The organism is Flavobacterium odoriferum, assembly GCF_025499515.1.
Lineage (GTDB): Bacteria > Bacteroidota > Bacteroidia > Flavobacteriales > Flavobacteriaceae > Flavobacterium > Flavobacterium odoriferum.
In genome coordinates this window covers 1-44,048 of record NZ_JAMKFA010000023.1, presented here as the reverse complement: position 1 = coordinate 44,048, position 44,048 = coordinate 1, and the positions used below count along the sequence as shown (strand labels likewise).

The following is a 44,048-nucleotide window of genomic DNA, read 5'->3' as shown; positions in this document are numbered from 1 at the left end:
TCACTTTAAATTGGAATTGGGTGGTCAATATCACTGGAATTTGCAATTAGTTGATTTAAGTAATGATTTTAATTATGTTAGGTATATAGCACCAAACTTTGTTAGGTATGGTCTACTAATGAAATTAAAATATAGTCTTGAAACTATTTATTGGGACACATTTTATGATAATAGAATGTCTTACGGAACTAACACAATACATTGGAGAGATTATTTATATTTTCCACATTCTATTTTAATTAAACCCCATGCTCGTCAAACGAAAGTAGCAAGAGTTCATCATAAATATTTTTTCAACAGGAAAAGACAAATTTCATTTCATTCAGAGCCAGAAAGAATTGAAAATGGTGAAAGTTTTCAAGAGTTTATTTCTAATGTAAATACGACTTTAAATTCTAATAAAAATGAACAAAACAAATCACTTGAACAAATATTTAATTTAGTAAAATCTACAGTTCTTAAAAATTTAGTTCAAAATGATGAAGAGAGACGGTTTGAAAACACATTGAGAAGCGAAAACGAGTTTATAGAAAGCAATATTGTTTTTGATGAGTTTATGGGATTGCAAAAATTAGAATATTCTTTAGGTAATTTTATCATCCTAACAAATTATTTAGACAGAAGGTTTGGTATTCGAACATTATTGGCAGGTGAAAAGCAATTTAATTTTAATGAAATATAATTACAATGCAAGAAGTCCAACAGCTTTTAGCCCTAACAAGATCTTTGAAAGAAAAGTACAAACACCACAACAAAAGTTTCACTTTAGATGGTAAGTTAGTAGGCGATATAGGAGAAGTTTTAGTAGCAGAGCAGTATGGTTTAACGCTTTATGGAGATAACACACCAGTTCATGATGGTTTTGTTACAGGTGATGAAAATAAAAAAGTACAGATAAAAGCGTCTTTTAATAATTACTTTTATTTTAGTAAAGACCTAAACAATATTCCTCAATATTTTATTGCTGTACAACTTAAGGAAGATGGTACTTTTGAAGAAGTTTTCAATGGTTTAGGAGCTTTAATTTATGATAAAATGCTAAGTCATTTACCCAATGAACGCAAACACAATTATCGTTTGTCTGTAAAGAAATTACAAGAACTCAATAATGACCCTGAAAATGATAAAATAAACAGGATAAATGGATAAATTAGAGCTAAATACATTACAATTTTTTTTAAACCAAAACGATATTCCATTAATCAAAGGTAAACCCAAAACCTTTTTAGGTATAGCTAAACAACCGCATTATGAGAATGTATTGTCTAATATTTATGCCTTTTATTTTGATGTTCACGAAGTACATAAATTAAAAGACTTGTTTATTACTAGTTTAATTGAACTAATCAATGTATCGCCTTTAGCAAAGGAAGCTAAAGTATTTGAAACTTTTTTAAATTTCGAAGTGGTAACAGAATACGGTACTAAAAATCAAAAGCGTATTGATATACTGTTGCAAAATCAGGAACAAGCCATTATAATAGAAAATAAAGTGTATCACACCTTAAATAATGATTTAGACGAATACTATAATGAAATAAATGTAGCCACTAAAGTTGGAATTGTTTTATCACTTCATCCCATTTCAGATATAAAGCATCCGCATTTTATTAATATTACCCATTCACAATTCATGGAAAAAGTAATGTTTAATTTGGGTAGTTATGTATTAAGTGCTAGTGATAAATACTTGGTTTTTTTAAAAGATTTCTATCAAAATATCATCAATCTAAGTCGTCCTGTTATGGAAAAAGAAAATATTCATTTTTATTATAAAAATCAACAAGAAATTAATCAACTAGTTGAGTTTAAGTTTAAGTTGAGAGACCATATTTTAAGTCAAGTAATTGCTGCGGGAAACACTTTAGAAGGTGTTAGTAAATACGAACCCAGAGCAAATAGTTTTAATGATAAACGATTGGTTTATTATGTTTCTAACAAACATAGTAACTTAATGATTACGGTAGTTTACGAAAAACTACTAACAGATGAAAAGAAAATGCATATCGCAATTGAAATGCAAGGTAACTTATTGAAAGATAGAGAGAGGTATCACGCAATTGATTTTACTGAAGAAGAAAAACAACATGCTTTTGCAGAACATTTTAGAACAACTTCTGTTGATTGGTCGCATTTTTCTGTACAACACTATCATCCAACGGAAGATGAAATTTCTAATTTATCGCAATTTATTATTGATAAACTAAATCAAGACCATTTGTTATCCATTTTTAATAAGTTGGTATTGTTTTTAGATGCTCAAAAAACTGAAAAATAAGCGTATTTCTTTACGATTTTTTGAGAAAATGAATAATTATAAAATTAATATATTTACAATGCTATCTTAGAATATGAGCGAATCGCAAAACATAGAATGGAAACAATCTTGGCATGACGACTATCTAAAATTACATTAATTAAAACAATTATTATGAAACACGAAATCATCCATACTTTAACTCATAATTTTGAATCTCATGCCAATCAAACGGAAGACGGTACAGAATTTTGGTTGGCTAGAGATTTGCAACACCTTTTGGAATACACTAAATGGGATAATTTTTTAGGTGTAATTTCAAAAGCAAAAACCGCTTGCGAAATATCAGGAGAAAGTATTGATGACCATTTTGCCGACGTCGGGAAAATGGTATCCATTGGTTCAGGTGCAGAAAAAGAAATACCTGATTTAATGCTTACAAGGTACGCTTGTTATCTGATTGCACAAAATGGAGATCCTCGTAAAGAAACCATTGCTTTTGCACAACGATATTTTGCCATTCAAACCCGAAAAGCAGAATTAATTGAGCAAAAAATATTAGAATATGAACGTGTTCAAGCTCGTAACAAGCTTAGAGCAACAGAAAAAGAATTATCACAAGTAATTTTTGAACAAACAGGTGGCAATCAAAATTTCGCTTTAATAAGAAGTAAAGGAGATACAGCTCTATTTAACAGAACTACCCAACAAATGAAAATTAAATGGGGATTATCAGGAACTAAACCCTTAGCTGACCATATGCCAACCATTTTATTAAAAGCAAAAGATTTTGCTACTGAAATTACTATTTTCAATGCAAAACAGCATAAAATGAAAACTGAAAATCAGATTTCAAATGAACATATTACAAATAACAAATCGGTTAGAAATACGCTGTTATCCCGCGGAATTGTTCCTGAAAATTTGAAGCCAGAAGAAGATATAAATAAAATAGAACGTAGGCTTCAAACCGAAGAGAAGAAAGCATTGAAAAACCCTGAGAAACTAAACGATAACGATAAATAAATAGTTTATAAAACAAAAAAAGCTTAATTATCTCAATTAGGTAAAAATAGATAGATTTGAATCTACTTTTTTAAAATAAATTTCAAAACATAAAAAATAATAATAATTTGATAACTAGAAATCCATTAATTGCCGATGTTTGTTTTAAAGCAGGTTACATTGATTCTTGGGGTCGTGGTACTCTTAAAATTTATGAAGCTTGCAATGCAGCAGGTCTTCCTGAACCAGAAATTACAGGTTTAGATGGTGGTATTTTAGTTACATTGCATAATGATTTAGTTGATAGTCTAGGTGGCCAAACAAACGACCTAGTTACCGACCTAGTTACCGACCTAGTTACCGACCCAGTCAAAAGTCTACTATTAATAATGGATCAAGAATATAGTATTAGCGAATTAATGCGCTTTATGAAACTTACGCATAAGCCTAATTTTAGAAAAAATTATTTACAGCCAGCTATTGAATTAGGTTTAATTGAAATAACTATTCCAGAAAAACCAAGTAGCAGTAAACAAAAATACAGATTAACTTCAAAAGGGAAATCCTTAAAAATAGCATGAAATTCACAGAAGCACAATTAGAACAAGCCTTTATTCACTTATTACAAGAAGAGCAAATGACGCATCTTGTAGGTGGCGAAGTGCGTAAAAATGAGTTTCAAGGCGTATCAGAACCACCCATACAATACGGTCATATCGTTACTGAAAAAGTGTTGATTGATGTTGATTTAAAAAACTATTTGAAGTCCAATTACGCTAAGGATAACATAACGGATTCAGAAGTAAATTCGATAATACGTGATTTGGAACGTTTACCATCTTCTGATTTATATGAAAGCAATAAAGTTTTCATGAAAATGGTAAGTGATGGTTTCTTGTTAAAACGTGAAGACCGAAATCAGAAAGATATATTCATCCAATTGATTGACTATTCTGAAAAAGATAACAACACGTATAAAATCGTGAATCAATTAGCCATAAAAGGCTACGAAATGCGTATTCCTGATTTGATTTTATACATCAACGGATTGCCTTTAGTGGTGTTTGAATTTAAAACTGCCATTCAGGAAAACACCACCATACATGATGCGTACGTGCAATTAACTACACGTTACAAAAGAGATATTCCGGAGTTATTTAAATTCAATGCTTTTTGTGTGATTAGTGATGGTGTGAATACCAAATCAGGTTCGTTTTTTGCACCGTATGAATTCTTTTATGCCTGGAGAAAAATAGAAGGCATGCCTAATGAAGTGGATGGTATAGATGCTATGTTTACACTCATTCAAGGGATGTTTAATCGCAAGCGTTTACGAGATATTATTCAAAACTTTATTTATCTACCTGATAGTTCTAAAAAGAATGAAAAAATCGTTTGTCGTTATCCGCAATATTATGCGGCAGTCAAACTTTTTGAAAATATAAAAAACCATCAAAAACCTTTGGGCGATGGTAAAGGAGGAACTTATTTTGGTACAACAGGATGTGGTAAAAGTTACACGATGTTGTATTTAAGTCGCTTATTAATGCGAAGCACTCATTTTTCAAGTCCAACAATTATAATCATTACAGACCGTACCGATTTAGATGACCAGTTATCAGGACAATTTACCAATGCAAAAGGCTTTGTGGGTGACGAATCGATTATTAGTGTAGAAAGCAGAACGCATTTAAGAGAATTGCTACAAGGAAGAAATAGCGGTGGTGTTTTCTTAACAACCATTCATAAGTTTACCGAAGATACAAGATTACTAACCGATAGAACAAATGTAATTTGTATTTCGGACGAAGCACATAGAAGTCAAACGAATTTAGATCAAAAAGTAGTCGTTTCAGAACAGGGTGTAAGAAAAACATTTGGTTTTGCTAAATACTTACACGATTCGTTACCTAATGCTACTTATGTCGGCTTTACAGGAACACCAATTGATGCTACCATTGATGTGTTTGGAGATATTGTTGATGCTTACACCATGAACGAATCGGTTAAAGATGAAATTACCGTTCGTATTGTGTATGAAGGAAGAGCAGCTAAAGTCTTATTGAATAATCACAAATTAGAGGAGATTGAAGCTTATTACAACCGTTGTGCGGAAGAAGGTAGTAATGAAAATCAAATAGAAGAAAGTAAAAAAGCGATGGCGCAAATGAATGCTATCATTGGTGACCCAACTCGTTTGAAAACTGTAGCTGAAGACTTTGTTACCCATTATGAAAATAGAATTGCTGAAGGAGCAACAGTTCGTGGCAAAGCCATGTTTGTTTGTAGTAGCCGACCAATTGCATACGAATTGTATAAAAACATTCTAGCCTTACGACCAGAATGGGGAGAAGTGAAAATTGCTGCAGATGGTGTTGAGTTATCCGATAAAGACAAAAAAGAAATAAAACCAATGGAACGCATCAAAATGGTGATGACCAGAGGTAAAGATGATGAAGAAGACTTGTATAATGCACTAGGAACTAAAGACGACCGCAAAGAATTAGACCGCCAATTTAAAAATGAAAAATCTAATTTTAAAATTGCTATCGTAGTAGATATGTGGCTAACAGGTTTTGATGTACCCTTTTTAGATACCATGTATATTGATAAACCTATTCAACGTCATAACTTGATTCAGACTATTTCTCGAGTAAATCGAAAATTTGAAGGCAAAGAAAAAGGATTGGTAGTAGATTACATAGGTATCAAAAAGCAAATGAATCTAGCGTTAGCGCATTACAACAATGCCGATAATCAAAACATTGAAGATATTGAGCAATCTATTGTAGTGGTTAAAGACCAGTTAGATTTACTGGGTAAACTATTTCACAAGTTTGATACTTCGGGATATTTGTCAGGCGTTCCGTTAGCACAATTAAAAACATTAAATCAAGCAGCTGAGTTTGTACAATTGACACAAGAGTTGGAAAAGCGATTCATGTACATTGTAAAACGTTTGAAATCGGCTTATGATATTTGTTCAGGTAGTGGCGCTTTTACGGAAACGCAAAGAGACGAAATCCATTTTTATCTGGCGGTTCGCTCCATAGTATTCAAATTAACAAAAGGAGTTGCACCAGATACCGCTCAAATGAATAATCGTGTAAAGCAAATGCTTCAAGATGCAATTGAGAGTGATGGGGTAGAAGAAATTTTCAAATTAGGTGATGATAGTCAAACCGAAATTGATATTTTTTCTGATGATTACATGGCCAAAATTGATAAAATCAAATTACCGAATACCAAAATTAAACTATTGCAAAAGCTTTTAGCAAAAGCCATTGATGATGTTAAAAAAATAAATAAAATAACTGGAATTGATTTTTCAAAACGTTTACAGTCCATAGTAGATAAATACAATGAACGCAAAGAAAGCGATGTGTTACGAAGCGAAGTATTAGAAGACTTTACGGATGAAATTATCGATTTGTATTATGCGCTTAAAAAAGAAAAAGATTCCTTCAAAGATTTAGGTATTGACTTTGAAGAAAAAGCTTTTTACGATATTTTAAAAGCATTAGCAGTTAAATATGATTTCAGTTATCCAAATGACAAGTTAATTGCATTGGCTCAAAAAGTAAAAACGGTAGTTGATGACAAAGCAAAATACACCGATTGGAGTAAACGAGATGATATTAAAGCGGAGCTAAAAGTAGATTTAATCATACTATTAGCTGAAAACGATTATCCACCAGTTGACAGAGATGAAGTGTATAAAGAGATTTTTGAACAGGCTGAGAATTTTAAGAAGTATAATAACTGATGGAACAAGATTTTGTAGGTATTGTACTCTATGATATACAGCTTAATGGTCATTTGAATGGTGTTTATGCAAATAATCAATCTCCAACATTAAATAGAATTTTAACTGAAACTGCTCGATTTATTAATTCGGTTACTGATACGAGTGGTAGAATAATTAATAGATATGATGTGTTTTATTTTGATGGTGAAAATGATCATAGAGGAGAATTAAGATTGGTTTTTAATGAAGATAGAACTATAAGAGCATTTTGGATAGTTAACAATGAAGAATGGTTTAATGGATTAGGCTTTCAAATGAACGATAGACAAATAGCAATATATTATAATCCTAGTAATTAAATAATAAATCTTTTTTAAACACAATCGAATTCTAAAAAACAATATTGAAAATTATACTTTAGATGATAACCCTGAATAGTATGAAAAAGTCTTTACTTCGCTCGATTTAACAAGATTTTTTTAGGTTTTTGATTGAAGTCATTATTCTATAATAAATTAAACTTCTATTATATATTTTATTAAATTTGAATACGTTTCATTAAAAATTAATGCCTTATGCAACACATATTAGACAAAGCCAGTGCCGCAACTTTAGCGGATTTAGCCCTATTGCGTGCCGATTTGAAAGCAAAAATGCCGGCAAAAAAGATTGATCAAAATTTGATTATTGGCACTTGGAACATTCGGGGTTTTGGAGACATTACCCGAAAGGAGGCGTCGGGTAGCAAGGATAGTCCGAAGCGTGATTATCATTCGGTTTTGTGTATTGCTGAAATTATTAAGTGTTTTGATGTGATTGCGGTGCAGGAGATTAAATCTAATTTGAAGGCGTTGCGCGATACCTTGAAAGTTTTGGGCGATGATTGGTCGTTGATTCTTACGGATGTGAACCGTGGTGATGTGGGTAATGGTGAACGCATGGGGTATTTGTTTGACAGCAGAAGGGTTCAATTATCGGGTTTAGCGAGTGAATTAGTGGTGCCGCAAGAATGGATTGATGTTGCCTCGGAAGAGGCATTAACGGAACAGTTTGTACGCTCGCCTTATGCGGTGAGTTTTAGGGCTAAGCACCAAACGTTTATTTTGGTTACGCTGCATATTTTATACGGGAAATCTTCTAAAGACCGTATAAAGGAATTGAAAGGGATTGCGCGATGGATGTCGGACTGGGCGAAGGATGTGAATGCTTATCATCAGAATTTAATTGCTCTGGGTGATTTTAATATTGATAAACGGGGTGATTTGTTGCATCAGACTTTTATTTCGGAGGGATTGACGATTCCGGCAGCATTGCAAGATGAACAAGTGACGCGCTCCATTTTTGATGAAACGAAGTATTATGATCAGATTGCTTGGTTTTTTGATTCTCAAAATCATCCTAACTTGTCGTTGCAGTTTGTAAATGGTGGTTGCTACGATTTTGTGGGTAAGGCTTTGGCGAATCGAAATTTGACGAAGCAGAGTTTGTCGTTTATGTTATCGGATCATTATCCGTTGTGGGCTGAGTTTGCGCTTTAGTGGGGCGTTGCACTTGGTGGGAACGCGGATGCTATTAATTTATTTAAACGCAAAGAACGCTATGTTTTTACTTCGTCAATTCGACCTTTGGTCTCGGGTCGCAAAGTGCGCAAAGATGTTGTCTTGTTTTTTGTTACACAAAGTATCACAGAGTTTTTTTTGATGTGGTTTGTGTTGAGTGAGGGACACGGAGTTCGAAGTGAGGGGCGTTGCACTTGGGGGGAACGCGGATGAAACGGGTTCTTTGAAGCGCTGATGGTAGCGGATTTTTGGGTTGCCCTTTGATGGCTTGACTGCGTAAAGCAAAAGCCTACTATGTAGGAGATTCCTATTTTGGCGGAATGACAGCTTTGACTGCGTGAAGCAACAGCCTACGATGTAGGAGTTTCCTATTCTGCGGAATGACAGGCTTGTACGGCGTAAAGCGATTGCCTACTGTGTAGGAGATGCTGAAACGAGTTCAGCATGACAAGAGGAAAGGAGTTCAGCATGACAAGGGATAGGGAATGTTGAATGGTGAATGTTTTGACGCTTCGAGCAAAGCTGTCTGGCAATGAGTGATGTATCTCGGTTCTGAAGAGTTGGCACAAGCAAACACCAAATTTTAAAAATTATAAAACAATATAGCAACAGCAAGCACCACAATGAAATACCTAGTTTTTTTACTACTTTTTCTTACAACTACACTTGTAACGTTTGGACAGCAAAATTCTATTGAAAAACAAATTGATAGTTTAATTTTGACTACAACTACAAAGCCTTTTAATGGTGTTATTCTTATTTCACAAAAAGGGCAAACTAACTATTTTAAAACATTTGGCTATTCGGACATTGCTAAAAAAGTGCCTTTACAACCCAATGATCAGTTTGTGGTAGGTTCAATTAGCAAACAATTTACAGCAGTTTTAGTGCTTCGAGAATTTGATAAAGGAAATGTTGACTTATTTGCACCCATTCGTAACTACTTACCTGAATTGACGCAAAGTTGGGCAGATACGGTTACTGTGCATCATTTGTTGACGCATACGCATGGTATTACTCAATTAGACAAACCAACAAGTTTTCCAGTTGGAACTCAATATTCCTATTCACAAATTGGTTATGATTTATTAGCTAAAATAATTGAAAGCACTTCTGGTAAATCATTTGCAACGCTTTCAAAAAACTTATTTGAGGAATGTGGAATGAAAAATACTTTCCATCCTGACGTTAAAAAATATACTAATTTGGTTAAGGGATATACAGAAAATGAAAATGGTATCATTGAATTTGAAACCGAAACATTTCAAAACTATGTTGCTGCGGGTTCTTTCTTATCTACAGCGGAAGATTTAACTATTTGGAATGAAAAATTTTATAGTGGAAAATTGTTAAAAAGTAGGACTCTAAAAATGGTAAAGACCAAACAAAACGGAGCTGTTCGTAATCACCCAATATTTGGAGTTACGGAATATGGATATGGAATAACGATTGATACCAAAGAAGATATTTTACAACTTGGACAGACAGGTTTTGCTCCTGGATTTGTTTCGATGAACTTTTATTTTCCAAAAACGAAGACAAGTGTAATTGTGCTTGAAAATGTTGCTTATGAAACTGACAATTTGAAGAAAACGTTTTATTTTCATACAGCAATTTTAAATATTATACGAAATGAGATTTTAAACTATCGTTGAGTGATGAATGGGTTTTGGATAGGATGGGGAAGGTGGGCTTTACTTCGTAGAGCGTGTGCCTAGGGTTAGGAGATTCCTAATCTGCGGAATGACAGGCTTGTACTTCGTGAAGCGGTTGCCTACTGCGTAGGAGATTTAGCTACGCTGAACTTACGTTTCTATTCTGTGGAATGACAGCTTCATTGCGTGAAGTATTAACCCACATTGTAGGGGACTTCGACAGGCTCAGTGCGACAGAATAGGGAATGATAAGGAAGAATTAATTATGAATGTTTAGTTACTAATTTAGAATATTTAAAATGAAAATTGCCCTTTTAGACGATAATCAGGAACAATTGGAGAGAAATCAAAGGTTTTTAAAAAACTTAGCTGTGGAAGTGGTTACAGCTTCTTTAAGTGCGAAGACTTTTTTACAAGAGGTTAAGTTATCCAAGCCTGAGATTTTGGTTTTAGATTTGAATTTAGGTGATTCGTACATGACAGGAATGGAAGTAGCTTTTGAATTAAAGTTGCCGGTATTGTTTGCTAGTAGTAATACGCCTGAATATGTTAAGGAGATGGAACGTTTGAAGCGTGATGAAGTGTTATGTGTGGATCATATTACAAAGCCTTTTACTGAGCTTGAGTTTCAAAAAACACTCACTCGTTTTTTACAAGAGGTTAAATTCTTTGGTAATCAACATCATGTTACCCTTGATTTAGGAAAACAAAAGCGCACAAAAATAGCCTTAGAATCTATTGTGTACTTAGTTGCTGATAAAGCTAGTGGCTCTGAATCGAATAACAAACAAATTTATTTTACTAATAGAAAATCGGAAGGTTTAATTGATTTTTCATTTTCTAAAATGGAAGATAAAGGATTGTTGAAGTCACAGTTTATTACCATTCATAAATCGTTTAGAGTTAATGTTAACCATATTAAACACTACAATAAGAAGGAAGAAATTGTTGAGGTAGATGTGTTTACAGCTTCAGGAAAGTTAGAAACCAAGAAGTTACCTGTTTCTGAAAATTATCAATCGGTTTTAAAATCGTTTCGAAAATAACCGCTTTCATTCCTCAAAAAACCGCTTTTATTCTTTGTTATAAGCTGATATGATTCAATATTATATCAGCTATTTTTTTCTTGTGACTTTTGGTTTGTAATTACAGCGGAAACCGAAAAGCTAACGAGTAGGTAACTTATTAAAAAACCAAAAAATCATGAGTAAATTAAATTCAAATTCAGGCACAAGTAAAGGAAGTACTTCAAAACCGAGTAGCGCTCCAAGTTCTAGACCCAATCCAAATTATCCTAGTACAACAGGAAATCCATCAGGACCTAATAGAGGAAACACACCTAAGAAGTAATGGATTTATTCACCTCAATAGTTTTTGCTATTGAGGTTTTAAAATTTTTAATTTATGAACAAACTAAACATACAAGCTTTTGATATTGAAGGCAAAAGCAATGAAGAAATTGTTAACCTTGTTTCTCAATTTCCATTTTATGAATCTGACAAAGAAGCAAATAGTAAAAAAAGAAAGCGTTGGGTAGTTGCTCCTGAGAATTTATCGGGCGAAGTTTTGTCTAAACTCTACATCCATGAAGATATAATTGTTGGTTTCAATTTCAATCAAGATTACGATGATGAATTGCAATTGCATTACATTGAAAGAGATTTGCAACTGGTGGATGTATATGAGTTTCCATTTCTAGAGAGTCATAAAACGATTCCTTTCATGGAGAAAATTATTGCGAAAGAACCATTGCAATTTCATTGGCAAAACACGAATAAATTGCATGAGAAATATGCGCATCCGTTTTTCAAAAATGTTTTAGGCTTTAGAAATACTAATTTTTTCATTCGTCCAGAAGACGTTGGTTTAGATTTTCCTTATCAGCATCCCGAATTTAAAAATGTTAAGGAGAAAGTACTCTTACTTGAAAATCTGTATTTTAAGAAGAGTCACTTAATTGCTTACAAGGTTTTTAATCCCATAACTTACGAGTATAAAATCGTTTGGTCTATGGAGTTTTATCAGCATTTAAAGAATTTAACAACAATAAATTAATTATGAAAGAATATAAAGTAATAGTAGGAAATTCAACTGTAGATTTAGAGCAAAAAATAAATAACCATTTGAAAATGAATTGGCAGTTGCAAGGAGGTATTAGCATTACTTACAATAGAGGTGGTGGAAGTGCTGAAGTGTATTATGCGCAAGCGATAGTGAAATAGGAGAAGAGGCGGAAGCCTCTTTTTTTGTTTGATGTTGTGGGTTTCATTGCATGAAGCTTTTGCCATGGGTTAGGAAATTCCTATTTAGCTGAATGACAGAATAAAAAAAAACGCTCAAGTTGTCTTGAGCGTTTTTTTATTAATAATTTACATAATCGGTGATTTCTAATCCGTAGCCTATCATTCCTACTCGTTTAGTAGGAGCAGAGCTGTTAGATAGTAATTTGATTTTAGTGATGTCTAAATCATGAAGAATTTGCGCACCAATACCAAAATCTTTTGTATCCATTTTAATTTGAGGTGCTCTCATTTCGCCTTGGCTTTGTAATGTTTTTAATGTTGCAATTCTTTCTAAAAGTTCTAATGATTTTACTTCTTGATTGATGAATACAATAGCGCCTTTTTCTGCTTGGTTTATCGAACGAAACACACTATCTAACTTTTTATCATTATCGCTTGTTAGCGTGCCTAAAATGTCATTATTGACTTGTGTGGTGTTGATTCTGGTTAAAACTGATTCTCCTGCATTCCAAGTTCCTTTTGTTAAAGCAATGTGTACTTGTTTGTTGGTAGTTTGTAAATAAGCTCGCATTCTAAATGTTCCAAAACGCGTTTCTATATCAAAATCTTCTTTCTTTTGTATTAGACTGTCGTGTTGCATTCTGTAGGCAACTAAATCTTCAATCGAAACCAATTTTAAGTCGAATTTCTTAGCTACTTCTACCAATTGTGGTAAACGTGCCATTGTTCCGTCTTCGTTCATGATTTCAACAATTACTCCAGCTGGTTTAAATCCTGCCAAGCGAGCAAAGTCAATAGCTGCTTCAGTGTGACCAGTTCTTCTCAACACACCACCTTGTTTTGCAATTAATGGAAAAATGTGTCCAGGACGTGCCAAATCAAAAGGTTTGGTTTCTGGATCAATCAAGGCTTCAATAGTTTTTGCTCTATCTGAAGCAGAAATTCCGGTACTAACACCTTTTCCTTTTAAATCTACCGAAACCGTGAAAGCAGTTTCCATGTGGTCGGTATTGTTACGAACCATAGCATGAAGATCTAATTCTTTGCAACGACTTTCTGTTAACGGCGCACAAATTAATCCTCTTCCGTGTGTTGCCATGAAATTAATCATCTCAGGTGTTACTTTTTCGGCTGCAGCCAAAAAATCACCTTCGTTTTCTCTATCTTCATCATCGACTACTATGATTACTTTTCCTTGACGGATGTCTTCTATAGCTTCTTCAATGGTGTTTAGTTGTATTTTGTTTGACATGGGGTTTAGTTGTTGTCGTTAGTTATTTTTTTACTAAATAGTTTTTTTACTGGATCGATAATCCAATCCCAATTAATTATGATACCAATATCGTTTGTAGCTCTATAGGTTAAGAAAATTGCTAATGGTGTTAGTATTATTGATGAAAGTGTTGAACCTAAAATAGCAGGAATACTGTCTTCTTGTGCTAATTTTCTACCAAATGTATTTATAAAGTGAAATGTTATAAAAATTAACATAGCAAATACAATTGGTAAGCCTAAACCACCTTTTCTAATGATGGCTCCTAATGGCGCTCCAATAAAAAACATTAGTAAGCAAGAGTAGGCAATAATGAATTTTTCATAAATAGCTAACCAATGCTGATTGATATTTTTTGACTTGTATTCTAATTCTGTTTTACTGTTGTGGATGCTAAATTCAGTACTCGAAACATTGTTTTTTGCCGTTTCGGCAATTTGAATTTTTTCAGCAGGTGTAAATATGCTTAATAAATCTTTTATTTCGTTTTCTTTCTTTGCAGAAATAGAATTTCTTAATGGTTGCGCTTTGTTAAAGATGTTATCATTTCTTGAAATAATATTATCTGCAAAAGAAATTACATCTTTTTTATAACCAACATCTAATGAATCAATGGTATAAATTAATTCTGAAACGGTGAGCATTTTTTCAGATGTAATCGTTCCATCGTCAATTTCTGCTTGATTTAATTTGGTTAAATCAATATTAATGACATATCGTTTGAAACTACTTTTTGCAAAAGGTACTTTTTTGCGCTCTTCATATTTCTTAGGATGTACATCTTCGTAATAATATCCATCGTATAGTTCCAATTGTAAATAATTAGAATCGTCTTCACTTGTTAATAAACCTCGTTTTGCTTTGATGATGGTATTGGCGCCAAGTCCCATATTGATGTTTTTCACATGCATGGTAACACCTTCTAAGATTTCACCATTTTCGCCCGATTTTTTATCAACTTTTATGTTTGAAGTACCAATTGTATTAAACTGACCTTCCGCAATTGCCATAGCCGGTTTTTGCTGAACAATTGTTTTTCTAAGGTTAATGAACTTGTATTGTGCTTCTGGAATTACATTATTAGCGAAAAAGAACGAAACTAACGCTAAAATCCCAATGGTAATGGTTAACATTTTCATGGCTCTTTGCAAAGAAATTCCTGATGATTTCATGGCTGCAAATTCATAGTTTTCTGCAAAGCTACCAAAAGTCATAATTGCTGCTAAAAGAACGGATAGCGGTAAAACCATCGGAACAATAGTAGGAGCATAGAAGGATAAGAATTTTACAATGGTAAATAAGTCTAAATCTTTTCCGGCTAACTCGGCAATGAATAACCAAATTCCTTGTAAAACGAATATAAAAAACAAGATTACAAATACCGTAGTAAATGTAATCATGTAGGATTTAATAATGTATTTATCTAAAATTTTCACCCGAACTTTTTTAGTCTAATTTATTGATGTAATAATTAGGATATTTTGATTTGGTAAAGGTAAAATGATTTTTCGATAATGGCTGATTTGTTTTAAAAGAATTAACAGTTAAAGTTGTTTTTGAACCGTTTTTTCCAACTTCTATCACATTATAAATGTGTTTGGTTTGGGTATCGATTCCCATGAGAATTTCTTTACGTGAATCTTTTGTGCTGTTTGGAATTAATTTTATATACTGAATTTTTCTTCCTTTTACATTTTGAAGTTCATCCCACGCATATTTATAACCAGTATTAAAAAAAGTAAGCATTTTATTTGGTGTTATAGCTTTTTCATCAGAAGCATCAAAATTTTCAATCGTAATTTCTTCGTCTTCGGGAACAATTGTATATACTTTTTTGCCATCAAATATTTTAGTTACTCCCATGAAATTTAAGTGATATAAATTTCCTTGAAGTGCAACATTTCCATTACTTTCTTGATTGATTTTTTCTTTTGGATTACTTAAAGAATATTTAAAGTCGATTACAATATTGTTATACGATTTCACTTTAGCAGATACTTGGTCTAAAAGCTCTTTCGCTTTTTTTGCATCTTGTGCTTGCATTGATAATCCTATAAAAAGTACGAATACGACACTTAAAATACGTTTCATTTTGTTGTTAATTTTGTTCATTATTTAAAAAATGTTCCAGAGCAACTAAATCAGGAATTAAAACTGAACGGGCTTTGCTTCCTTCAAAAGGGCCTACAATTCCAGCAGCTTCTAATTGATCAATCAATCTTCCTGCTCTGTTGTAGCCTAATTTAAGTTTTCTTTGGATTAAAGATGCGCTTCCTTGTTGTGCGGTAACAATAACTTCGGCAGCATCTCTAAATAAAGAATCTCTTTCGGATATGTCTATATCAAGTTTTATGCCACTTTCTTCGCCAACATACTCTGGAAGCAAGTAAGCTTCAGGATATGCTTTTTGCGAACCGATGAAATCACAAATCTTATCTACTTCTGGTGTGTCTACAAAAGCACATTGTACTCTGACGATTTCGTTACCTTGTGTATATAATAAATCACCTCGTCCAATTAACTGATCAGCTCCACCTGAATCCAAAATGGTTCTTGAATCAATTTTTGAAGTTACTCTAAACGCAATACGAGCTGGGAAGTTGGCTTTAATCATACCTGTAATCACATTTACAGAAGGACGTTGCGTTGCAATAATTAAATGGATTCCGATAGCACGAGCTAACTGTGCTAAACGTGCAATTGGTGTTTCTACTTCTTTTCCTGCAGTCATAATTAAATCAGCAAACTCATCAACCACCAAAACAATGTAAGGTAAAAAACGATGTCCGTTTTGCGGATTTAATTTTCTATGCTTAAATTTTTCGTTGTATTCTTTGATATTTCTAACCATTGCATCTTTTAATAAAGAGTAACGGTTGTCCATTTCAATACATAATGAATTTAACGTGTTGATTACTTTCGTATTATCGGTGATAATAGCATCGCCACCATCAGGTAGCTTAGCTAAATAATGACGTTCGATTTTGTTAAAAAGTGTCAATTCTACTTTCTTTGGGTCAACTAAAACAAACTTAACTTCTGCAGGATGTTTTTTGTACAATAACGAAGTTAACACTGCATTTAATCCTACCGATTTTCCTTGTCCAGTTGCACCTGCCATTAATAAGTGAGGCATTTTTGCTAAATCGACTACAAATGTTTCGTTAGAAATGGTTTTTCCTAAAGCAATAGGTAATTCCATTTCGGCCGTTTGAAATTTTGGTGAAGAGATTACGCTTTTCATCGAAACCATCGTCGGATTATTATTAGGAACTTCGATACCAATAGTTCCTTTTCCTGGAATAGGAGCAATAATACGAATACCTAATGCCGCTAAAGATAGCGCAATATCGTCTTCTAAGTTTTTAATTTTTGAAATACGAATTCCTGCTTCGGGAACAATTTCGTATAAAGTAACTGTTGGACCAACTGTTGCTTTAATTTGCGAAATTCCAATGCTGTAATTTTTTAAGGTATCAACAATTTTATTTTTATTTTCTTCTAATTCGGCTTGATTAATGGTAATTCCGCCCGAAGAATATTCTTTCAATAAATCAATTGGTGGAAATTGGTAATGCGATAATTCTAATGTTGGATCAAATTCACCAAAATCTTGAACTAATTTTGCTGCTAAATTTTCTTCTACTAAAACTTCTTCTTCTACTTTTTCAATTACAAAAGCATCTTCGTTAACAAAGGTTTCTTGTGGAATGCTTTTATCTTCTATTGAAAAATTAGTTACTTCTGGAGTTTCAGTTTTTATTTTTGGCTCTAAACTTAATTCAGAAGCGTTTGAAATTGTTGGTTTTAAAGCTTCTTTGTTGATTTCAAACGAACTTGGATATGTTTTTAATTCAAAATTACCCATTTCTTCTTCGTCTTCAGTCAAAATGAAATCGTCTTCTTTTGAAGAAATTGGTACGATTGGTAAATCATTTTCGGCTTCTAAATGTTCTTCAGATGGAAGATTATCCGCTAGAGAATTTTCTTTAGTTTTTTCGTCAACTAAATCTTCTTTATATGAATTGTTTGATTTTTCAAAAATAGAAGTAAAGCTGTCTGGTGATATTTTGATTTTAAAGACTAAGAAAATTATAATTCCGAAAAGTAAAACTAATAAAGTTCCTGTTTTTCCGATGTAATCTTGAATAAATAAATTCATTTCATACCCAACAGTTCCTCCTAATTGCGGAATTACATTCCAGAAGAAACCTAGTAAGATAGAACCAATAATGATTAGAAATAAATCCCAAAAGAAGCTTTTTTTCAATTTAGCTAACGCCATGTCTAATACTAGATAAGCTCCAACTAAAAACACAATTCGAATAAATATGAATGAAGTAATTCCGAATCCTTTGTACAAGAAAAAATCAGCAATAAATGCACCAATTTTACCCAACCAATTATCGGTTTTAGCACTTCTATTGGCTATTTGACTAATCTCGCTTTGATCGGTATTTCCAGTTACAAAATAGGAAATAAACGACAGCAATAAAGCTAAAGAAAAGAAAATAAGTAACACTCCAACAACAAATTTTTGCTGACGGTTTAGTTTCCAAGAGAATTTTTCTTTAGGATTTTCGGGAGCTGTTTTAACGGAATCTTTTGAGTTTTGTTTAGCCATTTAAACGGAACAATTTTTACAAAAGTAGCTAATTTAAAACAAATATGGAAAATAAATAATACATCCTATTGTGATTGCAGTTAAGGCTGCAAAAAATACAGCTCCAGCAGCAATATCTTTAATAAAACCGATGCGTTCGTGATAATCTGGATGAATAAAATCGGCAATTTTTTCGACTGCGGTATTTAAACCTTCAATTCCTAATACCAATCCAAAAACCAGAATTTGCATCATCCATTCCATTCGATTGATGCCAAAATAAAAACCAGCAATCGTCATTAATACTGCTAATGACGATTGAACCATTACACTATGTTCGGTTGTAATTAACTTGAATGCACCTTTAAGGGCAAATACCATACTTTTTAATCGGCCTGTAAAAAGTGTTTCGTCTTTTTCGAATTTCATATTTTTATAATACAGCTAAAGCAGCTTCATAATTAGGTTCGTCAGCAATTTCGCTCACTTGTTCTGTGTGAAGGATAGTTCCGTTTTCATCTAAAACTACTACTGCACGAGAATGTAAACCAGCTAAAGGTCCGTCTGTAATTTCTAATCCGTAATTTTTACCGAAGCTTCCTTCTTTAAAATCAGAAAGATTAATTACATTTTCTAATCCTTCAGCACCACAAAAACGTTTTTGAGCAAATGGTAAATCTCTTGAAATACATAATACTTTTGTGTTTTCCAAAGTATTTGCTTTTTCATTGAATTTGCGCACAGATGCGGCACATGTTCCAGTATCTACACTTGGAAAAATATTTAAAACTACTCTTGAACCAGCAAAATCAGCTAAAGATGCAGTTCCTAAATCTATTTTAACTAAATTAAAATCTGTTGCTTTTGTACCTACTTTTGGTAATTCACCTGATGTGTGAATTGGATTTCCTCCTAATGTTACTGTTGCCATACCTTGTGATTTTTTTTGAAAAACAAATTTAAAGAATATAATTGAATTTGAAGAAATAAAGTCTTAAGATTAAATTATTTTTCAATTTTTAAAACCAAGAAATTATTTTCTGCGTAAATGCAATTATAACTTAAAAATTCACAAAAATGAAAACCTACAAAATTTTAGCTAACGGCTTAGTTGCATTCGTATTATTTTTTAGTACAAATACTTATGCACAGTCTAAAGAAAAAACTGTTGAAGTGGGCGGCGCTCCAATGTACCCAAGTAAGAATATTGTTGAAAATGCAGTAAATTCTAAAGAACATACTACTTTAGTTGCGGCTGTGCAAGCAGCGGGATTAGTAGATGTATTAATGTCAGATGGACCATTCACCGTTTTTGCCCCAACAAATGCAGCGTTTGATAAATTACCAAAAGGAACGGTTGAAACATTACTAAAACCTGAAAACAAAGAAATGTTGCAAACCATTTTAAAATATCACGTGGCAGCAGGAAAGTGGAGCGCAAAAGATATTATTGATGCTATTAAAAAAGGAAATGGGAAGTATTCATTTAAAACGGTAAGTGGAGGCACTCTAACAGCTTGGATGAAAGGTAAAGATGTTTATATTACTGATGAAAATGGAAATAGTGCTAAAGTGACTATTGCAGATGTTAATCAAAAAAACGGAGTTATTCATGTTATTGATGCTGTGGTAACCCCTAAATCATAAGCTCATAATAGATTGTTTATTTATAGTTGGTTAAACAAAAAGCTCTGAACTTACATTCAGAGCTTTTTTATTTTATCGTTGTAACCAATTCTTAAAATCGTAGAAGTTTTTTGGTGAAACCCCATGTCCAATAGGGTATTCTTGGTATTCCACTTCTAAACCTAAATTTTCTAAAGCTGGTTTTGCTTTTCTAGCCCAGTCTACTGGAATTACTTGGTCAACCGAACCATGTGATACAAAGAATTTCAAATGAGAAATAGCTTTAGTATCGATAACTTCTGGTAGGATTTCCTGATTAAAATAACCACTTAGAGCGACTACTTTAGATATTTTTTCAGGATAGGTTAGGGCAGTAGCATAACTTAAAATTGCTCCTTGACTGAAACCAATTAAAGTTACATTTTCAGTATCTATAGGATATTTTTTTACGATTTCGTCAATAAAACTCGCTATGATTTCAACCGATTGTTTGGCTTGTACGTTATCTGAAAACTTGTTTTCATCCGCATCAAAATGAATGGCATACCAAGCATGTCCATAAGGTTGTAAATCATAAGGCGCACGAACTGATATTACATAACTATCATCTGGTAATTCAGGAGCAAAAGAAAATAAATCTTCTTCATTGCTACCATAACCGTGTAAAAGTAGTAATAATGGATTTTTATCGTGTTTAACTTTTGGTTCTTGTACTAAATAATGTAAATTCATTCTTGGATAAAGGTTATAAGTTTATGAGTTTAAAAGTTTAAAAGGATTTGAATAGTTTTTGATATAAATTCCCAACTAATGGTATTGGTTTTATTTCACCTTTAATAGCGGATAAAATTCCGAAAACCCATAATACAGTAAAAAACACCCAAAAAGAAACATAAATTTGTGTATTACTAAAGTTAGAAATTAGTAATCCAATTGAAATAAAAGTAAGATTTAGTCCTATTGCTTGCTTGATGTGAAACGATGCAAATTTATTTTTTGTTTCAGCATTCATTGAAAGTGCAATTAACACTCCAATAATCAAAATATAACTAGTAATAGCAGTAATTTTTCCTCTTTCGATATCGCTTTTTCCTTGTTCAATTTCGTTCATGATGCTTAAATTATCAATTATTAATTGTTCATTATTAATTGCCCATTATTATAAATTCCAACAGCTTTCCCTTTCATTTTTTGTCCTAAGAAAGCCGAATTTTTAGATTTTGATAAGATGTTTTCTTTTCCGAATGTCCAATTTTCTTCTGTGGTAAATAGTGAAATATCAGCTTTGTTTTTAATTACAATTGAAGGGTTATCAATATTGAAAACCAGTTTGTTGGCTGTTAATTTGTTAACTATTACTTCAAGTGGTAAAATCGTTAGTAAAGCACCAAAAGCACTCTCTAATCCAATGGTTCCATCTTTGGCTAAATCAAATTCTAATTTTTTAAGTTCAATATCTAAAGGATTATGGTCTGAAGTAATACAATCGATTGTTCCATCTAAAACGGCTTCCACTAAAGCTTTTCTTGTAGCTTCTTCTCTTAATGGAGGCAATACTTTGTATCTCGAATCAAATCCCATTAATATTTCATCGTTTAAAACTAAATTATGAACCGCAACGCTACAAGTAACGTTCAAGCCTTTTGTTTTAGCTTCTTTGATTAATTTGATGCTTCCTTGTGTTGAAATCGTTGGAATGTGTAATTTTCCGCCTGTATATTCTAATAAAAATAAGTTACGAGCGACTTGTAATTCTTCGGCTAAAGCTGGGATTCCTTTCATACCTAATTTTGTACTGATCACGCCTTCATTTGCAATTCCAATTCCTTTTAAAGTGCTGTCTTGGCAAAAAGCGATTACCATTCCGTCGAAATCTTGTACGTATTGCAACGCAATTTTTTGAAGATTGGCATTCTGTAACGCTTTCTTATAATCTCCAAAAGCAATCGCTCCAGCGTTCTTCATATCGAATAATTCGGCCAAATCGGTTCCTTCGCTACCTTTAGTTAAGGCTCCGATTGGATATAAAGTTGTTGCTTGGTTTTTAGCTCTGTCCAAAACAAATCGCACTTGCGCTTGATTGTCGATAGTTGGATTTGAGTTAGGTTGTAAAGCTACCGCTGTAAATCCGCTTTTAGCAGCGACTTTCAAGCCGTTTTCTATGGTTTCGCGGTCTTCGTAGCCTGGTTCTCCAAAAGAAACCGAGCTGTCCATCCAGCCTTGAGAAACGTGTAAATTAGGAATATTTACCACTTCAAAACCTGAAGTACCTGCAATTTCTTTTTCTATTTGAGTTATCGTTCCGTTTTCAATTTTGATGTCCATCACTTGGTTGTGAAACGGACTTGAAGCGTCGATTATTTTGGCTTGTTTTAGAATAACTTGCGTCATTTTACAAATTTTTGGATTAGTAGTTCTGTTATTAAAAATAGTAGTGTTGCGATGATAAACCATTTCCAAATTTCATTACTTGTGCGTTCAGAAGCAATGTCGTTTAGAACGGTGGCTATGTTGTTTACTTTGGTAAAATTCTCAAAATTGGCAGTTGTAACTTGCGTTAAATCGCTTTCCGTTCTTGGATAGTTGAAGCTAATTTTCTTTAGCGAATTGTTTGCTTTGATGACATCAAAATTTCCTGCTTCTTCAGGATAATCACCAAATGAAAGTTTACATTTTGCATTTAAAATTTGTTGCATCGGAATGAAACTATAACCTTCTTTTTGAACCGAAACCACTTCGTCTTTGGCTAAAATAGTTTCTAAAATTAGGTTTTCGTTTTCTCCAATGGTATAAGCATTAATCCCTGTTTTGCCTTGATTTTGTCCCATGTTGTAAAAGGTTGGAACAATTAATGGTGCATTCTGAAAATTACTATTTTGTTTGTTTATTGGTGCCGAAAAAGCGTAAAAAGTACCCAATCGATTGGTAGTTGAACCTACAAAAACCGAGTTATCTTCGTATTGTAAAATGTTCGTAATTCCTGATAAAGTAAAACTTTCTTTTACATTTGGATATTGAAAATTAGTTACTTTTTTCTCAAAAACCGTTTGGTATAATGGATGACTAAAATTAATTTTCGTGATTTGTTTTTCAGAAGTCGAAAGTTGGGAATAGCTCAATCCACCGAAGTTTTTCGCGAAAGCATTCAATAAAGAAGGCGAATTTTTTGCATTCGGAATCAAAACAATATTGCCACCTTTTTCGTAAAACGATTTTAGTGTTGTTCCTAAAGCAACCGGCAAATCTTCTAATTCATTCAACACAATCGCATCTTGATTTTCAATTTGATTGTAATCTAAAGTGGCTAATTCAGTGCTTTTGAAATTGAACTCATCAGCTGTAAAAATGCGACTTAAGAAATTGTTTTTGTCTGAATTTCCGATAACGATTACATTTGCTTTTTCAGGTTTGGAAATGCTTAGATAGAAATCGTTGTCATAGCTTAAACTCTTATCTTCGATACTAATATTCCCGTGAAAATCGTTTTTTGGAATGGTTATCGAAATTTCTGTTTTCTGATTTTCAAATTTTGCAATGGTTTTGGCAATCGCTTTATTATTGCTGAAAACAGAAAGAGGAACTTCATTCTCAGTTTTCCCAAAAGCTTGAAGTGTGATTTTCAATTCATAAAATTGATCCAAAACTTGGGAAATCACAACCTTATCAATACTAATGTTGGTTTTATTTTCGGCTTCAGGCTGGATGAAATACACGACATTATTTTCTGCCAAATCCAATGCTTTTTTACTTTCGGATTGAATGGCATCGGTAATGATAACGTAGTCTTTCTTAGTATTTTTCTTTTTGGTTTCGACTTGATTAATCAAATAATCCAACTGAAACGGCATTGCAGAATACTCTAAATTTTGTAATTCTTTCTGAATCGATTTAATATCCGTATCCCAAAAAAATTCTGAATTGGTTACTAACGAAAATTGTTGGTTTTCAGGTAATTCTTCTAATAATTCTTGGACGCTACGTTTGAGTAATTCGCCTTTTGCACCTTTAGCTTGCATGGAAAACGAATTGTCTAATATAATGATTAATTCATTGCCTTTATTGGTAGTGTCTTTGGCCTCAAAAAAAGGCTGTGTAAAAGCGAAAATTAAACAAGCTAATAGCAATAATCGTGTGGCTAACAACAACCATTTCTTGATTTTAGAACTTTTTCGGGTTTGAATTTGAAGTTCTTTGAGGAGTTTTACGTTAGTAAAATACTCTTTTTTAAAACGACGTAATTGAAATAAATGCACCAAAATTGGTATAACCAACAGAAAAAGGAAGTAGAGAATTTCTGGATGTTTGAACTGCATTTATAATTAGAATTTGTCAAAAGTACAAAATTCAATTTAGAAATTAGAATTTAGATTTCAGAAAATGTTGTGCGTTAATTTTTTGGAACACAGATGACACGGATTTGAGAAGTTTTCACAGATTTTAGATGCTGAAACTAGTTCAGTATGGCAAAAGTTGTCTATTTCTTCTTTCTTTTCTCGTCTCTTTTACGTTCGATGTTTCTATTTCTCGATTCGGTTTTACGTGGTTTACGTTTTCCTGGACCGCCAAGGTTTACTTTGGCATTTTTATCTTTTTTCTTGTGAAAGGCTTCTCCACCTTCTTTTTTAGGTGTTTTCAACAAGAATTTCATTTTTTTCTTTTCCTTTTCGAAGTCTAAATAACGTTCTTCGATTTTTAAATCTTCTGGAAGTGGAAATTCTTTAATTTCAGTATTCATTAACAATTCTACCTCAATTTTACTTTCTACTTCACTTGGTGAAACCAAACTGATTGCAATACCTGTTTTATCGGCACGACCTGTTCTACCGATACGGTGCATGTATTTTTCAGGTTCTTCGGTAAATTGTAAATTGATAACGTGTGTAATATCAGAAATATCTAAACCACGCGCCATAATATCGGTCGTAACCAAACCTCTTAATTCGCCCGCTTGAAAAGATGCCATCGTATTCAAACGATAATTTTGCGATTTATTCGAGTGAATAACCCCAAATTGTTCTGGAAATTCTTCATCTAAGGTTTCAAAAACCAAATCAACAATACGTTTGTTGTTTACGAAAATTAAAACACGTTCCATGGTTTCGGTTTCACGAACCAAATGTTTCAACATGTTTAATTTGGTAAGGAAATTGGGAACTTGATATACGATTTGTTCAATTTGTTCTAATGGTGTTCCGCTTTGTGCTAATGAAACCTCTTCTGGGAATTCGAAATATTCATCTAACATGGCATCTACTTCTTCGGTCATGGTTGCCGAAAATAAGATGTTTTGTTTTTTGCCACGCATCATCGATAAAATCGAAGTCAATTGCGCACGGAAACCTAAGTTTAGGATTTCGTCAAATTCGTCAATGACTAATTTTTGTAATTCGTCAAATCGTAAAACACCATCTAAACCTAAATCCATTACACGACCTGGCGTTCCTACTAAAATATCGACACCTTGAGCTAATGCTTTTCGTTGCGTATTGATGTTGACACCACCATAAATTCCAAGTGTTCTAACACTCATATATTTGGTTAGTTTTTCAACTTCTTCCGCAACTTGTACTACTAATTCACGCGTTGGAACTAAAATTACAATTCTTGCCGATTCGTTATTTTGAAATTTCCATTGTTTTAGAATAGGTAGTAGATAAGCAAAGGTTTTTCCAGTTCCTGTTTGTGCAATTCCCATCATGTCTCTTCCTGAAAGAATTACAGCATGCGATTTTTCTTGAATAGGCGTAGCGTGAACAAAACCTAATTCGTCTAATGCTTTTTGTAGTGATTTTGGTAAATCGAATTCTTTGAACGTTTTCATAAAGGGTATTAAATTTGTGCAAAGGTACATAAACTTTTTGTAATGATTTTTTTTGCGATGTAACGTTGTTTGTTACATTTTTATTTACTTTACAAAATTGTTGATACTAAAATTGTATAAAAAGGAGTTTACTTAATTATGGATAAGAAAATTGTAATTTATTTTTTGTTTTGTTTTTGTTTTTTTTGCGAGGGCGTTTTTGCTCAAGTAAAAGAAAATGACAGTACAGCTGCAATTTATCAAGATATTCATGATTTGTCTAAGAAGAGTAAGTTCAACAAATTTGTATATAAACTTCTTTTTCGTTCTTCGGCGTTAAAAGCAGAAAATTTAATTCCAGATAGGAAACCTATTGAGAAACCTTTGATTACTAATAAGTCAAATGGAAAGATTATTCGGAATATTATTATTGAAACTTTAGATCCTTTTGGGCAATCGGTTTCTAATGAGAATAAAAAACCAAGAAATGGATTTGAACGTTTTGGTAATTCAATTCATTTGAAAACTAAAGAATTTACCATTCGGAATTTACTACTTTTTAGAAAAAATGAACTTTGTGATTCGTTAATTTTAAAAGAATCAGAACGTTTAATTAGAAGTCAGCGCTATGTTCGTGAAGTTAAAGTTACTCCGATATTTTTGGGGACAACAAATGACTCGATTGATGTTAAAGTACGTGTTTTAGATTCATGGAGCCTAATTCCAAACGGAAGTTATTCAAGCAATCAAAGTAGTGTAAAGTTGACCGAAAGAAATTTATTTGGTTTTGGTCATCAAATTGCAGGAAATCTTGAGAATAAGTTTTCGCCAAAAGAGCAAGCCGTTTTTGCACGATACACTATCAATAATATTAAAAATAGTTTCATTAAGTTAGATTTAGAATATACTAATGAATTCAATAATAACAGCCGTCGAAGTGTAAATTTATCTCGCCCTTTTTATTCAGTTTATGCTAAAAATGCTGGAGGTGTTTATTTCGGAAATACTTTGAGTACCGAATTTTTTCCTGTTTCAGATTCATTAGTAGCTGAACCTGTAAAATTTGAATTTCAAGAATATTGGTACGGTAGAGCATTTAAAATTAAGGAAAAGCGTTTTAAAACTGATGTTTACACCAATTTAATTACTGCAATTAGTTATAATAGAAAAGCTTTTTTAAGAAAGCCCAATGAATTATTAGATTCAAGTTCTTTTTTTACGTCTGAAAATAATATAATTGGTTATGTAGGTATTTCGAAGCAACAGTTTTATCAGGATAAATATATTTTTAATTATGATATTATTGAAGATATTCCTTACGGGCAGAATATTGCTCTAATTTTTGGTTACCAAGATAAAAATGATATTTCTAGATTGTATTCTGGGATTATGATTTCGCACGGTAAAAAATATAATTTTGGTTATTTAAGTAGTTTTATTGAATGGGGAAGTTTTTACAACAAAAGTATTACAGAGCAAACTGCTTTTAAGGTCGGATTTAATTATTTTAGTCCGCTAATAAACTGGGGAAAATGGCGTTTTAGACAGTTTATAAAACCCACTTATATTTGGGGAAACAATCGCGATGCTTCTTTCAAAGATCAATTGTCATTGAATAATTATTATGGCATTGAAGGTTTTAATAATCGAATTTTAGGTTCGCAAAAATGGGTTTTTTCGTTACAAACACAATCATATGTTCCTGGAAGTTGGTATGGATTTCGTTTTAGTCCATATTTGAATATTTCGATGGGTTCGTTAGCCGAAGAAAAAGCACTTTTTGCAAGTAAAGTGTATTCAAAATTTAGTGTTGGCGTTCAAATAAACAACGATTTTTTAGTGTTTAATAGCTTTCAAATTTCGTTTTCATATTATCCGTCAATACCTTTTGAAGGCGATAATATTTTAAAAACCAATTCGTTTGAAAACACCGATTTAACATTGAATGATTTTCAATTAGGCAAACCAGCTTATATTCGATATGAGTAGTTTTTTGATTTTAAGTTTCAAGTTTCAGGTTTAACTTAAATTGTCATTGAGAATAGCTTGGTTTCTGGTGCTTTTCGTTTTAAACGTAAATCAAATGCCATGCAAATGTTACGTACAAAAGGTTTTCCTTTTTCGGTTACGATAATTCCATGATCTAAGAATTTCAATAAGCCATCAGTTTCCATTTCTTCTAAGTTTGCATGAATTTCATCTAATTCAGGAAATTGCATTGACGTATCGTTCCAAGAAGTTGTAAACTGGCACATTAAATTTAAAATATGTTTTCTAATTACTAAATCTTCTGGAGTAAGTAAATGTCCTCTAAAAACAGGTAATTGATTGGCTTCTAAACGCGCATAATAATCTTCGATTGTTTTTTCATTTTGAGCAAAACTATACCAACTATCGCTAATTGAAGAAACACCAAGTCCTATCATTAATTTTGTTTTTGAAGCCGTGTATCCCATGAAATTTCGGTGTAATTTTCCTTCATTAAAAGAAGTAAACATGCTATCGTTTTTCAAGGCAAAATGATCCATTCCAATTTCATGGTAATCGTTTTTTGCTAACAATTTTTTTCCTTCTTCATATAATTTGCGTTTTTCGTCATCTTTTGGCAAATCTTCATCATTAAATCCACGTTGACCATTGCCTTTGATCCAAGGCACGTGCGCATAACTATAAAAAGCTAATCGGTCTGGTTGTAAGGATTTAGTTTTATCTATTGTATCGATTACATTTTCTAACGTTTGAAATGGTAAGCCAAAAATCAAATCATGACCAATCGAAGTATATCCAATTTCTTTTGCCCAAAAAGTAACTTTTGCAACATTATGAAAAGGTTGAATTCTATGAATGGCTTGCTGAACTTTTTCTGAATAATCTTGCACACCAAAACTAACACGTCTAAATCCTAAATCGTATAGTTTTTGTAAATGTTGGCGTGTGGTATTATTTGGATGTCCTTCAAAACTAAATTCATATGTTTTTGCTTTATCAGCAAATTTAAAAATTCCGTTTATCAATAATTCTAAATTTTCAGGTGAAAAAAAAGTTGGTGTTCCGCCTCCTAAATGAATTTCTTTAATGATTGGCTTTCTTGGAAACAAATCGCAATACATTCGCCATTCTTTTAAAACTGCTAAAATATAAGGATGTTCAACTTCGTGACGTTTTGTAATTCGTTTATTGCAACCACAAAATGTGCATAAACTTTCGCAAAATGGCAAATGAATATACAAGCTAATTCCTTCGGTAGTATTTGATTCTTTAAAGGATTGAAGTAATGATTTTTTCCAATCTTCAACATGGAAATAATCTTCTTCCCAATAAGGTACGGTAGGGTAGCTCGTGTATCGAGGACCTGGAACGTTATATTTTTGTACTAAAGAAACTTGCATAGCGGAAACATTTTTTTCAGAATACGAAGATATAACAGCCTTATAAAACAAAAAATGATAATTATCATATTGGGTTTATGTAACAAATATTACATACAAAAGGTAGTAAAATCAATACCTTTGAAAATAATAAATAGAAAAATACATGAATGCGAAGTTTAAAGAAATAATAAATTCCAATCAATTAATTTTGGTCGATTTTTATGCAGATTGGTGCGGTCCATGTAAAATGATGTCTCCAATTTTACAAGAAGTTAAAGGAATCATCAAAGATGATGTAAAAATAATTAAAATAAATGTAGACCAACATCAAGATTTAGCCAGTCATTTTATGGTGCGAGGAGTTCCAACGTTGATGCTGTTTAAATCGGGTAAAATGCTTTGGAGACAATCGGGTGTTTTGAGTACTAAAGATTTGGTTGCTATAATTCAAAATCAGTTGAATTAATATTTTTTTGTATATTTAAACAAATTAAAAAGTAAGAAATGAAATTAAGAATTTTAAGTGTATTTGTTGTATTGATGAGTTTAACATCATGTATTAAAAAACAAGTAGAAGGTGTGCAAGTGGTTGATATTGCTACTTATGAAAAACAATTAAAACAGCCAGAAGTACAATTAATTGATGTAAGAACTCCAGAAGAATTTAGCCAAGGACATCTTGAAAATGCTAAAAATATCAACATTATGGCAGAGGATTTTGATGCGCAAGTAGCTTCATTAGACAAATCAAAACCGGTGATGGTGTATTGTAAATCTGGTGGAAGAAGTGCAAGAGCTTCTGAACGTTTAAAAGAATTGGGTTTTACTACGATTACTGATTTGGAAGGTGGAATTACGAACTGGAACAACGAAAACAAACCAACTGTAAAATAATTAGCAATGATTAGTTGGAATGATTTTGATAAAATAGAAATGCGTGTTGGAACTATCATTGAAGTGAATGATTTTCCAAAAGCAAACAAATCAGCTTATCAACTAACCATTGATTTTGGAACTGAAATTGGTTTAAGAAAATCTTCGGCACAAATTACAAAACAATACAGCAAGGAAGAATTAGTTGGAAAGCAAATTATTGCTGTGGTAAATTTTCCAAAGAAACAAATTGCTGATTTTATGAGCGAATGTTTGGTTTTGGGTTCAGTAGGAAATGACAATGATATTGTTTTATTATCGTCAGATAAACCTGTTGAAAATGGTTTGCGAATAGGATAAAAAATCCCGATTTTTATGAAATCGGGATTTATATTTAAGAATTAACTTTTATTATGCTTCTTCGTTTTCTTTGTCTAAATAGTCTTGAACAACCTCAATAGCATTTGTAATAACATCACTTAAAGCAGTTATAAAACTTCCATCTTCGGCACTATTAATAGCGTGTTTTAAAGCTTCAACTTCTTTCGTAATGATTTCATGTGTAACGGTTTTGCCACTTGCAGCAATTCCTTCCATAATAAGATTGTTGATTTCTTCTTCGGTTCTACCACGTAAGTGTTTTTCTTGGCGAATGATAATATGATCAAACATTCGTGCTGCAATTGTGGCACATTCTCTAATGTCTTCGTCTCTTCTATCGCCAACACCTGCAATAATTCCGATTTTCTTGGTAGCTTCTACAGAAGATAAATATTCTTCCACCCCGCGATAACCAGCAGGATTGTGAGCAAAATCAATCAATACTTTAAATTTCTTGAATTCGAAAATATTCATTCTTCCAGGAGTTTGTGCTGCACTTGGAATAAATGTTTGTAATGATAAGCTAATGTCTTCAGTTTTGAATCCTTGCAAATAGGCTGCTAAAGTGGCTGCTAAAACATTTGCAATCATGAATTTTGCTTTTCCACCTAACGTCAACGGAACGTGAGTAGCTCTTTCCACTCTAATTTTCCATTCGCCTTTTTTGATGGTGATGAAACCATTTTCATAAACCGCCACAATTTTTCCTTCCTTAGCTAATTGTTTGGCAACAGCTGAATTTTCATCCATACTAAAATAAGCAATATTGCAACTTAAATCTTTAACAAGTTTCATGCAATATTCGTCTTCGGCATTTAAAATAGCCCAGCCATCTTTTTTGATGCTTTTAACTACAGTAGCTTTTACTCTTGCCAAATCGTCTAAGGTATCAATATCATTTAATCCTAAATGGTCTTCTTGAATGTTGGTGACAATACCAATATCACAACGACTAAAACCTAAACCTGCTCTTAAAATTCCACCGCGAGCCGTTTCTAAAACAGCAAATTCCACAGTTGGATCTTTTAAAATATATTCTGCCGAAATCGGTCCAGTAGTATCACCTTTTTCCATCATGTGATTTTGCACATAAATTCCGTCAGAAGTCGTGAAACCAACTTTATATCCGTTATTTTTTACAATATGAGCAATTAATCGAGTTGTCGTAGTTTTTCCATTGGTTCCAGTTACGGCAATAATTGGAATACGACTTGGTTTTCCTGGAGGATACAGCATATCAATTACAGGAGCAGCCACATTTCTTGGTAAACCTTCCGATGGCGCTAAATGCATTCTAAATCCTGGTGCTGCATTCACTTCTAAAATACAACCACCATTTTCTTTCAATGGTTGCGTTAAGTTTTCTGCCATAATATCCACACCACAAATATCCAATCCAATCACACGCGAAATGCGCTCGCAAAGGAAGATATTCTCTGGGTGCATCATATCGGTTACATCAACCGAAGTTCCACCAGTACTCAAATTAGCAGTTGATTTTAAATAAACCACTTCGTCTTTTCTAGGAATGGTTTCTAATGTATAGCCTAATTTTTCTAATAAATCGGTTGTATCTCTATCAACGTCAATTTGGGTAAGCACATTTTCATGTCCGTAACCACGTCTTGGATCTTTATTTGTTTCTTCAATTAATTGCTGAATCGTATGTGTTCCATCACCTTTTACGTGAGCTGGTTCTCTTTTAGCAGCAGCTACCAATTTATTATCAATAATCAGCACACGGAAATCATAACCGGTAATAAATTTTTCTACGATAACTCTTCGGCTATAATTTTTCGCGTAAGCTAACCCTGCAACGGCATCTTCCCACTTTTTTACGTTAATCGAAGCGCCTTTTCCATGATTTCCATCTAAAGGTTTGATTACAATTGGGTAACCAATTTTCTTAATTACATTTTCTAAATCTTCTTCATCCACACAAATGCCACCACTTGCTACAGGAATCGAAGCCATCTCTAACATGCGCTTAGTTTCTTCCTTATTACAAGCAATATCTACTGCAATGTTGCTTGTCTTACAAGTAATGGTCGCCTGAAAACGCATTTGATTCACGCCGTAACCTAATTGTACGAGTGAATTAGTTCCTAAACGAATCCACGGAATATCTCTTGCAACGGCTTCTTCCACTATACTTCCTGTTGAAGGACCAAGGCGAACACGCTCTCTAATTTCTCGCATTTTTTGAATATCCGCTTCTACATCATATTCAGTTCCTGCAATAAGAGATTCGGCAATAGCGACAGCACTTTCAGCTGCAAATAAGCCTACGTTTTCTTCGGTATAACTAAAAACTACATTATAAACACCTGGTGTTTTAGTTTCTCTGGTTCTTCCAAAACCTGTTTCCATTCCGGCTAAGGTTTGGATTTCTAAGGCAATATGTTCGATAACATGTCCCATCCAAGTGCCTCTTTCAACACGTGAAAAGAAACCACCTCTACAACCTTCTGAACAACGATGTTCAATCATGGTTGGAAACATAGCTTCAATTCGCTCTCTAAATCCTTCGATTTTATTGGTAGGAAATTGTTCCATTTCTTCCAAATCTAATCGCATTTGAATTAATTTTTTTCTTTGAACGCTCCAAATGTTCGGACCTCTAAGGGCTTGTATTTTTAATATTTTCATAAAGAATAGAAATTGATTTTTTTAATGTAGTAATGATTTTGTTAAAAATAGAAAATATTATAATATAGAGATAGCTTTTATGAAAAAAAATGAAAAATTTAATAGAATTAATGTTCGTTTAACTATTTATAAGAATTTACTTGTGTAAGTTTTAATTTGTTGAAAAGTATGCAATAAGTTTCATTTCTTTCTTAAATTTTGGTTTGTGTAGTATTAAGAAATAGTTATTTTTACAGCATGGAAATACAAGGAAAATTAATAATCATTGGTGGTGCTGTAGATAAAGGAAGTTTTACAGAAACCAATTTGGATAAAGATGCTTCAAAGAATTTGAATTTTTTCGAAACAGGAATCTTAAAAAGAATCATTAAAGAATCAAAAAATAAAGAGGAATCTCGCATAGAAGTTATTACAACAGCTTCAAAAATCCCGAGAGAAATTGGCCCAGAATACGTAAAAGCCTTCAGTTATTTAGGAGCTCACAATGTGGATGTTTTATATATTGAGAAAAGAGAACAAGCTAACGATCCTGAAATCTTAGAAAGATTAAAAGCAGCTGATGTAGTTATGTTTACAGGTGGCGATCAATTGCGTTTGACTTCTATTTTAGGAGGAACGCCTTTTGATGATTTGCTAATTTCGAAATATAGAAACGAAGAGTTTATTTATGCAGGAACTTCAGCTGGTGCTGCGGCTGCTTCGAACAATATGATTTATCAAGGAAGTAGTTCGGAAGCTTTGCTTAAAGGTGAAGTAAAAATCACTTCTGGTTTAGGATTAATTGACGATGTAGTTATCGATACGCATTTCGTACAAAGAGGAAGAATCGGTCGTTTGTTTCAAGCGGTGGTAGGAAATCCAAAAGTATTAGGTATAGGTTTAGGAGAAGACACTGGATTATTAATCACAAATGGTCGCCAAATGGAAGCCATCGGTTCTGGATTAGTAATTTTAGTGGATGGAAGAGAAGTAAAAGACACCAATTTAACACAAGTTGAATTAGGTCAGCCAATCTCAATCAATCACTTGGTTACGCACGTTATGAGTCAATATGATAAATTCGATTTGAATACGTTCAAAATGACGATTCATTCTTCACAATACGTTTAATTTATTAAAATAATTTTGGAACACAGATTATGGAAATGATTTTAATTTAAAAATTTCTTTAATCTGTGTTCCTTTTTAATTTACGTTTATGTCAAAAATCATCATTCACGGCGGATTTTTCTCGGAATCATCAACCAGTTTAGAAACCAAAATAGCTAAGCAGCAAGCACTTTTACGCATTGTGAAAGATTCGTATGCGTATTTGCAAAATCATTCGGCATTAGAAACGGTGGTATATGCGGTTTCTCAATTGGAAGACGATGAATTATTCAATGCCGGAATTGGTTCCCAAATTCAATCGGATGGAAAAATCAGAATGAGTGCTTCTTTAATGGATGGTGAATCGCAGAAAATGAGCGGTGTTATCAATATTGAAGAAGTAAAAAACCCAATCCAAGTCGCACAAGTTTTAATGCATGTCGATGACCGAATCTTAGGAGGAAGCGGTGCCACAAATTTTGCCAGAAAACACGGATTTGAACCTTTTTCAACCGAAATTCCACAAAGAAGAGCCGAATATGAAGCTAAATTAGCCTCATTAGGAACGGGAACCGTAGGTTGTGTAGCTTTAGACAATAACGGAAAAATTGCAGTAGCGACTTCAACCGGTGGAAAAGGATTTGAAATTCCAGGAAGAATCTCAGATTCAGCAACCGTAGCAGGAAATTATGCCAACGAATTTTGTGGGGTAAGTTTAACTGGAGTAGGCGAGGACATCGTAAGTAACGCCACAGCAGCAAAAATTGTAACCCGCGTTACAGACGGATTTTCAATAGAAAAAGCATTCGAAAAAACCTTTGCCGAATTAAAACCTTATGATGGTTTTGCAGGAGCCATCGGAATTGATAAACAAGGAAATATCTTTCATCAAGATTCGCATCCAAGTATGGTTTTTGCCAGCTTTGATGGAGAAAATGAGGAAGTTTTTGAATAGAAATCGTCTTGAAATTTGTCATTCTGAACTTGTTTAACTTCGTTGAATCTTCGATTTCAGAATCAGTTATGAGAAGCTGAAACGAGTTCAGCTTGGCAGAATTTTTTATTTCAATTTTCTTTTTGTTGGTTTTTGTCTATTAGAAAAAAATGAAAGAATTTCTACATCTTGGTCTTTAATTCTATAGTATAATGAATTTAATGAAAGTATTACTGCTCTTCTGATATCTTTTTTAAAATCAGATGATTGAAAAAAATATGGGTTTTGTGATATAAGATTCAAGGTTTTATCGAGAGCGTTTGATAATTTGCGTAATTCTTTTTCTGTCCAATATGTTTCTAAAAAAGCAATAGTTTCTGCTAATTCCTTTAAAGCATTATCAGTCCAACGAATTCTAAAGCCATTTTTCATAAAGTTTCCTAGCTTGAGAATGATCGTTTAATTTTCCATTTTCAGCATCATTTAATCCTGCTTCAATGGATTTTTTTTCGTTTTCCGAGATAGAATTCCACCAATCTTTACTTTCTTTTTTTCTTAATTCCATTATTTTATTCAATATAGAAACATCTTCAATAGTAGATAACCACTGAATTAATTCTATTTTTTTGTTGGATAATGTTACGTCAGATTTCATTTGAAACTAATTTTATACTCAAAGATAATAATTTTTAAAATACAAGAAAAAAACTAACAGTTATTTCTCCTCCTTAAACGTCCAAAACAAAATGCGACTCACTTTATTACCATGTTTCATTTCTGTAATTTGATAGGTAGCTTTTACTTTTTTAAGATGCGAAAGCAAGGATTTTAAATTATCTTTTTTAGAAACTAACGAGGAAAACCATTTGCATTGCGCTTTAAAATGCACACTTTCATAAATCATATTGCTGATGAACGTCAATTCACCACCTTCGCACCACAATTCGTTATTTACGCCACCAAAGTTTAATGTTGGTTTTTTAGAATCTTCAATACCTAAGTTTTTATTCTTACGAATTGTGCCTTTATTCGCTTCTTCTTTTGAACTATGGAAAGGCGGATTACAAATCGTCATGTCAAATTTATCTTCTGGAAGAATGATATTCTTGAAAATGTTTCGTTTGGATGTTTGCAATCGCAACGTAACGTTTTCTTTTAATTTCTGATTGGAGTTGATATTTTCCTGAGCCGCTTCAAAAGCTTGTTTGTCAATTTCGCTACCTACAAAACGCCAATCGTATTCCGATACACCAATAATTGGATAAATACAATTCGCACCAATTCCGACATCTAAAATTCGAATTTTATGCTTCGTTTGAATCGTTCCGTATGTATCTTCTAAAATATCGGCAACTTGATGAATATACTCTGCTCGTCCTGGAATAGGCGGACAAAGAAAACCTTTTGGAATATCCCAATTTTTCAAACCATAAAAATGCAATAACAACGCTTTGTTCAACATTTTCACCGCATCAGGATTCGCAAAATCAATCGTTTCAGTTTCATATTCATTCATCGCAACAAATGGCGCTAAATCTGGATTGGATTGGATTAAAGTTTTGAAATCGTAATTGCCGTGGTGTTTGTTTTTCGGATGAAAGCCGGTTATGGTTTTGGTTGTATTCAAAGTAGTATTTTTAAAAGTGTAAAGGTATTGAATTCTGGGGAATAAAATCTTGTACTTTTTGTGGCACTTTTTTTGTGTTATAATGATTTCAAGTTTAATAATACTTGGATATATTCATTATATTTGAGTTTGTTAATCAAATAAACAAGATGTGTGCTACTTTCAAACGACACTTCTTAAAAGAAAACCGAATCCAAAACTATGCGCTTCAATATAAAATATAAGTTTACGAAAAATATTTTTTTAATGTTACTGTTTGTATTAACTAATAGTTGTGCACAGAAACAAACTAATTATGATGGTTATGAAAAAATTATCCATAATTCTCAAATAACAATCCTGAGTGGCAAATGGAGGATAAATGAATTAATTGCCAATTCAGAAGTCAAAGAATATTTATTAAGCCCACAAAGTACAAATAGAGATGAAAATTACGGAAATAACATTTCAATTAATTCAGACCAAACATTTATAAGTAGTTATAGTGCAGAATGTGGAAATGATTGTTTTACTACAACTAAAGGGAAATATAAAATCATTGACGAAAATTATATTTGTTTTTATTTAGAAGAAATTATTCAAAGTGGAGAATGTTCAGAAAATTCTAAGCCTAAAAAAGATTTAGGATTGTATTATTACTATAAAACCGAAAATGGCTTTCGCTTAGTAAGAAGTTCTGGAAATCTAGAACAGGACAAAAAAAATGTAATTTATTATAATTTAATTGTCACAAAGTCTAAAGAGATTGAAGAATTTTATTTTAGAGGTGGCCAAAATCAATCAATTTACAACTGGAAGCAGACAAATCTCAGAGATGATAAAGAAATTGTTGCATTTTGTATGGCTGAAAATGAAATACAAGATTATAAGATTTTATTTTCCTATGTTGGAGACAAATACAGCAGATTAAAAATCATCTTGGTAAAAATTAATAATCAATTTGCATATGTATTATTTGATACTTGGGGCAATCCAAAAGTCTCTTTGTATAATGATTCTAACATTAGAAAAATTGATGCATTAGTAAACGAAATTGACAATGATATTTCAATAATTAAAACAGTAAAAAAAACAACAAATACTGAAAGTACATCGGATAATAAAATTATAACTATCTTCAAAAAAGATGGTGAAATTAAGAAAGTTAGTTATGCCAGATATTATAAATATGGAGAGAAAATTTCGGTCTCTATTACAACAATTTATTTGCAAAATTTAACACCGACATTAATAGTTTATTTGGTTAGTCCCGACCAAGAAAAACAAGTTTCAGAAACAGGATTATATGTTTTAGATTGGCAAAATAATAAAGTTGCAAATAGATTCATAAAACACGAGAATGGAAGATATATTAAAGATCTTGTAACTGAGAAACCAAAAATAAATAAGATAATTGAAGAAATTAAAATGATTAATTAAAAATGAAACAACTTCTTTACATATCATTTTTCCTTTTTTCCATTTTATCTTTTGGACAACAAACTTACAAAGTTACCGAAGGAGAATTGCAGTTTGTTATGCCAGGAAAAGGAATAATCATAAAAAAAGACGATCAGTTTTTTGAGATGAAATTTAATGTTGTTTTGAACAAATCAAAGAAATCAATTGAAACAAATCTTTATCCTATTTCAGAAGAATCATTGAAATTGTTTTCTAAAGGAAAATCTTTTGTTACTTATTCTGATATCAAAGAAAATAATGATTTCGATGATTTAAAGAAAATAAGCTTCAATTATATAAATCGTGATAGTAATGATGAAAAAGAATACGATGAATATAAATTGTACTTAATAAATAAGAATTTTTTTGCCTATTTTACAAATAAGTATGAGGACAAAAATAAGTATACTGAAATTGAAGAATACATGCCATTCATTTTTATTGAATTTGAGAATAAAAGAATTATTTACACTTATGATAATGAAGAGATATTTATTATTCCAACCAATAAGTCATATAAAATAATTCATCAATATGATTCAGAAAGTAATGAATTTAAAAATGAGAAATTAAAAATCTATAATGAAGAAATCTATAAATTTTCACAACATGCATTCCATGATTTAGAAGATGAATTTTTTGTTGTTGATACATTGCCGTCAAAAAAAGTTAGGTTGAAAAACATTCATAATGAAATTTTAATTTCAAAAGCATATGATTCAATTGTATTAAGCTCGATAATTAAGTGTTTCAACAATAATAAAATGGATTTATATAATTTATCATTTAAAAAAATAAACAAGTTTTCTGTGCAAGCTTCTAAAGAACATTTAGGAAGTATGCAAATTCTTGAAAAGAATAAATTAAAATGGATAGATTGGACAGGTAAAGAAATAAAAAAAGGTTTTTCTTTTCCAATAGTTTTACTTCCTGAAGCTCCACAACATGAGTATAAGTATGAATTAACTATTTCTAAATCAAAAGAAAAATTCATTTTAAAAACAAGAAATTTTGATGTTTTTGGATTTGAAACAAACGAAACCGAATCGGATACTTTATCTTTAACAAATGCAATTGGAATTAAGAATTTCTATTTTCAGAATAACAATTCAAAAGATACAATTTCATCTAATCGTGAATTTTATCACTTTGATAACTATAAAACTAGAATTACAGAAATGGTTGATTTTAGTTATACTGTGGTTTATTTCCAAAGAGAGAATGGAACATTTGGAATGAGTTACTTAGGAAACTTTTTTGTAAACAATGAAGATTTTAAAAACAATAGCGCATCTTCAGAATTCAATAATTTTAATGAATATCAAGATTTACAGTTTGTTGAGTTCAAGTATCCATTTTATAAGATGAAGAAAAATAATTTAGTTAAACTTTTTCCATTACATAAAGAATTTCGTTACAAAAAACTCGAAGATTTTCAAGGAAACTTTGCACGTTTTGAATTACCTAATGGTCAAAAAGGTTGGTTGTCTAAAGAAGGTAAGGAATATTTGGATGAGTAAAAACTATTTAGTATATCTCAGCTAGTGAACGAATATCTTCGCATTTTTATTATCAAAAAATCAAAACCACACCAAATAAATGACTTAAAAACTTAAAACATAACAAACAGAAATTAAATTTATATATGAAAAAAATAGTAGGATTACTTCTGTTTATTTTGGTAAATTCGAGTTGCTCTTCAGAATTTAAATCAATTAACAGAAAAGTTTCTAGAATTGAAAATGAGATAGCTAAAAAAGCAGAAATCAACCAAAATTTATGTTTCAATTGTTCTCCAGAGATTAATACTTTAGTTTATTTCACTAAGATTGAAAATCAAATAAAAAGAATAAACTATAAAATAGATTCAAATGTAAACTGTAAAGAGTATACTAAAGATTTCGCAATTTTTCTAGATAACAATGTTCCAATATTAATAACTGAAATTACGACAGGAATATGCGAATATGAAATGTCTGGAGTAAACAAAAAGACTAATAAATTTGAAAGTTTCAAACAAGAAAGTAAAATTTCAAATAATGTTAAGATTTATATTAACGATTGGGAAAATTTTGAAATTACCGTAATTGGTGGAAATAAATCTGATTACAATTTGGAAACTAAAGAAAAGTATCAAAAAATAATAAACGAAGTTTTGAGGCAAGGAAAATAAATTATAATTAATTAGGTCGTAATCACATTCCGTATCCATTATCCTTATAGAGAGTAATTGCATTCCGTGCTTAAAATAAAAAACCCCGATTTTCATCGGGGTTTAATATATAAGTAAGATAAACTGAGTTAGACGTAATTATTTAATTTTGTTAACGATAGCTGTGAAAGCAGCTGGGTGGTTCATAGCTAAATCAGCAAGAACTTTACGGTTCAATTCGATATTGTTAGCTTTTGCTTTCCCCATAAATTGAGAATAACTCATACCATGTAAACGTGCACCAGCATTGATACGCGTAATCCATAAAGCACGGAAATTTCTTTTGTTTTGTTTTCTATCACGGTAAGCATAGCACATTGCTTTTTCTACCGCGTTTTTAGCTACAGTCCAAACGTTTTTACGTCTTCCAAAGAAACCTTTGGCTTGTTTTAATACTCTTTTTTTTCTAGCTTTTGTAGCTACTGAATTTGTTGCTCTTGGCATAATTTTAAATGTTTTTTGCAGTAAGGCGGTTTCTCAACACTTATAAACTTCGTACTTTGTATTTTCATACTTCGTACTTCGTTCAGCCCACTCCAGGGTTACTAAATTGTTTTAACCAAACAACGAATTAAATAATATTCAATTGTTGTTTAATGCTTCTCTCGTCTGTTTTGTGAACCAAAGCAGAGTGAGTTAAAGCTAATTTACGCTTTTTAGATTTTTTAGTCAAAATGTGACTTTTAAAAGCGTGTTTTCTTTTGATCTTTCCAGAACCAGTAACTTTGAATCGTTTCTTAGCACTAGATTTCGTTTTCATTTTAGGCATTTTCTTCCTGTATTTATAATCTATCTTACTTATTATTTTTCATATAGGATTACTAAGTAATCACTATTTATTTAGTTTAGAGACTAATCACTAATTACTTGTCACTAATCACTAAAACTATTTTCCTTTTTTCTTCGGAGCAATGTACATAATCATACGTTTTCCTTCTAAAACTGGCATCGCTTCTACTTTTCCAAACTCTTCCAATTCTTGAGCTAAACGTAATAACAAAATTTGTCCTTGCTCTTTGTAGATAATCGAACGTCCTTTAAAGAATACAAATGCTTTTAATTTAGCACCATCTTGTAAAAACTTAAGGGCATTCTTTTTCTTAAATTCATAATCATGCTCATCTGTTTGAGGTCCAAAACGAATCTCTTTGATAACAATTTGAGTTGATTTAGCTTTTAATTCTTTATCTCTCTTCTTTTGCTGGTACAAAAATTTACCATAATCCATCAACTTACAAACTGGCGGTTCAGCATTTGGAGAAATTTCTACCAAATCAACCTCTTGCTCTTCAGCTAAACGAAGTGCATCAGCTATTTTGTAAACTCCTGGTTCAATATTTTCACCTACTAAACGTACTTCAGCAACACGTATTAAATTATTGATACGATGTGCTGCTTTTTTCTCTTCGCGAGGTTGAAAACCTCTGTTGTTTCTAATTGCTATGGCTTTATTATTTTAGTTAAACTTAAAATTGTTTTAATGTTTTATTGATTTCTTCGTTTATCATTGCAGCAAATTGCTCAATAGTAACCGATATATTTCCTTTTCCTTCTTGTCCGCGTTGTCTCACAGAAATGGTTCCGTTTTTCTCTTCTTCCTCGCCAACAATCAGCATAAACGGATATTTGTTCATCTCCGCTTCTCTAATTTTCTTCCCGATTGTTTCATTTCGGTTGTCAATTAGGGCGCGAATTTCGTGATTTTCTAGCAAATCTAAAACTTTTTTCGCATAATTTTCATATTTCTCACTCAAAGACAAGATTATAGCCTGCTCTGGCATCAACCAAATTGGGAAATTTCCTGCCGTGTGTTCCAATAAAATAGCGATAAAACGTTCCATCGAACCAAAAGGCGCTCGGTGAATCATAACTGGGCGATGTAACTTGTCATCCGCACCTTTATAAGACAATTCAAAACGCTCTGGTAAGTTGTAATCTACCTGAATAGTTCCTAATTGCCAACTTCTGCCTAAAGCATCTTTTACCATGAAATCCAATTTCGGACCATAGAAAGCTGCTTCACCAGCTTCAATCACATAATTTAATCCTTTATCTTTCGCTGCACTGATAATTGCATTTTCTGCTTTTTCCCAGTTTTCAACGCTACCTATATATTTATCCGGATTACTTAAATCACGAACCGAAACCTGAGCTGTAAAGTTTTCAAATCCTAACGAACCAAAAACATATAATACCAAGTCGATTACATTTTTGAACTCAGCATCTAATTGATCTGGTGTACAAAATATATGTGCATCATCCTGAGTAAATCCTCTAACACGAGTCAATCCATGTAATTCACCCGATTGTTCATAACGATAAACCGTTCCAAATTCAGCATAACGCTTTGGTAAATCTTTGTACGACCATGGTCTTGCGTTATAAATCTCACAGTGGTGTGGGCAGTTCATTGGTTTTAACAAGAACTCTTCGCCTTCAGCTGGTGTGTGAATTGGTTGGAAACTATCCGCACCATATTTAGCATAGTGTCCAGAAGTTACATACAAGTCTTTCATTCCAATATGAGGCGTAACTACTTGCTCGTAACCTGCTTTTTTCTGTGCTTTTTTCAAGAATTGCTCTAATCTATCGCGTAAAGCAGCACCTTTTGGTAACCATAACGGTAAGCCTTGACCTACTTTTGGAGAGAAATGGAACAAATCCAATTCTTTTCCTAATTTTCTATGATCGCGACGTTTTGCTTCTTCTAATAATTCTAAGTAATCTGTTAAGTCTTTTTGTTTTGGGAACGAAATACCATAAACACGAGTTAACTGTTTATTTTTTTCATCACCTCTCCAGTAAGCACCCGCAACCGATAAAATTTTCATCGCTTTGATAATTCCTGTATTCGGAATATGACCACCACGACACAAATCAAAGAAGTTGGCATGATCGCAGAACGTAATCGTTCCGTCTTCTAAGTTCGAAATCAACTCAGTTTTATACTCATTATTTTTATAAACTTCCAATGCTTCCGCTTTAGAAACCGAACGCATTTTAAATTCATGTTTCTCTCTTGAAATTTCTAACACACGGTCTTCAATCTTTTTGAAATCCGCATCCGTAATTTTTTTATCACCAAAATCTACGTCGTAATAGAAACCATTATCAATCGCAGGTCCAAGCGTTAATTTAATACCAGGGAAAATTTCTTCCAAAGCTTGTGCCATCACGTGCGAAGTCGAATGCCAAAAAGCTTTCTTACCTTCTTTGTCATTCCAAGTATATAATATAAGTGTACCGTCCGTCGTTAAGGTCGTCGTCGTTTCAATAGTGGTACCATTATAAGAAGCCGAAATCACGTTTCTAGCCAAACCTTCACTAATGCTTTTCGCAACATCCATTGGAGTAACTCCTTGAGCCATCTCCTTAACCGACCCGTCGGGTAAAGTAACTTTTATCATTTTTTAAAATTTATAAGGTGCAAATATAAACCTTTAATAAAATCCATACAATATATATAAGGTATAATGTTAAAAAAGATTTGAAGCAGCCGTTCAGCATTCCATAAAACTCCTAGTCCCGCTGTCCACTATATCCGCGCTAAGGCGTGGGATGCCGTTCCCATCGGGGCTATACAAGACGCTTTGTATTCCAGATAACTATTCCACTGGCTCGCAAAGCGAGCACTAATCCCTCGCGACTGCGAGCAATACTTCCTCGCCATGCGAGCAATTGTCATTCCGTAGAAGAGAAATCC

At 32.4% G+C, this 44,048-nt stretch carries 43 protein-coding genes; 23 read left to right on the top strand and 20 right to left on the bottom strand.

All coding sequences use genetic code 11. The annotated features are described in order from the left end of the window. The 13 genes from M9Q43_RS13290 to M9Q43_RS13230 all read left to right on the top strand — a co-directional run. On the top strand, positions 1-682 hold a 682-nt coding region (locus M9Q43_RS13290), incomplete at its 5' end, for a hypothetical protein (protein WP_262319353.1). 5 nt (positions 683-687) lie between these two features. Beyond that, on the top strand, positions 688-1,149 hold the full coding sequence (locus M9Q43_RS13285) for a DUF6998 domain-containing protein (RefSeq protein ID WP_262319352.1): 462 nt from the start codon (positions 688-690) through the stop codon (positions 1,147-1,149). Beyond that, positions 1,142-2,278 (top strand): PD-(D/E)XK nuclease family protein, encoded by a 1,137-nt coding sequence (locus M9Q43_RS13280; protein WP_262319351.1) that lies wholly within the window; start codon positions 1,142-1,144, stop codon positions 2,276-2,278. Before M9Q43_RS13285 ends, M9Q43_RS13280 begins: the two co-directional genes overlap by 8 nt. A gap of 153 nt (positions 2,279-2,431) precedes the next feature. Continuing rightward, positions 2,432-3,283: a DNA damage-inducible protein D gene (gene dinD, locus M9Q43_RS13275; protein ID WP_262319350.1), complete on the top strand. Its 852-nt coding sequence runs from the start codon at positions 2,432-2,434 to the stop codon at positions 3,281-3,283. A 107-nt stretch (positions 3,284-3,390) separates the two neighbouring features. Continuing rightward, positions 3,391-3,843 carry a Fic family protein gene (locus tag M9Q43_RS13270; RefSeq protein ID WP_262319349.1) on the top strand — a complete coding sequence of 151 codons (453 nt, stop codon included), beginning with the start codon at positions 3,391-3,393 and terminating at the stop codon, positions 3,841-3,843. Beyond that, positions 3,840-7,028, top strand: coding sequence for a type I restriction endonuclease subunit R (locus M9Q43_RS13265; protein ID WP_262319348.1), 3,189 nt, complete (start codon positions 3,840-3,842; stop codon positions 7,026-7,028). The genes M9Q43_RS13270 and M9Q43_RS13265 overlap by 4 nt, the downstream gene beginning before the upstream one ends. After that, positions 7,028-7,369: a hypothetical protein gene (locus M9Q43_RS13260; RefSeq protein ID WP_262319347.1), complete on the top strand. Its 342-nt coding sequence runs from the start codon at positions 7,028-7,030 to the stop codon at positions 7,367-7,369. Before M9Q43_RS13265 ends, M9Q43_RS13260 begins: the two co-directional genes overlap by 1 nt. A gap of 216 nt (positions 7,370-7,585) precedes the next feature. Further along, positions 7,586-8,548 carry an endonuclease/exonuclease/phosphatase family protein gene (locus M9Q43_RS13255; protein ID WP_262319346.1) on the top strand — a complete coding sequence of 321 codons (963 nt, stop codon included), beginning with the start codon at positions 7,586-7,588 and terminating at the stop codon, positions 8,546-8,548. Positions 8,549-9,192: 644 nt separating this feature from the next. Beyond that, positions 9,193-10,224, top strand: coding sequence for a serine hydrolase domain-containing protein (locus tag M9Q43_RS13250; protein WP_262319345.1), 1,032 nt, complete (start codon positions 9,193-9,195; stop codon positions 10,222-10,224). A 299-nt stretch (positions 10,225-10,523) separates the two neighbouring features. Then, positions 10,524-11,270, top strand: a complete 747-nt coding sequence (locus M9Q43_RS13245; RefSeq protein ID WP_262319344.1) for a LytR/AlgR family response regulator transcription factor — start codon at positions 10,524-10,526, stop codon at positions 11,268-11,270. A gap of 157 nt (positions 11,271-11,427) precedes the next feature. After that, positions 11,428-11,574 carry a hypothetical protein gene (locus M9Q43_RS13240; protein WP_262319343.1) on the top strand — a complete coding sequence of 49 codons (147 nt, stop codon included), beginning with the start codon at positions 11,428-11,430 and terminating at the stop codon, positions 11,572-11,574. Positions 11,575-11,628: 54 nt separating this feature from the next. Continuing rightward, the gene (locus M9Q43_RS13235) at positions 11,629-12,279 is read left to right on the top strand and encodes a hypothetical protein (RefSeq protein ID WP_262319342.1); all 651 of its coding nucleotides are present in this window, start codon (positions 11,629-11,631) and stop codon (positions 12,277-12,279) included. Between the two features lie 2 nt (positions 12,280-12,281). Further along, the gene (locus tag M9Q43_RS13230) at positions 12,282-12,446 is read left to right on the top strand and encodes a DUF1737 domain-containing protein (protein ID WP_262319341.1); all 165 of its coding nucleotides are present in this window, start codon (positions 12,282-12,284) and stop codon (positions 12,444-12,446) included. Between the two features lie 139 nt (positions 12,447-12,585). On the opposite strand, the gene ribB is transcribed toward M9Q43_RS13230, so the two are convergent. From ribB to tpx, 6 genes are read right to left on the bottom strand one after another with little or no spacing between them, the layout of a single operon-like run. Beyond that, positions 12,586-13,719, bottom strand: coding sequence for a 3,4-dihydroxy-2-butanone-4-phosphate synthase (gene ribB, locus M9Q43_RS13225; protein ID WP_262319340.1), 1,134 nt, complete (start codon positions 13,717-13,719; stop codon positions 12,586-12,588). Between the two features lie 5 nt (positions 13,720-13,724). Then, positions 13,725-15,176, bottom strand: a complete 1,452-nt coding sequence (locus tag M9Q43_RS13220) for an LptF/LptG family permease (protein ID WP_262319339.1) — start codon at positions 15,174-15,176, stop codon at positions 13,725-13,727. Between the two features lie 10 nt (positions 15,177-15,186). Beyond that, positions 15,187-15,831: a LolA family protein gene (locus M9Q43_RS13215; protein ID WP_316044645.1), complete on the bottom strand. Its 645-nt coding sequence runs from the start codon at positions 15,829-15,831 to the stop codon at positions 15,187-15,189. A 7-nt stretch (positions 15,832-15,838) separates the two neighbouring features. Further along, on the bottom strand, positions 15,839-18,364 hold the full coding sequence (locus M9Q43_RS13210) for a DNA translocase FtsK (protein ID WP_262319337.1): 2,526 nt from the start codon (positions 18,362-18,364) through the stop codon (positions 15,839-15,841). A gap of 33 nt (positions 18,365-18,397) precedes the next feature. Continuing rightward, on the bottom strand, positions 18,398-18,772 hold the full coding sequence (locus M9Q43_RS13205) for a diacylglycerol kinase (RefSeq protein ID WP_166235635.1): 375 nt from the start codon (positions 18,770-18,772) through the stop codon (positions 18,398-18,400). Positions 18,773-18,776: 4 nt separating this feature from the next. After that, positions 18,777-19,274, bottom strand: a complete 498-nt coding sequence (gene tpx, locus M9Q43_RS13200; RefSeq protein ID WP_262319336.1) for a thiol peroxidase — start codon at positions 19,272-19,274, stop codon at positions 18,777-18,779. A gap of 146 nt (positions 19,275-19,420) precedes the next feature. Between tpx and M9Q43_RS13195 the strand changes: the two genes are divergently transcribed. Continuing rightward, positions 19,421-19,990, top strand: coding sequence for a fasciclin domain-containing protein (locus tag M9Q43_RS13195; RefSeq protein ID WP_262319335.1), 570 nt, complete (start codon positions 19,421-19,423; stop codon positions 19,988-19,990). 72 nt (positions 19,991-20,062) lie between these two features. On the opposite strand, the gene M9Q43_RS13190 is transcribed toward M9Q43_RS13195, so the two are convergent. The 5 genes from M9Q43_RS13190 to M9Q43_RS13170 all read right to left on the bottom strand — a co-directional run bounded on the left by M9Q43_RS13190 (position 20,063) and on the right by M9Q43_RS13170 (position 25,790). Continuing rightward, on the bottom strand, positions 20,063-20,701 hold the full coding sequence (locus tag M9Q43_RS13190; RefSeq protein WP_262319334.1) for an alpha/beta hydrolase: 639 nt from the start codon (positions 20,699-20,701) through the stop codon (positions 20,063-20,065). Positions 20,702-20,738: 37 nt separating this feature from the next. After that, positions 20,739-21,080, bottom strand: coding sequence for a hypothetical protein (locus M9Q43_RS13185; RefSeq protein ID WP_262319333.1), 342 nt, complete (start codon positions 21,078-21,080; stop codon positions 20,739-20,741). A 20-nt stretch (positions 21,081-21,100) separates the two neighbouring features. Beyond that, a complete protein-coding gene (locus M9Q43_RS13180; protein ID WP_262319332.1) occupies positions 21,101-22,360 on the bottom strand; it encodes a dihydroorotase in 1,260 nt (419 codons plus the stop codon). Then, positions 22,357-24,282: a vWA domain-containing protein gene (locus M9Q43_RS13175; RefSeq protein WP_262319331.1), complete on the bottom strand. Its 1,926-nt coding sequence runs from the start codon at positions 24,280-24,282 to the stop codon at positions 22,357-22,359. Before M9Q43_RS13175 ends, M9Q43_RS13180 begins: the two co-directional genes overlap by 4 nt. 161 nt (positions 24,283-24,443) lie before the next feature. Beyond that, positions 24,444-25,790, bottom strand: coding sequence for a DEAD/DEAH box helicase (locus M9Q43_RS13170; protein ID WP_262319330.1), 1,347 nt, complete (start codon positions 25,788-25,790; stop codon positions 24,444-24,446). Positions 25,791-25,928: 138 nt separating this feature from the next. Between M9Q43_RS13170 and M9Q43_RS13165 the strand changes: the two genes are divergently transcribed. Further along, entirely contained in the window at positions 25,929-27,758 is a 1,830-nt protein-coding gene (locus M9Q43_RS13165) for a BamA/TamA family outer membrane protein (protein ID WP_262319329.1), read from the top strand. A gap of 35 nt (positions 27,759-27,793) precedes the next feature. Here the strand turns inward: M9Q43_RS13165 and hemN are convergent, their stop codons facing one another. Further along, entirely contained in the window at positions 27,794-29,158 is a 1,365-nt protein-coding gene (gene hemN, locus M9Q43_RS13160; RefSeq protein ID WP_262319328.1) for an oxygen-independent coproporphyrinogen III oxidase, read from the bottom strand. Positions 29,159-29,303: 145 nt separating this feature from the next. On the opposite strand from hemN, the gene trxA reads away from it, so the two are divergent. The 3 genes from trxA to M9Q43_RS13145 are packed head-to-tail and all read left to right on the top strand — an operon-like array spanning position 29,304 to position 30,373. Next, positions 29,304-29,606, top strand: a complete 303-nt coding sequence (gene trxA / locus M9Q43_RS13155) for a thioredoxin (protein WP_262319327.1) — start codon at positions 29,304-29,306, stop codon at positions 29,604-29,606. Between the two features lie 38 nt (positions 29,607-29,644). Next, complete coding sequence (locus M9Q43_RS13150; RefSeq protein WP_262319326.1) at positions 29,645-30,034, top strand: rhodanese-like domain-containing protein; 390 nt, start codon at positions 29,645-29,647, stop codon at positions 30,032-30,034. Positions 30,035-30,040: 6 nt separating this feature from the next. Next, positions 30,041-30,373: a tRNA-binding protein gene (locus M9Q43_RS13145; protein WP_262319325.1), complete on the top strand. Its 333-nt coding sequence runs from the start codon at positions 30,041-30,043 to the stop codon at positions 30,371-30,373. Positions 30,374-30,424: 51 nt separating this feature from the next. Here M9Q43_RS13145 and cphA read toward each other — a convergent pair whose 3' ends face one another. Further along, the gene (cphA, locus tag M9Q43_RS13140) at positions 30,425-33,043 is read right to left on the bottom strand and encodes a cyanophycin synthetase (protein WP_262319324.1); all 2,619 of its coding nucleotides are present in this window, start codon (positions 33,041-33,043) and stop codon (positions 30,425-30,427) included. A gap of 237 nt (positions 33,044-33,280) precedes the next feature. Between cphA and M9Q43_RS13135 the strand changes: the two genes are divergently transcribed. Then, entirely contained in the window at positions 33,281-34,153 is an 873-nt protein-coding gene (locus M9Q43_RS13135) for a cyanophycinase (protein ID WP_262319323.1), read from the top strand. 88 nt (positions 34,154-34,241) lie between these two features. Beyond that, entirely contained in the window at positions 34,242-35,087 is an 846-nt protein-coding gene (locus M9Q43_RS13130) for an isoaspartyl peptidase/L-asparaginase (RefSeq protein ID WP_262319322.1), read from the top strand. A gap of 105 nt (positions 35,088-35,192) precedes the next feature. Here M9Q43_RS13130 and M9Q43_RS13125 read toward each other — a convergent pair whose 3' ends face one another. Genes M9Q43_RS13125 through rlmF form a run of 3 tightly spaced genes read right to left on the bottom strand, consistent with a single transcriptional unit; the run spans position 35,193 to position 36,693 of the window. After that, positions 35,193-35,498, bottom strand: a complete 306-nt coding sequence (locus M9Q43_RS13125) for a type II toxin-antitoxin system RelE/ParE family toxin (protein ID WP_262319321.1) — start codon at positions 35,496-35,498, stop codon at positions 35,193-35,195. Next, the gene (locus M9Q43_RS13120) at positions 35,482-35,721 is read right to left on the bottom strand and encodes a hypothetical protein (RefSeq protein WP_262319320.1); all 240 of its coding nucleotides are present in this window, start codon (positions 35,719-35,721) and stop codon (positions 35,482-35,484) included. The genes M9Q43_RS13125 and M9Q43_RS13120 overlap by 17 nt, the downstream gene beginning before the upstream one ends. 60 nt (positions 35,722-35,781) lie before the next feature. Next, positions 35,782-36,693, bottom strand: a complete 912-nt coding sequence (gene rlmF / locus M9Q43_RS13115; RefSeq protein WP_262319319.1) for a 23S rRNA (adenine(1618)-N(6))-methyltransferase RlmF — start codon at positions 36,691-36,693, stop codon at positions 35,782-35,784. Between the two features lie 246 nt (positions 36,694-36,939). Here rlmF and M9Q43_RS13110 point away from each other — a divergent pair, with 246 nt between their 5' ends. The 3 genes from M9Q43_RS13110 (at position 36,940) to M9Q43_RS13100 (ending at position 40,306) form a co-directional block, all read left to right on the top strand. Next, on the top strand, positions 36,940-38,112 hold the full coding sequence (locus M9Q43_RS13110; protein ID WP_262319318.1) for a hypothetical protein: 1,173 nt from the start codon (positions 36,940-36,942) through the stop codon (positions 38,110-38,112). Positions 38,113-38,114: 2 nt separating this feature from the next. Beyond that, positions 38,115-39,653, top strand: a complete 1,539-nt coding sequence (locus tag M9Q43_RS13105; RefSeq protein ID WP_262319317.1) for a hypothetical protein — start codon at positions 38,115-38,117, stop codon at positions 39,651-39,653. A gap of 125 nt (positions 39,654-39,778) precedes the next feature. Next, positions 39,779-40,306, top strand: coding sequence for a hypothetical protein (locus tag M9Q43_RS13100; RefSeq protein ID WP_262319316.1), 528 nt, complete (start codon positions 39,779-39,781; stop codon positions 40,304-40,306). Positions 40,307-40,444: 138 nt separating this feature from the next. On the opposite strand, the gene rplT is transcribed toward M9Q43_RS13100, so the two are convergent. The 4 genes from rplT to thrS all read right to left on the bottom strand — a co-directional run bounded on the left by rplT (position 40,445) and on the right by thrS (position 43,752). Beyond that, positions 40,445-40,789 (bottom strand): 50S ribosomal protein L20, encoded by a 345-nt coding sequence (gene rplT / locus M9Q43_RS13095; RefSeq protein WP_133610711.1) that lies wholly within the window; start codon positions 40,787-40,789, stop codon positions 40,445-40,447. Between the two features lie 127 nt (positions 40,790-40,916). Next, positions 40,917-41,114, bottom strand: a complete 198-nt coding sequence (rpmI, locus tag M9Q43_RS13090; RefSeq protein WP_153200121.1) for a 50S ribosomal protein L35 — start codon at positions 41,112-41,114, stop codon at positions 40,917-40,919. A gap of 117 nt (positions 41,115-41,231) precedes the next feature. Beyond that, entirely contained in the window at positions 41,232-41,783 is a 552-nt protein-coding gene (gene infC / locus M9Q43_RS13085) for a translation initiation factor IF-3 (protein ID WP_262319354.1), read from the bottom strand. 28 nt (positions 41,784-41,811) lie between these two features. After that, positions 41,812-43,752, bottom strand: a complete 1,941-nt coding sequence (thrS, locus tag M9Q43_RS13080) for a threonine--tRNA ligase (protein ID WP_262319315.1) — start codon at positions 43,750-43,752, stop codon at positions 41,812-41,814. Between the last annotated feature and the right edge of the window lie 296 nt (positions 43,753-44,048).

Coding starts and splice junctions, on each gene's coding strand:
- M9Q43_RS13285 (WP_262319352.1), top strand. CDS start 688: ATGCAAGAAGTCCAACAGCTTTTAGCCCTAACAAGATCTTTGAAAGAA.
- M9Q43_RS13280 (WP_262319351.1), top strand. CDS start 1,142: ATGGATAAATTAGAGCTAAATACATTACAATTTTTTTTAAACCAAAAC.
- dinD (WP_262319350.1), top strand. CDS start 2,432: ATGAAACACGAAATCATCCATACTTTAACTCATAATTTTGAATCTCAT.
- M9Q43_RS13265 (WP_262319348.1), top strand. CDS start 3,840: ATGAAATTCACAGAAGCACAATTAGAACAAGCCTTTATTCACTTATTA.
- M9Q43_RS13260 (WP_262319347.1), top strand. CDS start 7,028: ATGGAACAAGATTTTGTAGGTATTGTACTCTATGATATACAGCTTAAT.
- M9Q43_RS13255 (WP_262319346.1), top strand. CDS start 7,586: ATGCAACACATATTAGACAAAGCCAGTGCCGCAACTTTAGCGGATTTA.
- M9Q43_RS13250 (WP_262319345.1), top strand. CDS start 9,193: ATGAAATACCTAGTTTTTTTACTACTTTTTCTTACAACTACACTTGTA.
- M9Q43_RS13245 (WP_262319344.1), top strand. CDS start 10,524: ATGAAAATTGCCCTTTTAGACGATAATCAGGAACAATTGGAGAGAAAT.
- M9Q43_RS13240 (WP_262319343.1), top strand. CDS start 11,428: ATGAGTAAATTAAATTCAAATTCAGGCACAAGTAAAGGAAGTACTTCA.
- M9Q43_RS13235 (WP_262319342.1), top strand. CDS start 11,629: ATGAACAAACTAAACATACAAGCTTTTGATATTGAAGGCAAAAGCAAT.
- M9Q43_RS13230 (WP_262319341.1), top strand. CDS start 12,282: ATGAAAGAATATAAAGTAATAGTAGGAAATTCAACTGTAGATTTAGAG.
- ribB (WP_262319340.1), bottom strand. CDS start 13,719: ATGTCAAACAAAATACAACTAAACACCATTGAAGAAGCTATAGAAGAC.
- M9Q43_RS13215 (WP_316044645.1), bottom strand. CDS start 15,831: ATGAAACGTATTTTAAGTGTCGTATTCGTACTTTTTATAGGATTATCA.
- M9Q43_RS13210 (WP_262319337.1), bottom strand. CDS start 18,364: ATGGCTAAACAAAACTCAAAAGATTCCGTTAAAACAGCTCCCGAAAAT.
- M9Q43_RS13205 (WP_166235635.1), bottom strand. CDS start 18,772: ATGAAATTCGAAAAAGACGAAACACTTTTTACAGGCCGATTAAAAAGT.
- tpx (WP_262319336.1), bottom strand. CDS start 19,274: ATGGCAACAGTAACATTAGGAGGAAATCCAATTCACACATCAGGTGAA.
- M9Q43_RS13195 (WP_262319335.1), top strand. CDS start 19,421: ATGAAAACCTACAAAATTTTAGCTAACGGCTTAGTTGCATTCGTATTA.
- M9Q43_RS13190 (WP_262319334.1), bottom strand. CDS start 20,701: ATGAATTTACATTATTTAGTACAAGAACCAAAAGTTAAACACGATAAA.
- M9Q43_RS13185 (WP_262319333.1), bottom strand. CDS start 21,080: ATGAACGAAATTGAACAAGGAAAAAGCGATATCGAAAGAGGAAAAATT.
- M9Q43_RS13180 (WP_262319332.1), bottom strand. CDS start 22,360: ATGACGCAAGTTATTCTAAAACAAGCCAAAATAATCGACGCTTCAAGT.
- M9Q43_RS13175 (WP_262319331.1), bottom strand. CDS start 24,282: ATGCAGTTCAAACATCCAGAAATTCTCTACTTCCTTTTTCTGTTGGTT.
- M9Q43_RS13170 (WP_262319330.1), bottom strand. CDS start 25,790: ATGAAAACGTTCAAAGAATTCGATTTACCAAAATCACTACAAAAAGCA.
- M9Q43_RS13165 (WP_262319329.1), top strand. CDS start 25,929: ATGGATAAGAAAATTGTAATTTATTTTTTGTTTTGTTTTTGTTTTTTT.
- hemN (WP_262319328.1), bottom strand. CDS start 29,158: ATGCAAGTTTCTTTAGTACAAAAATATAACGTTCCAGGTCCTCGATAC.
- trxA (WP_262319327.1), top strand. CDS start 29,304: ATGAATGCGAAGTTTAAAGAAATAATAAATTCCAATCAATTAATTTTG.
- M9Q43_RS13150 (WP_262319326.1), top strand. CDS start 29,645: ATGAAATTAAGAATTTTAAGTGTATTTGTTGTATTGATGAGTTTAACA.
- M9Q43_RS13145 (WP_262319325.1), top strand. CDS start 30,041: ATGATTAGTTGGAATGATTTTGATAAAATAGAAATGCGTGTTGGAACT.
- cphA (WP_262319324.1), bottom strand. CDS start 33,043: ATGAAAATATTAAAAATACAAGCCCTTAGAGGTCCGAACATTTGGAGC.
- M9Q43_RS13135 (WP_262319323.1), top strand. CDS start 33,281: ATGGAAATACAAGGAAAATTAATAATCATTGGTGGTGCTGTAGATAAA.
- M9Q43_RS13130 (WP_262319322.1), top strand. CDS start 34,242: ATGTCAAAAATCATCATTCACGGCGGATTTTTCTCGGAATCATCAACC.
- M9Q43_RS13125 (WP_262319321.1), bottom strand. CDS start 35,498: ATGAAAAATGGCTTTAGAATTCGTTGGACTGATAATGCTTTAAAGGAA.
- M9Q43_RS13120 (WP_262319320.1), bottom strand. CDS start 35,721: ATGAAATCTGACGTAACATTATCCAACAAAAAAATAGAATTAATTCAG.
- M9Q43_RS13110 (WP_262319318.1), top strand. CDS start 36,940: ATGTTACTGTTTGTATTAACTAATAGTTGTGCACAGAAACAAACTAAT.
- M9Q43_RS13105 (WP_262319317.1), top strand. CDS start 38,115: ATGAAACAACTTCTTTACATATCATTTTTCCTTTTTTCCATTTTATCT.
- M9Q43_RS13100 (WP_262319316.1), top strand. CDS start 39,779: ATGAAAAAAATAGTAGGATTACTTCTGTTTATTTTGGTAAATTCGAGT.
- rplT (WP_133610711.1), bottom strand. CDS start 40,789: ATGCCAAGAGCAACAAATTCAGTAGCTACAAAAGCTAGAAAAAAAAGA.
- rpmI (WP_153200121.1), bottom strand. CDS start 41,114: ATGCCTAAAATGAAAACGAAATCTAGTGCTAAGAAACGATTCAAAGTT.
- thrS (WP_262319315.1), bottom strand. CDS start 43,752: ATGATAAAAGTTACTTTACCCGACGGGTCGGTTAAGGAGATGGCTCAA.